Here is a 42,952-nt window from a genome sequence, read left to right on the forward strand (position 1 = left end):
CCACGTAGCCCCGCTACGAGGGCTTTCGGCCGCCTTGCGATCGCATGCACCGGACGCCGCTCCTTCCGGGCAAACCTTGCCGGTCACGGCACTAGTGCCGTGACCGGCAAGGTTCACCGGCTCGCGACGCCCGGCACGGCACGGCACCTCGCCGCGTTGTCGCATCACCCGAGTACGGTCCCGTACGAGGGCGATTCTCCGCCTTGCGACGCACCGCACCGGACGCGGCGAGCTTCTCGGCAAACCCTCCCGGCCACAGCACTAGCGGGACGGCATCCGGCGAGCGTGCTTCGACGCGGTCGCCCGGTACGTTGCCGAATGTGACCCTGCCGCATGTCGTAGGGCGTAACGGCTGCCCTGCTTTCAGCATGGGTCAAGAGAGGGAGACCGGACCTTGAACGAGTGCAGGTCGGCTGCAGCGAGGGATTGCTCCGCGTCATGTGCCTCGAAGGTCCCCATGGGCTGGAAGCCGAGACGGGTGGCGAGTTTGAGGGAGCGCTCGTTGGCCGTCTGGGTCACGACCAGGACCGGCTGGTCGGGCAGCTCGCCGGCGGCGGCACGCAGCATGGCCGTGGCGGCCTCGAATGCCAGCCCCGCACCCCAACTTCCGCGCCGGAGCAGGTAGGACAGTTCCAGCTCCCCGCCTTCCTCGGTGACGTGTCCGGGAAGGTCGGCGGAGCGGCGGTCGAGTACGACTGTCCCGATGAAACGGTCGCTTTCCTTGTCGGCGATGACGTAGGTGCCGGGCCTGCCTGCGATAGCGCTGATGCCGTTCGCGTCGAAGTACTGCTCGACGACGCTACGCGGCCGAGGGCCGCCGAGGTGGGCACGGACCTGTGGATCGGTCTGGAGCTCGATGAGGCCGTCGATGTCGGTGTCGTGCGCTTTTCGCAGCCGGAGACGGTCAGTGGTGATCTCAGTGGCAGACAGCGTGGGCGGTGCGTTCATGAGATCCATTGTCCCGGCCCATCGGATCGAGGCACCAGTGCCGATGCGGTAGCCGGCCCCCTCGGATGCGTGGTCGGGGTATTGCTGGTAGCGCACCAAGAACAGGCGAATTTCTGCTGAAACCCCACGTCAGAATGGTCCAGCCCGTACGTTCAGCCCGTACGTGCAGGGGATGACCGCTCGCCCTGGTCCGAGAATCACGGAGCGATTTCCGGGCGGATGGGCCTGCGTCACTCATACGTCCGGGTGGTTCCGAACACGCCTTCCTCGGACTTGTCAATTGACCTTCGACTCATGAGTGTGCTGGAGACGAATCTCTTGGACCGGCTGAACAAGCCCAAGGTGATGCCGGCCGGGCTGCGGGGCCGCGAGGCGGATGGAACTCCGGCACCGTGACGACGAGGACCTGGTGTCTCGAACCGGGTCCACGCAGGTCGTGGCGCGCGGACGACTGACCTCGTCGAGACAGGACAGCTGCTGGCGATACGGGACAGGGAAGGTGCACCACCTGGTCGAATGGCCGCACGGCGTGCGCGGTAGCGTGAGCGCCATGAACATCGAGCGTGCTGCCGGCCGGATTTCTGTCACGGCGTTGACCGCCCTTTCCGGTCTGCATGTCGCGTGGGGCCTGGGTTCGCCTTGGCCGCTGCCCGACCGGAAAACCTTCTCGGACGTGGTGGTCGGCCGCCCGGAGGCGCCCGGCCCCGTGGCGTGCTTCGCGGTGGCAGGCGCGTTGGGAACCGCGGCGTTGCTGGTCGGGGGACGACCTCGGCGGCACCCGGCGCTGTCCCGGCTCGGCGCTGCCGGCGTCGCGGCCGTACTCGGTGTGCGCGGTGCGGCCGGGCTCTCGGGTCGGACCGACCTGCTGTCCCCGGGATCGGTCTCACCGCGCTTCCGGCGCCTCGACCGGCTCGCCTATTCGCCACTCTGCCTCGCGATCGCGGCCACGACCGCAGTCGCCACCACCCGGCGCAGCCGGTAGGCGACATAGAACCGCCCGCCTCTGACTTCCGTCAGGAGCCGCGGGGGATGTCCAGGTCGGCCGGCCGGATCACAGGCTCCGGCGGGACGCGTCGGCGCGGGTCGCGTCCCGGACCACGATGCCGTCCGGCACCACCGGGGTGCTCACCGGAAACGCCTCCCGGCTGCACCCCGGACCGGCCGGCTACGGCGCCGTACATGTGCTCGCCCAGCACGTTCCCCGAGCACAGGCGCTCGGCCTCCCGACGCGCCGGATTCCCCGGCCACCGACTCGATTCGTTCGGCGTCGGTCATGCGCGGCAGTGCCGAGCCGAGTTGGTGGCGGAGCCTGCTCCAGCCGGTGGCCTTCTGCCCACGGGCGGCCTTCTACAGTGCGCAGCGATCCGCGGTGGCGGCTGAACGCAAGCCGTGCGCGGTCAGCACGTCGGACGCCCGGTGGAACAGACTGGTCTCCTCGGCGGTAGCTTCCTGTTGAGTGGCGGCCTCAAGCCGGTCAAGGCGATGTCGCGGCGGCATCGTGCCGCCATGGTCGCCGAGGGGCGTAGGCAGGTTCTCCACCAGCTCGGTCCGGTCCACGGGGGTGTCCGGTACGACCGTGACCGACCGGGCCGACGGTGGATTCCTCGGCGGGGCCACGTGCACGCGCGCCGATCGGCACGGTGTGGCTGCGCCGACGCCTCACCACGCTGCGCCGGCGCGGTCGACGAACCTCGCGGCAACCGGCTGCCATCCGCTCACTTTTTGGGTGGCGGACACCTGCCCTGGATCACGAAGATGGTTTGCATGGGGTGTGACATACACGGCTTCATCGAATGCCGCCGTACCTATCGCGACTACGAGAACGACTCCTGCTGGCATGCCGCCATCAACCTGGACCACCTGAACGATGTGCGGGACTACGACGCCTTCGGATGTCTCTTCGGGGTCCGCAACGACTTCGGAATCACCAACGACAAGGCCTTCGAACCGCTCGCAGCCGCCCGCGGCCTTCCACCCGATGTGTCGAAACGCGTCCGTGATCTGTATGAGGACCACGAGGGGCACAGCCCGACCTCGATCAGCTGGGCAGAGGTCGAGAAGGCCGACTGGGACGAGTTGTCCGTACAGCCGGACCCCTACGTACACGAGCACCGTCGCAATGCCGACGGCAGCTGGCAGTTGTACGAACGGCACTTTGGGGCCCCGCAAGCGTTCCTCGATCTCTGCGGCTGCCCCCAGGACATTGCCGACAGGGCCGGCCTCCATTTCCCCGAAGGCACCGAATGGCGCGACGGCGACCGGCTGTTTCGTACAGGCCGCCTCAGGCGTAGAGACGTCGTCCGCCCGGACGGACAGTGGAAGCCGGTCTGGACAGTCATGCGCACTCTCGCGGGAGTGCACGGGAACGAGGCGGTCAGGCTCGTCGTCTGGTTCGACGGCTGAACAGGGCCCGATCAACAGGCCCGCAGCCTCCAGGACCTCATCAGCATGGTCGCCGAACCACGCGACTGAAGCGTCGGTTCCACCTCGCTGCACGAGAACCTCGACACCACCCCGGCGGTCGGCTCGGACGGCGGCGAGTCGGTCGCGCACGTCCGTCTCGTCCGCCAGTGGGCCGTCGACGGCCTCGGCCATGAGGCGGGGCCGGCACCAGCAGGGAAACCAGCATCCCTCTGAGGGCATCACCCCGCACCACCGCCCCGGATGACGGTACGTCACCCCGGCAGAACCCGTTGATCGTCGTCACGGAACGTGTGCCGGAACCGAGTTGTGAGAGGCACGTGCTGCTCGGCGAGCGTGCGATAGGTTCCCCGCCATGACTGAACCAGGGTTGGGGTCCGTCGCCTGGCCACCCGCCCCGATCAAGACCGAGCGGCTCGTGCTCCGCGAGTCCGAGGCCCGGGACCGTGCGGCGTTCATCGAGCTGTTCGCCTCGCCGGAGGTGGGCGCCTACGTGGGCGGCCCTCGACCGCGTGATGAGTGCGAGCGCGCGTTGCCCGAGACGCCCGAGAGACGTCCCGGCCTATTCGTGATCGAGCTCGACGGAGCGATGATCGGCACCGTCGAGCTCAACCGGCGCGACGCGGAGCGTCGGAGTCAGGTCCGTCCGGATGCCGGGGAGGCCGAGCTCGGCTACCTGTTCCTGCCGGAGGCATGGGGGTACGGGTACGCCGCCGAGGCGTGCGCGGCGGTGCTCGGCTGGTTCGCCGACGCGCTTCCCGGCGAGCCGGTGGTGCTCTGCACCCGGACCGCCAACGACCGCTCGATGCGCCTCGCGGCAAAGCTGGGGTTCACCGAGGTGCAGCGGTACGAGGCATGGGGCGCCGAACAGTGGATGGGCGTGTGGTTCCCGGGCGCGCCGCCCGCTTGAGCGCGTTCCCGGAAGGGGTGGCACGCCGACTGTCGTTCCTCGTCGCTCTCGACGGCGTCCGGTTCCCGTCCGCTCATCAGCCAGGAACTCCATCGGCACGACCGGACCGTGGCCACCGGCGACGCCCGTCCAGCGACCCAGGCGTCGCACGGCAGGCGGCACTTCGACGACACGGCCCAGGTGTTCCTGGGCTTCCGGTCCCGGACGACGATCCGGCTGAGCCACCAAGCGCCCCGAGCGTTGGTCCGCGATGGCGGTTGGCGGACGGCCCTCAGCGGACGAAGCGCACCGCGGGACGCACCCGCGCCGCCAGGTCGGACAGCAGCCGGTCGGCCTGTGGCAGTACGCGTGGTCCGAGGGCTGCGGTACCGACGGCGACGGCCACGCCGGTCCACGCCACCGGCCCCAGCGGCGTGCACCCGAAGAAGTGGCTGACTCCCGGCGTCTGGACGAGGGCGACGAGCAGCACCGCGGTCCCGAGGACGGTGACCAGGACCAGCGGGCTGTGGCGGCGCCCGACGACGGTCTGGGTGAGCTGGGCGCCGACCACACCGCACAGGGCCATCGTGCTGGTACGCCGGACCGAGCCGGGGGTGAGCACGCCGAGCAGCCACGCGACGGCCGCGCCGACCCCGGTGATCACGCCGCGGTGGCGGATCTGACGGGTCAGCGGCGGCCCGAGGACGGCGAGACCCACGGGCTCGCCGACGGCGGCGGACTCGCGGGCGGTCTCCGGATCGAGCGGGGTGACCGCGACCGCCATGGCAGGGAACATGTCGGTGAGCAGGTTGACCAGCAACAACTGTCGCGTCGACAGCGGCGAGGTGCCCGACAGCAGGGTGCCCAGTACGGAGAAGCCGACCTCTCCGGCGTTCCCGCCGAGCAGGATGCTGATCGCGTCGGCCACGCTCCGCCACAGGGCGCGGCCCTCGCCGATGGCGTCGATGAGCACCGACAGCTCGTCGGTGGTGACCACGAGGTCCGCGGCGTTGCGCGCGGCGGCCGACCCACGCGCCGCGATGCCGATCCCGACATCGGCCGCGCGGATGGCAGCAGCGTCGTTGGCGCCGTCCCCGACCATGCCCACGACGCTCCCCGCCTCCTGGAGCGCCTCGACCACCAGCAGCTTCTGCTCGGGTGCGACGCGGGCCACCACTCCGCAGTCCCGGAGCAGGTGCGCCCGCCCCGCCCGGTCGAGCGCGGCGAGTTCGTCACCGGTGACGACCGTGACGTCCGACGACCAGCCGAGGGCCAGCGCCACGGAACGGGCGGTCTCCGGGTGGTCGCCGGTGAGCATGACGGGTCGTACACCGACCTCGCCGAGTCCGGCCACGAGCGGGGCCGAACTGGCGCGAGGGCGGTCGGCGAGCGCCACGAACCCGACGAGTTCCAGCAGTTCGAGCGGCTTGTCCAATGCCTCGGCCGCCTCCTGCGCCGCGAGGCGGCGCCGGGCGACGGCCAGCAGCCGCAGGCCTCTGGCGGCGAGGGCACGCGCCGTGTCGATGGTCGCCGGATCCGCGTCGGGGCACCACTGAAGCATGACCTCGGGGGCTCCCTTGACGACCAGGATGTCCGCGCCGTCCGCGTCTCTTCCGACGGCGGCCGCGTAGCCCCGGCTCGCCTCGAAGGGCTGGGCCCGCAGGACGGTCCACCCGGTCTCCCGCGGGGCGGCGGCCAGGACGGCCTCGTCGGTGGCGTGGGCGTGGACGCCCGGCTGCTCGGCGGCGCGGGGGCAGGCCCGGGCGGCGATGCGAAGGATCTGTTCCGCTTCGGGGGCCGAGGCCTGGCGCTCGGCGCCGGTGGCGGTGACCAGGCTGACGACTCGCAGCCGGTTCTCGGTGAGGGTCCCGGTCTTGTCGAAGCACATGGTGTCCACCCGGCCCAGGGCCTCCAGGCTGCGCGGCGTGCGGACCAGGATGCCCAGCCGGCTGAGCCGCCGCGCCGCGGCCATCTGCGCCACCGTCGCCACCAAGGGCATGCCCTCGGGAACGGCGGCCACCGCGACCGCCAGCCCGCTCTGGAGCGCGGTACCCACCGGGCGGCCGCGCAGCAGGGACAGAGCCGCCACCGCGGCGCCGCCCGCGAGGGTGAGGGGAAGCGTCCGACGGGTCAGCTGGTGCAGCCGCGCCTGGACCCCCGCCGACGGGGGGATCCGGGCGGCGAGGGACGCCGCGCGGCCGGCCTCGGTCTGGTCGCCGGTGCTCACCACCACGGCGCGGGCGTGCCCGGCCACCACCGTGGTGCCCTCGAACGCCATGGAACTGCGGTCCGCGACGGACGGCTCCGCCACGGGCGCCACCTGTTTGGGGGCGGGCAGCGACTCACCGGTCAGCGAGGACTCATCGACCTCGAAGCCGCTGACCTCCAGCAGACGTACGTCGGCCGGCACCACGTCATTGGTGCGCAGCTCGATCACCTCGCCGGGTGACAGTCGTCCGGCCTCGACGACGGTCGGTTCGTCCGCCGACACGTCGGGCAGGCGCCGGGCCGTGCGCCGCTGCCCCGTGGCGAGTTCGGCCAGTGCCCGCTCGGCGCGTAGCCGTTGCACCCCGCCGACCAGGGCGTTCCCGGTGACAGCGCCGACGACGAGGAACGCGTCCACCACGGACCCCAGCAGTGCGGACGCGGTGGCGCCGATCAGCAGGACGGGGGTGAACGGGTCGTCGAGTTCGGCCCAGGTGGCGCCCGCCAGCCGCGCGCCGATCCGGACCGGCGCGAGGACCGGGTGGGCGGCAGCGGCGTTCAGGGCGTGGCCGGCCCAGCCCCGCGCCACCTCCCACGTCGTGGGCGCGGCCCGCGGAGCCCTCGCCAGCCGGGCCATGACCTCCTCCGGATGCAGGGCGTGCCACGGCACCCGCGGTCCGGGGTGTGGGGGCTCGCCGGAAGCGGCGCCCAGCGCGCCGCACCAGCCGGACACCAGAGCCGCGGCGGTGGCGATGCTGACCGGGCTGATCCGCAGTTCGAGGGGGAAGGGGACCGGCTGGGTGCGGGCCCCACGGGTGAGCACCAGGAGTTCGGAGAGCGTGGCACCCGCCTCGGCGAGGAACTTGGCCCGGCGGCCGGCCGCCCGTGCCGCAGGCACGGCTGACAGCAGCCGCCACGCACCCTCCAGACCGTGCAGAGGCAGGACGTCCGCACCCCAGACGACGGCCCCGCGCTCGTCGGCGAGGGCCACGGCGATATCGCTGCCGAGCAGTCCTTCGAGCACGTCGCGGGCGGCGTCGGTCGGTGTCCCTTCCGACGCCGTGCCGGTCGGCCCCCCTTCCCTGGCCATGTCGGCCGACGCGCTTTCCCCCGCCGTCCGGTCGACCGGTACGCGCGCCACCGTCAGGACCGTCCGCCCGCCGTTCCGTAAACCGGCCACCACCTCGGCCAACGGAAGCCCCGGGGGCGTGAGTTGGTCGGCCAGGGTGCCGAACTCGCCGAGCGAGCGGTCATCCGGCACGACGACGTGCAGACCGGCCCGGCGCGCGGCGTCCAGCACGGCCTCGGCCATCGGTTCGAGTTCCCGGCCGACCAGGACGGTGCCGACATCCCTGCCGTGCACCGACGCGATCATCAGGCCGGTGCCGGGCGGTTCCGCGTACGGCGCCGCCTCGTCGGGCACCGGCCGCAGGCCGAGCCCCGGCTTCCCGGGCCGGGACACCGACGCCCCGTCCTCGGGCGTGTGCAAGGCCGCTGTGGCCTCCTGCCACAGGCGGCGGTGATCCCATCCGTTCGTGCTGGGATGGACCTCCAGCACGGTGCGCCGGGTGCTGCGCAGTGCTCCGGGATGCAGGACGACGGTGTCCACGATCTCCAGTCGACGCAGTCGCTCCGGGCTGCGGACCAGCACGTCCTCGCGTGCCAGGACACTGCCGAGCGCTGCGGTGAAGGCCGCCGGGCCGTAGCGCGCGGCTTTGGGTGAACCGGCGAGTGCGGTCTCCGCCGCCCCGTCGAGACTGCGGGTGAACAGGAGCGCGGTGACGGCACCGCCCAGCATTCCGTTGATCGCGGCGTCGGCGTACTCCTCGCCGGGGCACGAACGCAGCGGCGGGCGCGCGGTGTCGTCCCCGCCCACCGTCGGCCTTCCTGGGACACACAGCGTGTCGTGCACCGCGTCGAACGCCGCGAGCTGCGCGACGGACTCCGTCAACTGGGCGATCCGCAAGGCCGCGTCGAGCAGCAGCGGGCTCGGCGACTGCCCGATCCCGCAGGCGGCGGCATGGGCTGCGGCGAGTGCCAGGTCGGCCAGGTCCGGGCCCAGCGCCCGGTTCAGCGCCGCTCGTACGCGGGAGTCCTCACGCATCACGACGGCTGCGGCGACGACGATCTCCGGCACGGATCTGATCGGGATCGTCCTGGCCACGAGAGCGGTGGCGATGCCCACCGCGTCGCAGGCCACGGCGACCGCATTGACCCGCACACCTCCGGTCGTCCCCGGGTGCGTGTGTTCCAGCGCCTGGTCGTCGACGTGCACCAGCCCGTGCCGGGCGGCGATCTCGGACACCCGGTCCACCAACTGCTCATCGATCGCGGCCTCGGCGGTCTGCACGACCAGCCGTTCCAGGCCGCTGTCCCAGTAGGCGACCAGCACATCGGGGTGTTCGGCCAGTTCGACGGCCAGCTTCTCGCAGGCGGCCTCGAACTGCTCCAGGGCCGGTCTCCGCGTCTCCGGGGACTGCTGCAGCGCGAGGTGCATGCGGGACCCGGCACGCCAGTGACCGGTCTGCGGGGTCATGGTGTTGCGGGCGACCCTGCCGACCCGCACCGCGGTCTGTGACACCTCCGCCGCACCGCTCAAGACGCCACGCGCACCGGCGCTCACGAGTTCGGCGGCCATCCGCGCCGTGTTGGTGGCCGGCGGGGCGATCCGGCGTGCGGCCCCGACCGGGGCCGCCAAGGCGTTCTGCAGGACCACGGCGGGCAGCCCGGTCAGCAAGCGGAGCAGCATGTGTCACCTTCGCGGAGCCTGCCGCATTGGGCTGGGGCGGTACGGACGGGTGGGTCGTCGGAGCGGGGGAGCGAGGATCGTCGAACGGGGGCGTCGGGCGCCTGCACCGAGCGGGTTGCGGTCACGGCGGCCGGTCGTCGAGCGCGCGATGGTCGTGGTGATCGGCCGCTGCGGCGGACGGCGGAGGCGATGGCCGGCTCCCACGTTCGGCCGCCGAAGTGGGCGGGGGCGTCGTCAGGTCTTCTTCCGTCCACCCGCCCGGGTACGCGAGGTGCCCGCCGCGGTGCTCTTGGTGGTCCGCCCGGACGGGCGGGCCTTGGCCTTGGTACTCGCCGACTTGGGTGTGCGGCTCTTCGCCGTCCCCGCACTCGCCTTACTGGGACGGGTCGTCGCCTTGCCGGAACGGGACTTCGCCTTGCCCGTGGCGGTTGACGCCTTGGCCGACCTGGCAGTGCGCTTCGTCTGCGATCCCTCGGCACGGGCCTCGTCGGCCGCCCGGGCCGCCGCGGCGTCCCTGGGGCGCTGCTGGGTGAGCCACACGGCTGCGGCGCCCGCCGCGGCCAGCGGCCATTCGATCACACCAGCCACACCGAGCAGCCCGGCACCCGTGTACGCAGCGACGCGTCGCGCGCGGGGCGAGACGACCCCGACGGAGTCCAGCACACCGTCGACGAACTCCTTGGCCCGGTCCGCGCCAGGAACCTTCTCCACTGCCGCCGTCATCATCTCCACGGGGTGCGTGAGCGTCTCCTGGACGGGATGCCGCTCCTTCGTGTCCCCTGAGCCGTGCGCATGGGAACTGTCAGTCATGGTCCGCACTCCCTCCGTAGGACAGATGAGGCACGCATCGAGGTTGTGACATACCTCATATTCTCAACAACCTTGACCAGATCTGGCAATTTCGGCAACTCTGAAAATGTCTACCCCGCCGGAGGACGGACTCGACGACACGGCGCTTCGCCGCCCGATTCCCTCCACCGGACCAGCCGAGGAAACGTCCGCCGCTCGGGGGAGACGCCTCACAGGCACAGCGATGGCGACGTCGTCCGGGCCTCGGGCTTCGATCCCCACTTCCGCGGAGGCCGCCTCATGCGCATCGAACTCACCTGGCCGCGTCCCGACACGGACGACCGGACCCTGACCCTGGTACTTCCCGACCTCCCTGACCTGCCCGCCCGGCTGTGCGCCGCTCCCGCCACCCTGCTGCGCGCCGTCGTGTGCGCGGAGCCGCTGCTCTCAGCCGCGGCCGGCGTCGTCGGTGCCGGCCCGCTGACCCGGGCCGCGGTGCCGTACGCCCTGCGGTTCGCCCGGCAGGCGCTCGACACCGGTACGACCGACCGTCGCCCCCGGCACGACTGACCACCGCCGACGGGCCACCGTTCGACCGGCCCCCCACCGTGTCGGCGCCCTCCAAGAACTCGCGCAATTCCCGGCTGCGCCCGCACACCTCGCCCCCGGTCGTCCACTCCGGTCTGCTCCCGGGGGCCGGCGCCAGTTTCGCCTGCGCGAGGGCAGCGTCGGCGTGGTGCAAATGCGTGATTCCTGGGGAAACCCGCCGTCGCCATCCGCGCCGGATCGGCGAACCAGTCGGCCTGCACGCACAGATCCCGGTCGATGAGGGCGTGGGCCCGCTTGGTCGCGTACGTCGTATGCACCTCGACGATCATGTTCGCGAACCGGCCCATCGTGCCGGAATACTGGTCGGCCCAGGCCGACTGCCTCCGCGATCGACCGGCAGGTGCCCGCAGCGCCCGGCATCGACCCGCGCAGGCACGACACTCCGTCGGCCCGCACATCGCGGCGGCGGTCGTGGCACGGCCCGGCCCGCAGGAGTGTGCCTGGCCGACGCCGTCACCGAAGCGATGGTCGGGCAGTACACGAACACCGGTGAGCGCGAACACAAGGTGCTGCTGCTGATCACCACTCGACCGCGCTGCGCGACGCGTTCCTCGATACCACCGTCGGCATCGAGCCCCCTCTCATGGCAGTGATCGCCGAACGCCTGGCTGACGCCGGAGCGCACACGGCTCGCGTCCCCGCGGCAAGCGTGGCCGTGGCGGTTCGCATCGCGTCGGAGGGCCGGCTCCGGCCGGCCGGGAACGCAGAGGCGGCCCGGCCGTCACCTGGTGGCCCAGGGCGTGTTGCGAAAGTGGCGTCGTCCGCCCGAAGGACGGGCCCGCGGCGTCTGGCGTGGTGCATCGCGAGGCGGAGGCTCGTCCTCGTAAACAGCCCCCTCCTCCCGCGTCGCCAGACCCACTCACGTCCCGGAAAGGGCCGGGAAGAGGCGACTTCGGCGGCCCCGGCCCGGCTCACCGACACGGAGGACGACGGAGGCATGAGCGAGCACGACCAGGACCAGGACGACAGCACCGAACCGGCGCGGCCTCCGCTGGACGCGGCGCAGGCCCGGCACATGACGGCCGGGGCCGCGGGAGGCGATGGACGACGTCCGGCGCTCCGTGACGGTGCTTGCCGCCCGGGCCCGCGACGCGCACGCCGCCCGGGTCCGGACCTCTTGGTCACGAATGTTCCCTGTTGTACGGACGTGTTGAAGCGGACGGACAGGGGGTGGAAGCGTGCCGGGTTGGTGCTTCGCCCGGTGGGCTTGTCACCGGTTGCGGTCAAGGTCTGCCGAGTTACGGGTCTGTCCCAGCGGGCGTTGGCCGCGAGCAGGTGCCGAGTGGTGGCGGGAACCGCCGTCCCGGTCCGTCGGTGGCGTGCCTGTGAGCGGTGTGGCGCGCTGTGTTCGGGTCCTGTTTTCCGCGCCGGACGGCTGCAGGGGCTGGGTGCGGCGGGGCGGGCGCGGGCACGGTGCGTCCGGCGGGTCGTGCGCGTTGTGTCCGGCTGCGCGTGTAACAGGGGTGTATTAGCGGGTGGTTGGGCGGGAACGCCTCGTCGGGCCGGGCGGCTCTAGTGCCGTGACCGGCAACGTTTGCCCCGTCGCACCGTCCGGCACGCACGCTCGCGGCGTTGGCCGAGACCCCACGTAGCTCGCTACGAGGGCTTTCGGCCGCCTTGCGATCGCACGCACCGGACGACGCTCCTTCCGGGCAAACCTTGCCGGTCACGGCACTAGGTGGTCAGAATCGCTCGCTCGTACCGACCCGTACCGAGCGGCCGACACCCCCCACCGACACTGAGGAAGAAACGATGCGCGTACACAAGCTCACCTTCGCAGCCCTGGCCGTTGCCGCGGGTCTCTCGCTGACGGCCTGTCAGAGCGACGACGACATGGGACAGACCGCCCCGCCGTCCGCGTCCGGCGCGTCTTCCGCGAGCGGCGGTTCGGGCTCGGGCGGTTCGGACCAGGGCGGCGGGAAGGACTCCGCGGGGAAGCGGTCCGGCGGGCAGGGCACGGCCGCCGGGACCGGTTCCAACGAGAACGGCAAGGTCGGCAAGTGCCGCACCGACGAGCTGGAGGTCACGGCGACGGACAGCACCATCGACGGCGACCCCGACGGTACCGTCGCGGTGGAGCTCAAGAACGGCGGCGGCCGGGACTGCGTGCTCTCCGGGTACGCGGGCGTCGACCTGAAGACCAGCTCGGGGACGCTGTCCGCGAAGCGCACCGGCGAGAAGGCCACCCCGATGACCCTCGAGGACGGGAAGTCGGTGTACTTCGGCATCAACTACCCGATCAACAAGTCGGGCGGCTCCGGCGTCCGCATCACGGGCCTGGTGGTGACCCCGCCGGACGAGACGAAGTCGGTCACCCTCGACTGGCCGGGGGCCGACACGCTGCCCGTCACGGACGGCTCCGGCTCCCAGGTGAAGGTCGGCCCGATGGGGAGCGCCGGTCAGGGCGGCTGACCCGCACGTCCCAGGGTGCTCAGCCGCACCGCGCCGCTGTCTGACGCACCCGCACGTGCGGAACGCAAAGCCCTCTCCAGCCCCCAACACGCTTGACTCGACACGGAAGTCGTGGGCGGCGTACTGCTCGCGGGGACCGGTATCTCCCGGGCACAGGCGCACCGGCTGCCCGACGTCGCCCACGCTCTGACACCGCTCCTCGAACCCGCTGGAGCGGGACACGCAGACCACGGGGCCGTCGAAGCCCTCGTCGGCACAGGCTCGCACCCCCGCCAGGCCCGGCCGCGGCAGGTGATGGAGGTTTCGGAGGTCGGGCTGCGGTCGGAGCGGGGAGTGTGCCACGGTGAACGCATGACGTGGAACGGTGACGAGTATCAGGCCCGGTTCGATCGCATCGCCGCGGAGGGCGGGGATGTTCACGGTGAAGCCACGCTGGTCCGCTCCTTCGAGCCCACCACCGTCCTCGACGCGGGCTGCGGCACTGGCCGGGTGGCCATCGAGTTGGCCCGCTACGGGATCGCCGTGGTCGGCGTGGACGTCGACGAGTCGATGATCGCGACCGCCCGGCGCCTGGCGCCGGAGATCCGCTGGTACCAGCACGATCTGGTCGGCCTCGACCTGGGGTTGTTGTTCGATGTCGTGGTGATGGCGGGCAACGTTCCGCTGTTCACCCCGCCGGGAACGGAACCGGCCCTGGTGGCCGGGGTGGCGGGCCACGTCCGTCCGTACGGCCGTCTTGTCGCGGGCTTCTCCCTGGACCGCGGTTACACGCTGGACGACTACGACGCTCACTGCCGTGCGGCGGGACTCACCCTGGAAGCCAGATACGCGACCTGGTCCCGAGCTCCTTACACCGACGGGGAGTACGCCGTTTCCGTGCACCGCAGATGCTGACCGTCCGTGGCCGGGCCGGCGGTCAGGAAAGCGACTGCCGGAGGGCCTCGGCCAACTCCGCTGGACAGTCGCGCAGCAGGTGGGACTCGGATCCGTGATCGACATCGACGAGGTGGTCGTCCTGGCGCCGGTCTGCGCCCGCCGGACAGACCGCTCACGCGGCCTGGCCGCCGAGGGGCGAACGCCGTCTGCGTCGAGTCGCCACGGGGCGCCTGCCGCGCGAGCCCCTTCGGCCGAGGCCAGTCACCGGATCGGCGGCGGTTCCGCAGGACCGTCGCCGCCGGGAGGCTCCTCACGGGGCCGACAGCGGTCCTCGGCGAGGGCCCGCTCGAGTTCCTCTCGGGCCCGGCGTTGGATGCCGTCGCTGTCGTGCAGGAGCACGTCCATCTCCTCCGGTGTGGCCGGGACCGGGGCCGGTCCTTCGTCGGTCAGGCGGTCGTAGAGCCACTGGCATGCCCGGTCCTCGTCCGTGAAATGCCCGAGTACTTCTCGTCTGCCACGCTCATGGACTCCCACGAACCACAGGCCGACGCGCTCTTCGAGGAAGTAGCGATCGGCCGGGCAAGGGCCGCGGGGACAGTCGGGTATCTCGTAGTACGCCTCCGGGACCCCAGCCGCTCGAAGGGCCTGGCACAGTTCGAACCGGTCCATGGAACCAGTTTCCCACCAGGGGCGACGCGGGGTCGGCCTCGCGTCGCGAGGTCACCGCGATGTGGCCTTCACAACACCCACCGGTGCGGCCTTCTCCTCCGCCGACGTCGGCTTCACCCGCACCAGGGTGCCGTTGGCCACCAGGTCGGCCACATTGGTACGGGGGATGCTCGGGCAGAACGTACTCGACGTGACGTACTGGGTTGCCCTGCCCGGTTGCTCGAACGCCGGGGCGGCCGGCCCTGCGCACACGGTGACGTCCTTGGCCAACCGGTACAGGTGGTAGTCGTAGGGGTAGCGAGGGTCGATGGTGTTGAGGCTGGACGGCGGAATCGCCCGTTGTCCGTACTTCGTGCCCGCCGGGGAGAGGAACCGGCCCGCCTCGGCGCCGAAGCGGTCGAGCAACAGGTTCTGGCCCGCATGGAGCAGCAACGGCGCTGCGACCACGCCGCCCTGGGCGTTGTGCGCGAAACCGTCGTCGGGCGGATAGTTCCAGTCGCCCTGGCCCGAGTCGAGGGCGGGGTTCCACCACTTGTCCAGGGAACTGCACAGCGGTCAGGCCCCCGAGCCGGTCGTAGCCCTCGAGGATGTTCCCCAGCAGCCCGCGGGTCGGCAAGCGCTCGGGGCCGAGTCGCCAGTCGCCGCAGAAGTAGTACCGGCGATAGGCCTCGGGGATGGGGTATGGCACCAGACCCCTGCACACGCGCGGCTCACCCGGTCCGCCGTGGCCACCCCCCGGTCCTGCGAGCAACCCCACCGACCGGGATGCGGGCGTGGATGCCAGCGTGCTGGTCCGCGCCTGTCCGAGGACATGCGTCCGACCGCCGTCCTCGGCCGCGGTCGCAGTCGACGAGACGGAGGCACCCATGACGAGGGAACCGGCAAGGCCGACCGCAGCCGCAAAGCCGGCACACCGTTTTGACGATTTCACTGAACCTCCTACGTGGACGCACGTCCGGCCCAGGCCGCCCGGGCACCGGGAAGCGGCTGCGGGGCAGCCGGAATGACGAGATCACTAAGAAGTCGCACGGATTGGCGTGGGTGGGCGCTGCCTATGAGCCTGGCAAGCGTGCGTTCGTGCAGGCTGCTCATGTTTCGGCGCTGAACACTGCGTAGTCGGCTACGCAATCGCGTAGTTGGGGGCTTTGACGGGCTTGATGTGTGGGTGAGGCATGCTTGTATGTGGGTTATGTCTGATGATCTGCTTATTGGTGGTGTGGGCTCTGGGTCTGCTGATGCGGATAGGCGGTTGACGGATCCCCAGTTCCTCGTGAAGGCGAATCCGGACCAGGTGCTGGAGTCGGCGACCGCAGCTTCGGGACCTGCGGCGCGGTTGGCGGCGGCGGTGTACCGGGAGTCGGCGCCCCTGCACCGCGATGCCGGTGCGACGGTGCGAAGGCAGTTGCTGGCGCTGGACGCCGCCCGGTACGGGGACCGGGTACTGTCGGCGCGGATCACTGGCGTTCCGGTGGAGGGCGAGCCCGCCGCTCGGTGGGGGGTGGAGTGGGCCACTGGGCCCCAGACGGAGTCCCGTTTCCAGAACGTTCTGACTGGTCACGATGGCAAGGTGAACGTGGTGGCAACGGCTGTGGTCAAGGGCCGCCCGGTCGCTGTCACCGGCAGCGACGACGAGACGGTGCGCGTGTGGGACCTGGACACGGGTCAGTTGGTCGGCGAGCCCCTGACCGGCCGTGACGGTCCGGTGCATGAGTTGGCGACGGCAGTCGTTGATGGCTGGCCACTCGCAATCACAGACAATGGGCGGGTATGGGATCTGGGCACGGGCGAGCAGGTGCTCGGATCCCACACCCATCGCGTCGGCAAGGTGGCGGCGATCGTAATCGACAGTTGGCCCCTTGCAATCGTGGGCGGGTGCGAGACTGTGTCGGTGTGGGACATGGTCACGGGCGAGCGGGCCGGTGCGCCTCTGATACACCACATCGACGACGTGGTGGCGGTGGCGACGGCGACGGTGGATGGGTGTCCCCGCGCGGTCATCAGCGAGTGGATTGCTGGGAGTAGTGGGCATCCGGCCGACGAGGGAACGGTGCGGATATGTGTGTGGGACCTGCTCCTACGCAAGCAAGTGGGCGAACCTGTCACCGTGGATGCTCACATAGCGGTAGTAGTGGCGGCGGTGATGCACGACCGCCGTTTCCTGGTAATCACTGGTGGCTACGACGGCGCGGTGCGGTGCTGGGATATGGCCACCGGGCGGCGGGTCGGTGGCTCCCTGACCGGCCACACCGACTGGGTGTCGGCGGCGACGGCAGTGGTGATCGGCGGCCGCTTCCAGGCCGCGACAGGCAGCAACGATCGGACGGTGAAGGTGTGGAGCACCGGTCGGCAGGTCGGGTCGGAGTTGGTGTTCCCTGAACCGGTTCACGCGGTGGCGATGGCGCCGGACGGGAGGTTGGTGGTGGGGTTCGGCAAGGAGGTGGCGGTGTTGACCCACCGCTGACCGGATTCTGAACAAGTACGCCGGCCGTGGCGTCTGCCTGAGGGGCGTGCCGGTGCTGGTTGTTCAGGGGCGTTGGTGGGGTCGGGTGTGCCAGCGGTAGGTGGTCCATGCACGGCGGATGAGGCTGCGGACGGCGATGATGGTGTCGGCGAGGTCGCAGAAGGCATCGATGACCGTGGCGCGGCGCTCAGTGCAACGGGCGAGGCGCTGGAAGGCGTTCTGCCAGGCGTGGGTACGTTCGATGTGCCACCTCTGGCTGGCCTGGATCGGCGCTTTCTGGCCCTTGCGGGCGATCTGTCCGTGCAAATGTCGCTGGGCGAGCAGGGTGCGGGTGTCGGCATTGTCGTAGTCGGCGTCAAGGTGCACGGTGGTGCCTTCGGGCACGGGCCCGAGGTCGTTCAGCAGGTCCAGGGTTGGAGCGAGGAGCGGGGAGTCGTGGCGATTGGCCCGAGCCAGAATACGGCCGAGGGGAATGCCATAGCCGTCCACCAAGCTGGAGCGTTTTAAGGCCCTGCTTGCCCCGGTCGACCGGCGACCGCCCCGCAACCTCGCCACCGCCCGGCGCCTTGGTGATGCAGCCGTCAACGGCGATCCGGTCCGGGACCAGCCCCACGATCCTGTCGTACGTCTCCAGCGCGATCTGCTTCAGATGGGCGAAGACGCCGAGGCGGATCCATTCGTCGCGGCGGCTACGGATCGTGGTGGCCGAGCAGGTTGTATCCGCTATCGCCTGGTAAGAGCAGCCGAACCGCAGGAGCTGCAGCAGCTTGTCGAAGACGACCCGGTCGCTTATGCGCCGACGGTGGCAGCCCAGCGGATGATTCGGATCGTAGGCTGGCCGCTCGGGCAGCAGTGCAGCGAGCTGCTCCCACAGTGGTTCGGCCAGCCATGACGGCAGGACGGGCACACGTCTCCTCGGTGATCACACAGCGTCGCAACTCCATGATCACCGAGACCGGTACCCGTCCCTGTCACCGGGGATCCCCAACGCCCCTATCGGCGCGGGTTCTAAAGCGAAGGGGATCGAAGAGTTCGAGCAGACGTGCCGGGGCTGCGTCCGAATGAGTTCGGCCGGATTGGGGGGGCTGATGCATCGGAGCGAAGCTTGCTGGAGTCGGACGCGGAGCCCCTTCGCATCTACGCGCCCCTGCTTGTTCCTGGTCTGCTCGGCGATGTTCCGATCTCGGGCGCAGTCGCGCAGGATGGTTCCGGCAGCTCCGGCGATGTCTGCGGCCGGGACTTGGCCGGTCGAACCCGGGGTGTGGGAAGGCGACTTCGCGCCTTGGTACACCGAGCCCCCCATGGCCGCAGACTGGATGACAGCAGTCGGACCGCTCGCCGTCGAGAGCGAGGCCCGCTTCGACCAGGCTTGCTGCCGGCTCGCCCGAACCCTCCACACGACGGGCGTCATCGAAAAGTGTGTCGGCCGCCCCGTGCCTGTGATCGTCCACCAGCCCGAGGACTACGAAGCGATCGCCCGCCGGACCGAGGCCGCCAACCCCTCCGGCTCGCCGATGAGTTCACCTCTCGGGCCGTGTTCGCCGACGCTGAGAATGCCGACGGGTCCGGCACTGCGGGCGCCGATCACCGAGAATGGGATCGCCCGACTGGGGTGGTCACAGTGGGGCGTTTGTCGGCGGGGTGCCGCGGTCGTCGGGGAGGTGCCGAGGCGAAATCAGTCGAACTTCGCGCCGAAGCGCACGCATCCGGTACGCATGGCCCGTCGGCGGCCCGACTCTCGACGACCGCGTCGACCTGCTCGCCACGGCCGCTCGATGTGATGCGGATCAGCATGGATGCCAAACGGACCAGTCCGCTGCGCCGTGCGCACTGCCGACTGCAGCCACGCAGCCAACGGGGAGCAGGCGGCACGGGAGAAGAACAGGCGGATCAGCGGCCCGTCGAACCGTCGATGAGTTCGCGCAGGATGTCCGCATGCCCCGCGTGACGGCCGGCGCCTCCCTCGCACCGGGGCGGTACGGCGGATGACGAGCACATGGTCGGTGACTTCGGAGGTATGCCCGTCCGGCCCGGTCGCGATCCGCCGGGGTGCGTCGGCCCGCTCGACCGTCCATGTGTCCGGGGCCAGTTCGATACCGGCGGCCACCTCCTGCGGGCTCGGGCAGCGGGTGTCGGAGACCTGGTTCCACGACCACTGCGCGGTCGAGCCGTGGTCGACGACCAGCAGCCGCCCGCCCGGGCGCAGGGCGTGCGCGGCCAAGCGCAGGAAGGCGGCGCGGTCCAGGTCATGGGGGGTGTGCAGGTAGTGGGCGCTGATCAGGTCGAACGCGCCAGGCGGGAAGGACGCGCGCAGGTCGTGCTGTACCGGGGTGAGGCGCTCGCCCAGGCCGCGCGAGCGGGCGAGGGCGGCGAGCCGCTCGACCGCCACGGCCGAGACGTCCACGGCGGTGACCTGCCACCCCTGCCCGGCGAGCCACAGCGCGTCGCCGCCGTTGCCGCATCCGAGATCCAACGCGTCACCGGACGGCAGGCCCGCCACCGTCTCGGTGAGGCGGACGTTCGGCCGCGGGTCGTCGGCCGTCGGCCGGGAGGCATGGACGCCGTCCCAGAACGCGACCGCAGCATCGGTGGTGCTCATTCAAGACTCCTCGTGTCGATGGACGCTCAGTCTTGCCAGGCACACCACGACCAGGCACGAAATCTTGCGGTAACGGCAAAGCGGGCCTCGACGGCGAGACGGCTCCGTGCACCCCGCCCCTCCCAAGACGGACGACGAGGTACTCGACGCGGTGGGGCCACGGCTCCGCGTCCCGCGCGGCGGCCGCGGCATCACCCTCGCCGACGTCGCGGCGACGACGGGCGTCTTGGGGAGCACCCTGTTCCGGCTGGAGAACGGGCAACGCCGACCGCCCCTGGAACTGCTGCCGCTGCTGTCCCGTATCTACGACGTCCCGCTCGACGACCTCGTCGGTGCCCCGCGCACCGGCGACCCCCGGATCCCCTCGGCCGACGATGCGGGCGGACTGGAACCGCCGGTCCGAGGTTGCGAGGCGGTCGAACCGGGCCCGGGCGGCCGTGTGGTGACAGCCGCGGGGGAATTCCATGTGGTCCGGATCACCGAGTGCTCGCAGCAGTGTGCCTGCCATGAGCGCCGACGGATGCGTGCAGGGCCGACCGGTGGCCCTGGCGGAACGAGGTCGATGACTGCATCATTTCAGTGGTCCCGTCACCGGCGCGGCGCCTTCCGGCACCGCCCCGTCGGCCCGGCCTTCGGCCGCACAGCGTGGGGTGTGCCCGGCCGCCTCCCCATGACCATCAGCCGGCAACCGGCACACATGCCTTGGACGAGACTCTGCCGGTCCGGTGATGTCTGACTCGGCCTCTAGGCTACGAGGCATGGCCCGTTCCTGGACACGACTGCATGAGCACCTCGGTGCTGCTCCCGGCCCACCGGACTCCGACATGGTCCGACGGGCCGCTGCCGACCTGACGACACAGTTCGGCCTCGACCCGCAGCTTTGACCGTTCCACCGCCTTCGCGGCGTCCCCGTCCCGCAGACGGTGACCGGGAAGGCGCAGTCGCCACCATCAGAAAGCAGATACTGCCCATGTTTCACGAGACCCCGATCTACAACCGCCTCATCGCAGAGCAGGGAGATGTCCCCGCCCAGGTGCGTGGCGAAGCCCAGAGACTGGGAAGAGAGCTGGAACAGGTCATACCGCCCTCGCACCTGTCGGTCCCTGCTGCTCAGAGCGGTCCTTTTCCAAGGCCGCGCACCTGACCGCCGACGCCACGCGGACTGCACCGACCGGTCGGGACGGCATGCGGCTCTACGCCGCAGTCGAGGAAGCCCACGACCTGGTCGCGGCCGACGTGTGCCTCACCGGCGCGCCGGGCCCGGCACCGGCCGGGCCGAGTCGACGGGTGGTCGAGCGGGATACCGTCGTGGCCCTGTTGTCGTGGTTGCGGAGGCGTGACACACGTTCGCTCGGCGCTGTCGGATCGTCTCCTCGCCGCGGCCACATGTCGTTGATCCCGGTGGGACCACCCAATCCGTACTGCTGCGCAACACTGACGTCCTCTGTCCGATGTCACCGGACTCCGGCCGCGCGCCATCGAACGTTCGGCAGCCGCTGACCGCCGCCCACGCCCGTACGCGGACCGATGTGGTTCGTCGGGCCGTGCCCGGGCTCCTCCTACGGCTGGAGAGAGTCGGGGCACGAGTCGGCCGACTGCGTGATCGTCCAACCGCCCCCGGATACACGGACGCTCGGATGTGCCGGGGGGCGTTGGGCGGGGTCGGGAGGAGCCGCGGAGGCGCCGTCCCCGTCCGCGGGCACCACGGCGAGCGGCGTAGTCATGTGGGCCACCGTGCACGCCAACTGCAGCATGGCCGGGTGGCTGAGGGGAGGGACATCTTTGGGGAGACGGATGGAGAGGGCGTCGTCACTGCCGATCGCCACCTCCGGTGTGTCCGTCAGGCGGGGCAGCTCCGTGGTGGCCGTCCTGGCCTCGCTCGTGGTCGGTCCGGCGAACAGAAGGCGCACGGCGGCCCCGAAGTCCCCGGGGCCGCCGATCTTGCGCAGATAGGGCCTCAGTTCCCCGTCGTGCAGGAAGTAGAGGGCGATGGCGGTGGACACCGGAGGCTTCGGACTGGGAGGGAGCATGCCGCTCGCCGGTTCACCGGCCTCGATGACATCGGACGGGGGGACTCCGCACGCCGCCAGGGTGAGCGCGGTCGTGAGCCCGGCCAGCAGCGCCCCTACGCGCGAGCCCTTCACCGGGCGCTCACGGCGACGTCGTCGTCGGCTGCGGCGTCGCGGTGCAGGGGGAGCTCGACCGTGAACACCGCGCCGCCACCGGGCAGGTTCGCCGCACGGATGCGTCCTCCGTGCAGGTGCACGTTCTCGGCCGTGATGGCCAGGCCCAGCCCGCTGCTCTCGCTCCTGGTCCGTGATGTGCTCGCCTTGTAGAAGCGCTCGAAGATGTGCGGCATGGCTTCCTCGGCAATCCCGGGTCCGTTGTCGGTCACCTCGATGACGGCCCACGCCACGTCCGCTCGCTCCTCCCTCACGCTTATGGTCAGCCGTACCGGCGGCGCCCCGTGCCGCAGCGCGTTGCCGACCAGATTGGCCATCACCACGTCGAGCCGGACCGGATCCACGCGCGTCCTGAGCACGGCCGGTCGGGGCAAACGGGTCTCCACCCGGCCCTGCCACCCGCGAGAGGCGAGGGTGCGCTGTGCCGACTCGGCCAAGTCGATCTCGTCCAGGTTGAGTTCGACCGCGCCCGCGTCGAAACGGGAGATCTCCATCAGGTCGTTCACCAGCCCGCTGAGCCGGCTGGTTCCCTCGCTGAGGAACCTCAGCGCGTCGCCGGTCTCCTGGTCCAGGTGCCGTGTCTTCTCGTCCAGCATGTCGGTGACCGCCGACATCGCCGCCAGCGGCGTGCGCAGTTCATGGGAGACGTCCGCGACGAAGCGGCGCGCCCGGGCCTCCAGGCGGCGCAGCTCCGCGACCGACTGCTCCAGGGCGGCCGCCGTCTCGTTGAAGGATCGTGAGAGGTCGGCCAGTTCGTCGGAACCGTTGACGGCCAGCCGGACGTCGAGGTGCCCCTCGGCCATCCGGCGCGTCGCCCGACGCAGCGCCCGCACGGGACGGAGCACGCCGCTCGCCGCCAGCAGCGCCAGGACGACGGCGAGACACAGTGCCACCAGGGTGGCGCGCTCGATGCCGCTGATCATCGCTCGCACGTAGGCCTCTTCGGTGTTCTGCGGCACCACCAGATACATCACCATCCCGGAGAGCCTGGACTCCTCGCCCTCGCCGGCGGTGTACGTGACCGGCATTCCGACGACGAGGCAGGGATGCCCGTCGGCGTTGATCCGCTGGAACACCGCGGCGCGCTTGGTCTGCACGGACCGGCGCAGTTCGGGGCTCAGTTTGTCGAAGTCGGCGCTCGGCGCGTAGGCGCGAAGGCCGCCGTACGTGGCCATGACCCGCCAACCTTGTGACTGGTTGGCGCCGAGCACCTGGTTCACCGCCGACTGCAGCTCCGACTGGTCCGGCGTAGCGGAGGTGTAGACGGCCACGGCGTTGACGCTCGCCCGGAACTGCCTGATGACGGAGTCCTGGCTCTGCTGCAGCACCCCCGTGCGCGCCTCCCGGAAGGCGAGTGCTCCGGTGCCCAGGGCACTGGCCATGGTCACCAGGACGAAGGCCGCCACCAGCCGGGGGCGCAGCCCCCGCAGCGGAAGCGGGACTCGGGCCAGGACCGTCCCGAGGAACCGCCCCTTGCCGGCGTCCTGCCCGGCCGCCGCGGCCTCGTGTCCGCGTACGGCCTTTCCTGCCTGTACGGTTCTCCGGTCGTTCACGAGATGCCGAAGCGGTAACCGAAGCCGCGTGCGGTCTGCACGTACCGGGGATCCCTGCCCTCACCGAGTTTGCCGCGCAATCGCTTCACGCAGGCGTCCACGAGCCGTATGTCGCCGTGGTAGCTGTGCTCCCAGACCGCTTCCAGCAGCTGCTGGCGGCTGAACACCTGGCCGGGCGAGGCCGACAGGGTCAACAGCAGTCGCAGCTCGGAGGGGGCGAGGGTGACGGGTTCGCCACGGTGTGTCACCACGAGCCCCGCCCGGTCGATGACCAGCTCTCCGTGCGACTCCGGCCGGGGCCGGAGGCCGTCCGAGACCGACGCGTCCTGTCTGCGCAGCACGGCCCGTATGCGCGCGTCGAGCACCCGGGCCTGCACGGGCTTGACCACGTAGTCGTCCGCACCGGCCTCCAGCCCCACGACCACGTCGATGTCGTCCCCCCTGGCCGTCACCATGATGATCGGCACCTGGTCGCGAACCCTTATCCGCCGGCACACGTCGAGGCCGGACATGCCGGGCAGCATGAGGTCGAGCACGATGACGTCGGGCTGGAAGCGGCGGAGCTGTTCCAATCCCTCTTCACCGGTTCCGGCGGCGCATACGTCATGCCCCTGATGCCGTAGCGCCAATTGGACGGCCATACGGACATCTGGGTCGTCTTCGACAATCAGGACTCGTGACACTTCGCCAGTGTAGGCCGATCGGGTGAGGCGACCGTCCCGGAAAGAGCGCCTCGCGAGCGCTGTTACCGAATGATCACAACGGGCCGGGGTGTCGACGGTCCGGTCCCGGGCCGCGAGAGCCACCGGCAGGCCACCGTTGCCATTTCGTCATCATCCGAGCTCATGGTGATCATCTGCAACGACCAGTCTGAGCTGCCATGCATTCGGCACGAGAGCGGGAATCCGCACCACCCACCGGCAGCGCCCCGGCCTCCCACCGCGGTGGCCGTCAGCACCGGTCCTCCCACCGTCGGGTCGCTCCGCGCCGGTCCTCCCACCGCCGGAGCACTCCGACGGGCCGCCGGTCGCGGAGCTATCTGATGGGCACGTTGATGGTCGTCGGCCTGCTCGGCTCGACGCCGTACCTCCTGGACAGCGGACGAAGTGACGCGCCGAGCGGTGCACCGCGCCCGCGGAGCACGGTGCGCATCACCCCCGAGCCCGCCCCGACGCCCACTCCGACGCCCACTCGGACGGCCGCTCAGCTCCCTGCCGAGATCGATGTCCCTTCGAGGGGCACCGGCTCGTTCGTCACCGCGGACGCCGGTGGCGCGAAGGTCGGTCGGGGACCGCGCCTGCTCCGCTACGTGGTGGAGGTCGAGGCCGGGCTCGAGATCGCGCCGGCCCAAGCGGCGAACGAGATCGCCGACATACTTGCCGCTCCCCGGGGATGGACCCGCAACCAGGCCTACTCCTTCCAGTTGGTGGGCGCGGGAGCTCCCCACGACCTCACGGTGAAGATCGCGACACCGGGAACGGCGGACGCTCTGTGCTGGGCGGGCATCCGCCAGGACACCAAGGGCGAATACAACTGCGAGGTCCCCGACGGGGTGGTGGTCAACCTCAAACGCTGGGTCGAGGGCTCGCCCACGTTCGACGGTCCGATCCATGACTACCGGGCGCTGATCATCAACCACGAGATGGGACACTTCCTGGGCCACACGCACATGACCTGCGCGGGTCCCGGGCGACTGGCTCCCGTGATGATGCAGCAGATCAAGGGTCTGCACGGATGCGTCGCCAACGCCTGGCCCTATGACGAGAACGGTCGCCTCGTCTCCGGGCCGCACGTGACGTGACCTGCAACGCAGCATGCGTGTTCGTGTAGTTCGTCGCATCTTCGTGCAGCACGTTGCAGCGATCTGCCTGATCGATTTCCCATCGGTTTCCCAGTTCCCCACCTGATCGGGGAGGGGGGAAATCCGGGCGAAATCGTCACAGGGGCCGGAGACCAGCACTGGGACGCTGTTGGTTAATCCCGGCCTTCGCGTGACGTCAGCTCCCAAGACCTTGTTGTGGTCTTGGGAGCCGACGTTGTCGTATAGGGAGGGTGTCGATGTCGATGCAGCCGCGGGAGCCGGGGGAGATCCCGGTGGAGACGGCGCGGGTGGCTCGCGCGGCCTTCCCCGAGGGAGGCCTGGCGATCCGGGTCCGGGATGAGCTGGGTGCTCTGTTCACGGACGAGCAGTTCGCGGATCTGTTCCCGACACGAGGGAAACCCGCTTGGTCGCCGGGGCGTCTGGCAATGGTTTTGGTGTTGCAGTACGTCGAGGGGCTGACCGACCGGCAGGCCGCTGAGGCGGTGCGGGCCCGGATCGACTGGAAGTTCGCGCTGGGGCTGGAGCTGACCGATTCGGGCTTCGACTTCCCGGTGCTCTCGGAATTCAGGGACCGCCTGGTCGGCGGGGATGCCGGACCGCGTGTCCTGGACACGATCCTGGTCGCGGCCCAGGAACGGGGGCTGGTCGCGGCCGGCGGTAAAGCGCGGACGGACTCCACGCATGTGCTGTCCTTCGCGCGTGAACTGAACTGGCTGGAGCTGGTCGGCGAGACCTTACGACCTCGTCCACGATTGGCAGTGGAGGAAGGAGCGGCGTCTGGGGCCTTCGAATCCAAGGCGGAGGAGGGAGTCGGATGGGGTCTCCCCTGCTCGAAAGCAGCTGAGAGCTCGGGGAAGGAGCGTCGGTGACTGACGACAACGCCGGAGGCGGAGGTCCCAGACACCGCGATGCCGCTGCCAATCGTGGACGAGGTCGTTACAGAAGGCGCTGAACGCGGTGGCCCAGGCCGAGCCGGACTGGCTCCGCGCCCGTGCTCTGCCGACCTGGTTCACGCATTACGCGACCCGGATCGAGGAGTCCCGCTTCCCCAAGGCCCGCACCAAGCGTGTTGAGGTGGGCCGCCGGATTGGGACGGACGGCATGTGTCTGCTGCGCATGGCTGGGCGGACGACGCGCCCGCCGCGCTGCGGGCGCTGCCGCAGGTGGAGATCCTGCGGCAGGTGTGGGTACAGCACTTCCACATGGTGGAGGGCGAGGTGGAAAGGCGGGACCCAAAAGACCGCCGGCCGGAAGCGCCTGGTCACCCCGTATGACGTCGAGGCTCGCGGCAGCATCAAACGCGACACGATGCGGGACGGCTACAAGGTCCATCTCACGAGACCTGCGAGGCCGACACGGTGCATCTGGTCACGAACGTGACCACGAGCGTCGCTACCGCCCCCGACGACCGGAATGACCGCTGTCGTCCATACCGGCCTCGCCGCACGGGGCCTGCTGCCGGACGAACTACTGGGTCGATGCCGACTACACCAACTCCAGTGCCCTGGCCGCCACCCGCATCGACCATGACGTCGCTCTGCACGGGCCACTGGCGCCGGTGACCGTCGCCCAGGCCCCTGGTGAGGCCACCTACGGGCAGGACGCCTCCACCATCGACTGGGACAAACCAGCATGTGACCTGCCCGAACGGCATCACCAGTACCCAGTGGCACCACCGCCGCACACCGGACCGGCGGTCGACGGCAGTCACCCCCAGCCCTGGCAGCCAGCCGACCCTGTTTATGCTCACGCCCATGGCACTGGAATGGGAACAGATCATCGTCGACTCCTCCGACCCCATCTCCCTCGGGCGCTGGTGGGCCGAGGCTCTCGGCTGGGTTGTGGTCGACGAATCTGAGGAGATCATCGAGATCCGGCCTGAGCCGGACCGGATGCCGGGCCTGCTCTTCGTACCTGTCCCCGAGGGCAAGACGTCGAAGAACCGGCTCCACCCCGACTTCCGACCCGACGACCAGGAGGCCGAGGTCGCCCGGCTGCTCTCCCTCGGTGCCCGGCGCGCCGATACCGTGCAGGACGAGCAGCACTGGGTGACCCTTCTCGACCCGGAGGGCAACGAATTCTGTGTCCTGGGTGAGCGGAAGAGCTGAGCGGGGCCGGGCAGCGAAGGGCCGAGCGGTCGGTCGAGATCGGTGACGAGATCCTGCGTCCAGAGCAAATGGTTGACAGAAGAACGAACTTCGTGATCCGGGCGATCGGGCAGACAGCCTGCGGCCTGCCCCAGACGGAGACCGTCGAGGTCCGCATCCCGAAGCTCTTCCAGAGTCTCGGCGCTGAACAACCAGTCCCTGCGGTAGCCCGCCAGGAACCGGATGTTCTCCAATTCCACGGCCGGAGGCTCACTCCAGACCTCGTACTCCCATCCCCGCGACTCGACCGCCCGCCGGGTCCAGCCGAAGGTGAACTCCACCTCCGGCTTGGACAACCGGTGCAACGGCTTGACGTCGACAACCACCGGAACCTGCCCGGTGAGCAGGAGACAGTCCGGGATGTGCCGGCGGACCTTTCCTTCCAGCACCGTCTTCAGAAGGAAGGGCTGGGCCACGATGCCGCGTACAGACGGATCGAAGTCAGCGAAGAGCAACCGCGATATTTCCCGTCGCGACTCGTGGATCACGTGGTCGCGCATAGTCGCCGACCAGTAGGTGCCCGAGCAGTGCTTCTGGCCCTTGGAAGCCCCAGCCACCTCCGAGATCCCCGAGGGCCACTGGGGCGGCTGGGGCCGGATCAGGCCGCTCGCGACGATCCTCGCCCGGCTCAGCGGTGGTGACACCGAGCGGGCCCGTACGCTCGCGCGTGAGCGGATCGCCGCTAGCCGAGCCGAACACACCCGCCTGCCCCGATGAGCGGTGAACGAACTGGGAAGCGATGCGGCCGGTAGCACAGCCGGGCAAAGCAACCCCTCCATCGCGAGTCGGCTTCCGGCAGGGCGGCCAGGTGTGCGACTCCCCGCCGACCAGGCGCGGGCGGAACGGGAACGTGAAGCCGCAGCCGACGCTGACGCGGCCCGTCAGGCCGCACCGTGCGAGGACCCGCACCGTGCGAGGACTGCGGGCAGCAGCGGTCGGCCGGGCTCTGCGAGGCGTGCTGCCGCGGTGAGCGGCCGGCATGGTGGCAGCCGGCGCTGACTCCCGACGCGGCCGGGGACGGCGCGTCGATCCGCAGGAGGGCCCGGGCCGCCGCCGTCGCCTCCCACACCTCGGCCGAGACTCCCACCACGGCGTCCACCCGCGCCTTGATCGCGTCCACACCGGCTCGACGAGCGCGACGGATGTCCGACACGGAAGCGGCCCCCCTGCGCCTCACCGCGTACAGCCGCTCGGGGTCTTTGCCCTGGGCGGCTGTACGCGAGGGAGCGGGCCGACGTTCACCGGCGCCCGCGTCCGGCGTGTGACCAGCCATGCGGCTCCGAGCACGTCAGCGCGGCTCGCGTATCCCCGGTGCGCCTCGCGGTGGGCGCGGGCGCGCCAGAGCGCCCGGCTGACGGCGCACCGTCGGGCGGACCCCGGCCGGCTCATCCGGCAGGCATCCCCACTGTGGACCGGAGCCTTCGGCTTCACGGCGACGGCCGACGACAACACGGCATGAACCGGTCGCCGTTTTCGGAGGACTGGGAGAAGACCGGCCGCAGGCTGACCGCGCCTGCGGCCATCGCTGCCTCGAGTTCGGTCCGGTGCAGGCAGTCCACATCCGGGTGGTCACGGCCGAAGCAGCACATGAGGGGAGCCCGGCCGGGCCGAGGCGACGCGGCACGGTCCGCGATCGCGGTGCGGAAGGGGGCGGCTCCGGTTCCCGCGCTCACGGTGATGGCCGGGACGGACGGGTTCGAGGGGAGTCGGAACACGTGCTGACAGGGCGCGTTCCCGGCATGGACGATGTGTCCTGGCTGCACCGTGCTCAGACATGCGCAACCCGCACCCAGGAAGATGTCCTTGCCGCTGCGGTGGGGCCTCGGTGTCGTGGCGACCTTCAGGCCGACAGCGTTGGGGGAGACCATGGGCGAGGAGGAGATCGAGCGTTGGGGCCCGCCGATCCCGCCTTCGTTCCTCGCGCCGCGGAAGGCTTTGCCGGTCCCATGACGGGCGCCCGCAGTGAGGGTGAATCACCACCGTCGATGCCCCGACCGAGGATGCGGGCGAGGCCCTCGCCTCGCATCTCGGTCCGTTGGACGGTCACCGCAGCCGCTGGGTGAACGAAAAGCGCCGTGCGCCGCAGTACAAGGCGCTGGTCGGTCGCATCGCAGAACGAGAATCAGGTGGCGGGAACATCTCCTTCAAGAAGGCCGACGGCTTGCTCGGCTCCAGCGCTGGGTGATTCCCGCCGATGCTGCCGCGTCCGGTCAGCTGGTCTGGAGGTCTGTCAGCCACCTCAGGACGAGGTCGTTGAAGTCGTCGGCTCGCTCTTGGTGGAGCCAGTGTCCGGCCTCCGGCCAGTGGAGGGACCGGCTGCGGGGGTCGGCGAAGGTCGTTTCCTCCCAGGCGGCCTGTGCCGGATGCGTGTGGATGGTGAGGACGGGGCATCGCCTTCTCCGCAGGTACTCGTCGGCGCCTGAACGTGTTGCGACGGATCCCTCCGTCAGGAATGCCTCCAATATGGACCGCATCACCTCGGGGGCTGCGCCCAGGACTCGCCGCTGATGCCATTTCCTCAGGGCATTGGGTATTTGCTTGCCTTCTGCCGCGGCGAGCGCGCCGGCAACTTGCTCCAGCCCGTTGTCGGTTCCCAGTGCGTTGATGAGTGGCTGCCATCGTCCGGATGCCTCATGGTCAGGTAGGCCATAGGGCGAATCCACGACGACCGCGGCTGCGACGAGATCGGGATGCTCGACGGCGAGTGTGCTGACGATCGCCCCGCCTTGCGAATGGCCGACCGCGATGACTCGGCCGACTCGCAGGAGGCTGACCAATCCCGCGAGATCTGTGGCGAAGTCCGTCGAGTCGAATCCTTCGCGCGGAACGCTTGAGCGTCCGTGACCCCTGTTGTCGGGCGCGATCACGCGAAAGCCGGCGTCCACCAGGGGGCCGATCTGCCAGCTCCAGTCGTGGGAATCGCACCCCCAGCCGTGAACCAGTAGGACGGCGGTATCGCCCTCGCCCTCGTCCGTATAGAACAGCCGGACATCCGTCAGGTCGGCATAGGGCATCGTAGTGGGCTCCTTCCGCCCGTGGTTGACGTGAGCATCACGTCATTGAGGGGTCTCCATGGCGTGATGGAGACCGCGTCGTGGTGTGTGAACCCCGCTGTCACCGTCATCGCCTTCCTCGTGGCGCCGTGCGCTCCATACCCCGCCAGACCTCGCGCAGACCGTGACACATCAGCTGCGCAGCTCCGTCGGGCAGGCCGGTACAGAGGGACTGGTTGATCCGGTCGGCGATCGGCCAGAGCGTCTCGAAGAGTTCGTCGCCGGTCTCGGTCAGGTCGAGCCGTGTCACGCGCATGTCGGACGGATCGGAACCACGAACGATCCGTCCCGCCCGGACCATGCTCTCCACGATCCGGGTGAGCGTCGTCTGGTCGATCATGGCGTGCTCGGCCACCTCCTTCAGGGAGATCCCCGGCCGCATCGCGATGGACAGCAGCACCCGCCACTCCGCGACGCGTACTCCGTAGGGCCGGAACTCCTGGGTCAGGAGGCGATCCCGACGCCCCGCAACCTGGGTGATCCAGAAGAAGAGATGGCTGTGCGCCGCCTCCGCCGGAACACCGCGCCGCCCGGTGTCGGATCCGAGGTCCTCCAACGCCGGAAGCGCCGCGATCGCCGCATCCGCGCCAAGTGTGGACGCTCTCTGCTCGCTCGACATGACGTAAACCTAGCCTCAGAAACCTGCATTCACAATCATTATTTCCCTCGCGATGCGATCTCCACGGGCGAAATGCCAGATTAATACTTGTAAGCACATCTAGATGCTGCCAGTCTGACCTGACCCGGACTTCGCGGGGCCGGGCTCGTCGACGGCTGCCTGAACGGCGCAAGAAACGGAGGGTAGTTGGTGGGGTGGGATCGGATGGCGTGGCGGTCATGGCCGACGATCTTCGACGTGGTGACCTGGGCTGTGAAGTGGTGACCTGGGCCGTGAGGATGCGGTGGGGGCGGGCGGTTGGCCGACCCGGGGTGGCTGGTGAACGTCGATCCGGGGTCCTACGGTCTGTGTGATGTGGTGATCAGTCTTGCCGATGCGGATCCGTTGGGAGGGTGGGTCCGGTAGGAACGAGGGTTATGACGCGCAGGCAACTCACCGGTGAGCATTGGAAGTTGATCGAGCCGTATCTGCCGATCGGCGAGTACGGCCCGTACCCCGAACGACTGCGGGATCAGTTCGAGGGGGTGATCTGGCGGTTCCGGTCCGGTGCCCAGTGGCGTGAGATGCCGAACGAGTTCGGGCCCTGGGCCACCGTCTACGGACGCTTCCGGGTCTGGCGGAACGCCGGCGTCTTCACCGCCCTTCTGGAAGGTCTGATTACCGAGGCCGCCCGGCAGAGGAAGGCGGACTTGTCCCTGGTCAGCGTGGACTCCACGACCGTCCGTGGTCACCACGACGCCGCCGGGATGCGCGTCGGCAAGGAGGTCATGGACGCCCTGGTGGAAGCTGCCGCAGAGGAGGAACAGGCCCGGCAAAAGGGGGCGGCGAGACGGGACAGAACGGGCAAGGAGAGGGGAGCGGCCCCGAGCGGGAAGAGCGGCGACGCGTCCGGCGACGGTACAGGCTCCGCTTGAAGGAAGCCCTGCTCGGCAGGTCCCGCGGTGGACTGACCAGCAAGATTCACCTCGCAGCCGACCAGAAGCGTCGGCCGCTGTCGTTCGTCCTGACTGCCGGGCAGGCCGCAGACAGCCCGCAGTTCATCCCCGTGCTGAAGGAGATCCGCGTCCGCATGCCGGTCGGCCGGCCCCGTACCCGGCCGGGTGCCGTCGCGGCAGACAAGGCCTACTCGTCCCGCGGTAACCGCTCCTACCTGCGGAAACGCAGCATCAAGGCGGTGATCCCGGAGAAGAAGGACCAGGCCGCCAACCGCAAGAAGAAGGGCAGCCGAGGAGGCAGGCCTGTCAGCCACGACGCGGCCCTCTACAAGGAGCGCAACACCGTCGAGCGCTTGATCAACCGGCTGAAGGACTGGCGCGGCATCGCCACACGCTACGACAAGACGCCCGAAAGCTACCTCGCCGGCCTCGAACTCCGCGCCTCGACGATCTGGTTCGAAGACCTCTTACGAGCAGTCGATTGATCGCGACATCACACAGACCCCAGCAGCGCCGGGCCAGGTAGTCCCAGTCCGGTTCCCGCCCGGCTGCGGGAGCGGGAGCGGACAGAGGTGATCCGCCGCCCGCCTCCGGCTCAAAGGGGGTCGAACCTCCAGAACACCAGGACGAAGCCGCTGACGGCGGCGGCCTGCTCGCGGTTTGAGGCGTCCGACGTGGTCATCATGACCCGGCGCAACGACGGCGAACTGCAGCAGGTGCTCGACATGGCCGCCGAACTCGGCGTGCCGCGGGCCGGCGTCCTGCGGGCCCGCACCCGCTGGAAGGAACTGGCGCTGCCGTTGTACCCGGCACGCATCTCGTGGGGAACGTGGGGCGCTGCTTACGCGTGGTGCAGAGCCGCAAAACTCTCTGAAGGGAAAGTTGTCTTCTGGTCACCCAGCGTAAGAGCTCTGTAGGTCGCGGTTGCGGCCTCCTCAAGGTTCATGATGCGGCGGAACGCCATGCCGATGTCCTCGGCGTGCGCGGAGCAGCCGTGGTGGGACTGGATGACGCAGTTGTGCGTCTTCGCCTGCTCAGCTGTGGTGTCCGCGAGTTCGTCCGAACCGTTGGGGTTGTAGGGGACGGTGCCGATGGAGCGCACGTAGTACGCGTGGTCGAGGGACACGAGCCGGATCTTGTGACCGAGGGCATCGAGGAGGACGGTGTGTTGGGGATGGAGGTGTATCACGGCATTGACGTCCGGACGCTCCTGGTAGGTGCGCTGGTGCAGCTTCCATTCGCTGGAAGGGCGTTCGGCCCCGCCTGTGACGTCCCCGGCCAGGGTCATGCTCGTGAAGTCGTCCTTGCCGAGCCGGTCCAGCCAGGTGCCGGCGCCGGTGACGACGAAGGTGTCGCTGCCGGGCAGGCGCGCGGAGAGGTTGCCGCCGCTGGCCAGCACGAAGCCGCGTTCCACGGCCAGACGGCCTACCTCTGCGAGTTGGGTGAACAGGCCCTCGACTGTGGTGGGGTGTTTCATCGTGTTTCCTCTGAGTATTTCAGGCCGTCACGGGTCTGGCGACGGGGCGGGTGAGGAGGGCGCGAGCGCTGTCGATGTCAGTCACCACGATGTTGACGAGCCCCGTCTCCAACGCGGTGAACAAGGGAATGTGTTTCTCGATGCCGCCTGCGATCCCCACTCGGGTGGGGATCGCCCGCATGTGTTCCAAGGTCAGTCCGATGACACGCTTGTCGATCGGTCCGTCGACAGCTTCACCGTTCGCGTCGAAGAAGCGGGCGGAGGCGTCTCCGACAGCGCCGAGCTCCCGGAGAGTCGCGAACTCGGTCTCGGTGACCGAGCGGCGAAGAGCCTGGGCGACGCGGGCCGTGCTGCCGATGCCCACGACGAGAGCGTCGGCTGCGGCTGCGGCATCGAGAGTGCCCTGGACCTCGTCGAGCCCGCGGATGGCGGCGGCTGCCTCGGGGGCCGTCGCCAGTAGCGGGGCGGGCAGGTGGTATGCCGTGCCGCCGACGACGCGGGCGAGAGTGGTAGCCACCTCGTGTGGGTTGGCTTCACTGGAGCGCCCGCCGCGGCTTCCCGCCAAGGGCACGACCTCGACGGCGCTGTCGGACTGATAACGCAGATGGGCGACGCTGGCCGCGACGGCCGTACTCATGCCGACCGCGACTCGCTGGACGTGCGGGAGGACCGAGGCGAGGGCCTCCGCCCCGGTCACGCCGAGCGACGAAGGTGACCGCTCCTCACCGGGCCCGAGGCTGGGGCACACCCATGCGCTCTGCAGGCCGAACCGGCGTACGAGGGCTGCCTCGATGTCGGCGAAGGGACGCTCGTCACTGTGAACGGTGATCTCAACGATGCCGGCGCGTCGGGCCTCGGCAAGGACTCTGGTCACCTTCACCCGGGACAGGCTGAGAAGCTCACCGATCTCGGCTTGGGTGAGGCCGTGGTCGTAGTAGAGCCGGGCCGCCTTGCCGAGCAACGGATCGTGAGCATTTGTTCGCACCGCTGCACCTCCGTTCACCATGATGCCCGGCCGCACTGCGGAGCGCAAGGCTGTCCGATGGATCTTCGGTGGAGCACGGGCCATTGCTGCCGCAAGCCAGGAGGCTCTGCGCGAAGCCGGGAGAGTTGTCCGGCCCAGCCCCGACGACGCACGAGACCGGTACTGGAGAGCCGCGCTCCGTGGACGCCGACGCCGGTGGTGCGCCGATGAATACGGGCGATGACGGAGCGGGTCGGCGCAAGCCGGTCGACTCCGAGGTGCGCGCCGTCACGGCCCCCGAGCAGCGTTCCCGGTCCCGGTCCACGGCCCCTTCATCGGTACGGGTTGCCGCCTGTAAGCGTTCGCACCCGGCTGTGGCGAATGAGCACCACTCGCATCACGAAAGCGAAAGAAGCACCTTGACAGCGCAGGCGGCGGAGTCATGATGTTTGAGCACCGGTTCACCGAGTGTACAAATGTTCAGGCTCAAGGAGGAGTCTATGACGACGCAGGACGGCGTTGCGCAGCCGCAGAGCCGGTGGACGCATGCCCTTACGAACCAAGGAATCTCCCGGGTCCTGCTCTGGGGTTTCATCGCCCTCATGCTGTTCATGGTCGGCGACGGGATCGAACTCAGCTTCCTGTCGACCTACCTGGAGGAACGCGGGTTCAGTGGTGGTCAGGTCGCCGGGCTGTTCAGCGCTTACGGCATCGTCGTGGCGGTCGCCGCCTGGCTGGCCGGCGCACTGGCCGAGGCCTGGGGCCCGCGAAGGGTGATGCTCATCGGCGCGTGCCTGTGGATCGTGCTGGAACTCGCGTTCCTGACCCTCGGCGTCATGCAGGAGAACTACCCGGTGATGATCGCGACCTACGCGATTCGTGCCATCGGTTACCCGTTCTTCGCCTACGGATTTCTTGTCTGGGTCACCATGGAGACGCCCGATGCGGTCATGGGCAAAGCCGTCGGCTGGTACTGGTTCTTCAACGCCATGGGCCTGGGGGTCATCAGCGGGTACTTCGTGGCCGTCGCTGTCGAACCGCTGGGGGAACTGGCCACCCTGTGGTCGTCGCTGGTATTCGTCGCGGTCGCTGCCCTCATGATCGCAGTGCTGGTGAAGTCCCGGGCCGGCGCGCGCAGAGTCACCCGTGCGGAGACCATCGAGGGGCTCAAGCGCGGCATCGCCATCATGAAGGAACGCCCGAAGGTCGGTGTCGGCGGCGCTGTCCGCCTCATCAACACGATCTCGTACTACTCGTTCGCCGTGTTCCTCAACGTGTACATGGTCAAGACGGTCGGCTTCAGCCAGTCGCAGTGGTCCTCGATCTGGGGCACCATGCTTGCGGCGAACGTGGCCGCGAACCTCATCTCCGGTTACGCCTCCGACCGGTTCGGCCGCATCAATGTCATCGCCTGGGGCGGCGGAGCTGCCACAGCGATCACCGTTCTCGGGTTCTACTACCTGCCGCAGGCGGTCGGTGCGAACTACGTCGTCATCATGGCCCTGGGCATCGTCTACGGTCTCGCGCTGGGCATGTACGTCCCGCTGTCAGCCGTCGTCCCGCTCCTGGCTCCGCAGCACAAGGCGGCCGCAGTCGCGGTCCTGAATCTCGGTGCCGGCCTCAGCAACTTCGGGGGCCCCGCCGTGGCGGCGCTGGTCGGGCCGCTGGGTGTCGGGCCGGTTGTCTGGATTCTCGCGGCGCTCTACATCGTCGGGATCTTCCTCACCTTCCTCTTGCGTGAGGCGGGCGTCGAAGCCCCGGGGCACGGTCCACAGGTCGATACAGCTCCCCCGGTTGCCACTCGGGTCATCTCTGAATAACCCGCCGCAGGCTGATCCGCTGGAGAACTCGAACGGAGAGAGTAGGTATCGATGAGAAGCCGAGTCCAGGCCGTGCTGGGCATCGACGCCGGCACGACGTCGGTGAAGTCCGTCGTCATCAGCACGACGGGTGACGTGCTCGGGGCCGCCAGATCGACGGTCCGTATCCGGCGGCCGCAACCGCACTACGCCGAACAGGACATGGACGAGGTCTGGTCCGCTGTCGGGCAGACAATCAGCGCGGCACTGGCCGAAGCCGGTGATGTCGAGCTGCTCGGGCTCAGCGTGACGGGCCAGGGCGACGGTGCGTGGCTCGTGGACGCCGGCGGACGTCCCGCCGGTCCAGCCGTACTGTGGCTGGACGGCAGAGCTGCCGAGCGGGTGGCTCGATGGGAGGCCGACGGGCGCGGGGAACTGGTCCGCTGCACGACGGGTTCGGCCCTGTTCCCGGGGGCCCTGCCCGTTCTCCTGGAAGAACTGCAGGACAGTGATCCCGGACTCCTCACCCGCGCGGCGACGCAGCTCAACTGCAAGGACTGGATCCGTTTCCAACTTACGGGAGTTGTGGGAACGGATGCTTCCGAGGCCTCGCGCACCTACCTGGACGTTGCCACGGGGCGCTACTCTGAGGAGCTCATCGAAGGCCTGGGCCACGGCGGTTTCCGTCGGTTGTTGCCGCCCCTGTTCCCACCCGATGCGGTATGCGGCCGAGTGACGGAGAAAGCAGCGCGAGAGACCGGCCTGCCCGTCGGTCTGCCCGTTGCGACCGGCATGGTCGACACACCGGCCGGCGGCGTCGGCCTGGGAGTCGTCGGGCCGGGCGAGGCGTACGCGATCCTCGGCACCACCGCGTTCGTCGGTGCCGTACAGGAGCGCGTCAGCGCGCCCGTCGACGTACCGGTCATCACCCTCAACCTGGGCCAGGGAACTCAGGTCATCGAGTGCCTCGCCCCGATGAACGGCACCCCCAACCTCGACTGGGCGCGAGAGGCCACAGGCCTGGCCGGGCTGGAATGGTCACAGATCGAAGAACTCGTCAACGCCGTTCCGGCCGGGGCCAGGGGGGTGCTCTACCTACCCTACGGGGGCGTAAGCGGTGAGCGAGCGCCTTTCGTGGACACCGCGGCCTCGGCGGCATGGCTGAACATCACCGTACGCACCAGCCCGGGAGAACTGCTGCGCGCCGTCTACGAAGGCATTGCTCTGTCCCTGGGCGAATGCATGGACGTACTGGGCATCAAGGCTGACGCGACGGTCCGGCTCTGCGGCGGCGGGGCGCAATCGCCGGTCGTCTGTCAGATCGTCGCCGACGTGACCGGTCGCCGCATCGTCCGCTCCACTTTCGCCGAACTCGGCGCCCGCGGTGCGGGCGCGCTCGCCCTCGTTGCTGTCGGCGCGGCACCCGACCTTCCCGCCGCGCTGGCCCAGTTCGGCGACGACGCTCAGACCTTCGAGGCAGATCCCCGGCTGCGAGCCCTGCACGACGCCCAGGCCCAGGTGTTCCGCGACGTCCGCGACGCCGTGCGACGCCACTGGCCGGACCTGCGGGCGGTGCAGGCGGCCGCACACGCCGCCGACGCGAGCCCCGCGTCCGAACCCACGGCCGCCCTCTCCGCGGACGCACCCCCCGAAACCACCACCTGATCCCTGACTACGAAATCAAGGAAAATTCATGTCGAACCAGACCACCCGCAGCGCCCGCCCACTCCTGCTGGTCACCGCGCCCTTCGACCATGCTCGAGCCCAACTGCTCGAGGACGTCTTCGACGTCGAACTCATCGAGCCCTCTCTGGCCGGCACATCGCTGGCGACCAGGGGACTCGACGAGCAGCTCGCCCGCGCGACCGCACTCGTGTGCGAGGTCGACGTCGTCGACGAAGCCACCTTGGACAAGGCACCTGAGCTGCGGGTCGTCGTGTCCTGCCGTGCAAACCCGGTCAACGTCGACGTGGAAGCGTGTACTGCACGCGAGATCGCCGTCCTGACTACCCCGGCCCGCAATGCCGACGTCACCGCGGATCTCGCCTTCACACTGCTCCTCATGACCGTTCGGCACACCGGCCGGGCGGAACGCTGGCTGCGCAGCGGTGCATGGAAGTCCGAGGACGTGTTCGAGCCCTACTCGACCTTTCGCGGGCTCGGGTTGTCCGGACGCACCCTCGGCATCCTCGGTGGTGGCGCCATCGGGCGCCGGATGATGCAGCGGGCCCGGGCCTTCGGCATGGATGTCGTCGTCTACGACCCGTTCCTCCCGTCCGACGCGTTCGGCGACCAGGCGCGCATCGTCGAACTCGACGAGGTGCTGTCCACGGCCGACATCGTCACCGTCCACGTCCCGCTGGCCGAGTCCACCATCGGGCTGATCGGTGACCGGGAGCTGCGGCTCATGCGTCCGGATGCCTACTTGGTGAATGCAGGGCGCGCCGCGGTGGTGGAGGAGGACGCGCTCGTCAACGCTCTCGCCGAGGGGCGGATCGCCGGAGCCGGGCTCGACGTGTTCTGGACCGAGCCGGTCCCCGCCGACCATCCGCTGCTCAGCCTCGACAATGTCACCGTCACCCCTCACATCGGCGGCGCCTCCGACGACGTCGTGACCGAGCACTCCAAGATCGCCGAACGCGGCCTGCGCGCGTGGGTGGCGGGTGAGCGGCCCCCCGCGATCGCCAACCCCACCGTGCTCGAGCCGACCACCGCGCGCTAACGACCTCGTCCACGATTGGCAGTGGGGGAAGGAGCGGCGTCTGGGGCCTTCGAATCCAAGGCGGAGGAGGGAGTCGACGCGGAGCGTCGGGGACTGACGACAACGCCGGAGGCGGAGGTCCCAGACACCGCGACGCCGCTGACAATCGTGGACGAGGCCGTAAGGCGCCCGCACCCGCTCACTTACCGCAACGCAATGCCTCAGGAGGGCCAGACATGAGCGTCATCGAAGACGCCGGCACGACACCCGACATCAGCCCAGCCGTTTCGGCTCTGCTCCAGGCCCCACCGCGGCTCCTCATCAACGGCGAGATGGTACCGGCTGACAAGGGCGGCACCATCCCCGTACTGAACCCCGCCACGGGCCGGCAGATCGCGACCGCAGCCGCGGCAGGAGTCACCGACGTAGACCGCGCCGTGCGGGCCGCGGCTGCGGCGATGGAACCCGGTTCACCATGGCGACGGATGTCCGCCCTCGACCGCGGCCGGATCATCGAGCGCTTCGCCGCTCTGCTCGAGGCCCACGCCGAAGAACTCGCCGACCTCGAGGCACTCGACGGCGGTAAGGTGCGCAGCTCCGCCCGCCAGAACGACGTGGAACTATCCATCAAGCACTTCGCGTACTTCGCGGGCTGGCCCAGCAAGATCGAGGGAAACACCATTCCGGTGTCCGTGCCCGACACCATGGTGCGGACCGAGCGGGAACCCGTTGGTGTCGTCGCGCAGATCATTCCATGGAACTTCCCTCTTCTCATGGCGGCTTGGAAGATCGCGCCCGCCTTGGCCGCCGGGTGCGCGATCGTCCTCAAGCCCGCCGAGAACACCCCGCTCGTCGCGATCCGCCTGGGTCAACTGGGCCTCGAGGCCGGACTGCCCAACGGTGTTCTCAACATCCTCCCCGGCTACGGACCGGAAGCAGGCGAGGCACTCGTCGAACACCCACTCGTGGACAAGATCGCCTTCACGGGTTCCACCCGTGTCGGGATCCACCTGGCGCAGAAGGCGGCCGCACAGGTCAAGCGCGTGACGCTGGAACTCGGCGGGAAGAGTCCGAACATCATCTTCGCCGATTCTCCTGTCGAGGAGGCAGTGGCCGGCGCGGCATCGGCGATCTTCTCGAACTCCGGCCAGTCGTGCAGTGCCGGTTCACGCCTCTACGTCGAACGCTCCCGCTTCGACGACGTCGTGGGCGCCCTGTCCGAACGGGCTGACAGCATGCGCGTCGGACCGGGGCTCGATCCGAGCACCGACCTCGGTCCGCTCATCAGTCGAACCCAGCTCGACCGAGTCCGCGGCTACATCGACGGCGCGCTCACCGGTGGCGCGACTGCCGCCGCCGGTGCAGTAGCCCCGGCTGGCGTCGACGCGGACGGATACTTCCTGCGTCCCACCGTTCTGACCGATGTCGACGACACAATGGCAGCGGTACGCGAGGAGATCTTCGGTCCCGTCGTCGTGGCCCAGCCCTTCGACTCCCTCGAGGAGATCGCGGCGCGCGGCAACGACTCACCCTACGGTCTCGCGGCCGGCATCTGGACACGTGACATCGCCCGCGCGAACCGCTTGGCGAAACTCCTCAGGGCGGGCACCGTCTACATCAACATGTACGGTGCCACTGATGCCGCAGCACCGTTCGGTGGATTCAAGACCTCAGGCTACGGCCGTGAGATGGGCCACGCGAACCTCGAGTCATACCTCGAGACGAAGACGGTATGGACAAGCCTGTCGATGTGAGCGGCAACGTGCGGTCGACCCGGGTGCCGGCCATGGCCCTCATGGACGACCGGCTGCGCCCTGGAGCCGTCGCACGGAACGTCACTCTCGGGGCGCTCGTCCAGGTGCTGGCACTGAGCACCTGGTACGCGACGTCAGCGGTGGCGCCGCAGCTGGCGCGGCACTGGAACCTCGACTCAGGCGAAGTCTCGTGGCTGACGAGCTGCGTCCTGCTCGGGTTCGCGGCCGGAGCGCTGGGACTGGGGCTGCTGCGCGTCGCCGACCGGGTACGCCCGGGCGTACTCCTGCCGCTGGGCTCGCTGATCGCTGCCGCGTGCACAGCGCTGCCTGCGGTTCTACCCATCGGATTCGCGCCGACCCTTGCTCTGCGCGTCCTCACGGGAATCGCTCTTGCGGCGGTGTATCCGCCGGGGATGAAGGCCGTCGCCTCATGGACCCTGGCCCGCCGCGGGTCGGCAGTCGCGCTGGTCGTGGCTTCCTTGACGTTGGGCAGCGCTCTTCCGCACGCGCTCCGCACGCTGCCGTTGCCGGGCTGGCGAAGTGTCCTCCTCATCTCGGCGGTTGCCGCGACACTGGCAGCCGGGCTGGCGACGACGACTCGGACCGGCCCGCACACAAGCGAGACCGACACACTACGGATCGGTGCCGCCTGGCAGCTCTTCCGCAACAGGCGACAGCGGCTCGTCACCTTGGCCTATCTGGGCCATATGTGGGAGGTCTACGGCCTGTGGACATGGTCGGTCGCGTTGCTCGCCGCGTTGCCCGGTTCGGGGGGCCCTGTCCTCGGTGTCCCGGGATGGGGCCCGTTCCTGCTGATCGGCGTAGCCGGGGCCATCGGCTGCTTCGGCGCAGGTTCCGCAGCCGATCGGTGGGGCAGAGTCCGTGTCACGACCGTAGTCGTCACCATCTCGGCCTGTTGCTGCCTCCTCGCACCAGCGTTGCCACTTCTTCCCGACATAGTGACCGCGGTGATGTTGATCGTTTGGGGGGCATCGGTGATCGGGGATTCACCGATGTACTCAGCGTTGCTTGCTGACTCCTCCGACCCGACCGCCGTCGGGACGGCCCTGACCGTGCAGATGGCGCTCGGATACTCTCTCGCGGCGGTACCGGTCCTCCTGCTGCCGCACCTGGCCGTGCACGTCGGATGGCCCTGGGCCTTGCTCTCACTGGCGCCCGGACCACTGGCCAGTGCCTTGAGTCTGCGGAGACTGCAGAGGCTTGACCGGACCAGTTGAGGCCCGGTGTGGTGTCTTGCCGTCCCCGCCGTCGGCCAGGACCGCACCGTTCCACGGCGGAGGCGCTGATGCCCAGGTGGGCGGCGACCTCCGGATGTCCCCAGAGCTGCTGGTCGTCGGCCGTCGTGCCCTCCTCGTTCGTCGGTGATGAGCGTACGCAAGATCCGGATGGGCGGGCGTACGGCAAGACCGCCCCTGCCGGTCCGCGCGGGGCAGCCTTCTGCGGTTGCGGTCAGACCTCGGCGAGGCGGTTGGAGAGGTCCAGGGCGACGGTGGCGACCGCGAGGGCGGCGCACAGGCCGGTCACCTCGTGGAGGGTGGGGTGGACCAGGCGCGGCCAGTCGGCGGGGGCGGCGGGCCAGGAGGCGAGGAGGACCTCGGGGGTGGCCAGGCCGAGGTGGGCGGTGACATCCCAGCCCGCTCGGGAGGCGGGCTTCCAGCGCAGGCGGATACGGCCGAGCGGGAGTCTGGGGTCCTGTTGAGTCGGCACGGAGCGCGGTGCCGGTGTTGCTACCGGTCCGTTTCTCCGTGCCGCTCGCCGAACCCGGCGTACCCGTCTCCGAGTACCGGGCTCTCCACGGACTCTGCCGTTCAGGCGTGGTTGAGGCGGGTCCAGGGGTTAGGGATCGTGTTGCCTCTGTAGCGGTAGCGGGTGACCGCCACTGCCTGGAGGTCGAACAGTTCGATCCCGTCCGCTGAGGGCCTTTACCACCGACCGTTGTGGTCGGTGAGCCGTCGGCGGACGTCCTTCCACTTCCAGCGATGCAGCGCCATCCACCAGCTGATCACCCGGTGCCACGTGAAGCTGGCCAGGGAACTCAGGGTGGCTTTGCAGACCGCGTGCTTGAAGTAGTTGGCCCAGCCGCGTGATCTGGTTGAGCCTGATCAGCACGTCCCTGGGGTTCTGCTGCGACGTTCTGTTCGTCAGGGCACGGATCTTGTCCTTCAGCTGCCGGATGGGCCGGTCAGCGATGAAGGTGTAGACGTGCTTCCCAATGCTGTTGTCAAGCCGGTTCGGTGACAGGGGGTGTGATCCGGTAGCACCGTCGGTCACGGATCAGGGCCCACAGAACGTTGACG

Annotated in this window: 31 protein-coding genes and 9 pseudogenes; 19 read left to right on the top strand and 21 right to left on the bottom strand. The window is 69.6% G+C overall.

The annotated features are described in order from the left end of the window. Nucleotides 1-363: 363 nt before the first annotated feature. On the bottom strand, nt 364-948 hold the full coding sequence (locus tag ACFYY6_RS35495) for a GNAT family N-acetyltransferase (protein WP_389197357.1): 585 nt from the start codon (nt 946-948) through the stop codon (nt 364-366). A 499-nt stretch (nt 949-1,447) separates the two neighbouring features. On the opposite strand from ACFYY6_RS35495, the gene ACFYY6_RS35500 reads away from it, so the two are divergent. Further along, the gene (locus ACFYY6_RS35500) at nt 1,448-1,930 is read left to right on the top strand and encodes a DUF3995 domain-containing protein (protein ID WP_389197359.1); all 483 of its coding nucleotides are present in this window, start codon (nt 1,448-1,450) and stop codon (nt 1,928-1,930) included. 365 nt (nt 1,931-2,295) lie between these two features. Here the strand turns inward: ACFYY6_RS35500 and ACFYY6_RS35505 are convergent, their stop codons facing one another. Then, nucleotides 2,296-2,505, bottom strand: a complete 210-nt coding sequence (locus ACFYY6_RS35505) for a hypothetical protein (protein ID WP_351624262.1) — start codon at nt 2,503-2,505, stop codon at nt 2,296-2,298. A gap of 207 nt (nt 2,506-2,712) precedes the next feature. On the opposite strand from ACFYY6_RS35505, the gene ACFYY6_RS35510 reads away from it, so the two are divergent. Beyond that, nucleotides 2,713-3,351 (top strand): hypothetical protein, encoded by a 639-nt coding sequence (locus ACFYY6_RS35510; protein WP_351520476.1) that lies wholly within the window; start codon nt 2,713-2,715, stop codon nt 3,349-3,351. A 373-nt stretch (nt 3,352-3,724) separates the two neighbouring features. Continuing rightward, nucleotides 3,725-4,279, top strand: a complete 555-nt coding sequence (locus ACFYY6_RS35515; protein ID WP_388651748.1) for a GNAT family N-acetyltransferase — start codon at nt 3,725-3,727, stop codon at nt 4,277-4,279. Nucleotides 4,280-4,550: 271 nt separating this feature from the next. Here ACFYY6_RS35515 and ACFYY6_RS35520 read toward each other — a convergent pair whose 3' ends face one another. Further along, nucleotides 4,551-9,212: an HAD-IC family P-type ATPase gene (locus tag ACFYY6_RS35520; RefSeq protein ID WP_389197361.1), complete on the bottom strand. Its 4,662-nt coding sequence runs from the start codon at nt 9,210-9,212 to the stop codon at nt 4,551-4,553. A 234-nt stretch (nt 9,213-9,446) separates the two neighbouring features. Continuing rightward, complete coding sequence (locus tag ACFYY6_RS35525) at nt 9,447-10,022, bottom strand: hypothetical protein (protein ID WP_351520481.1); 576 nt, start codon at nt 10,020-10,022, stop codon at nt 9,447-9,449. 279 nt (nt 10,023-10,301) lie between these two features. Here ACFYY6_RS35525 and ACFYY6_RS35530 point away from each other — a divergent pair, with 279 nt between their 5' ends. Continuing rightward, nucleotides 10,302-10,571: a hypothetical protein gene (locus tag ACFYY6_RS35530; protein WP_351520482.1), complete on the top strand. Its 270-nt coding sequence runs from the start codon at nt 10,302-10,304 to the stop codon at nt 10,569-10,571. Between the two features lie 170 nt (nt 10,572-10,741). Here the strand turns inward: ACFYY6_RS35530 and ACFYY6_RS35535 are convergent. Beyond that, a pseudogene (locus ACFYY6_RS35535) lies at nt 10,742-11,008 on the bottom strand (transposase); the annotation flags it as partial. Between the two features lie 21 nt (nt 11,009-11,029). Here ACFYY6_RS35535 and ACFYY6_RS35540 point away from each other — a divergent pair. The 3 genes and pseudogenes from ACFYY6_RS35540 to ACFYY6_RS35550 form a co-directional block, all read left to right on the top strand. Next, nucleotides 11,030-11,325 (top strand): annotated as a pseudogene (locus ACFYY6_RS35540) (TetR family transcriptional regulator); the annotation flags it as partial. 1,037 nt (nt 11,326-12,362) lie between these two features. Next, a complete protein-coding gene (locus tag ACFYY6_RS35545; RefSeq protein WP_351624270.1) occupies nt 12,363-13,022 on the top strand; it encodes a DUF4232 domain-containing protein in 660 nt (219 codons plus the stop codon). Between the two features lie 351 nt (nt 13,023-13,373). After that, on the top strand, nt 13,374-13,916 hold the full coding sequence (locus tag ACFYY6_RS35550) for a class I SAM-dependent methyltransferase (RefSeq protein ID WP_351520486.1): 543 nt from the start codon (nt 13,374-13,376) through the stop codon (nt 13,914-13,916). A 243-nt stretch (nt 13,917-14,159) separates the two neighbouring features. On the opposite strand, the gene ACFYY6_RS35555 is transcribed toward ACFYY6_RS35550, so the two are convergent. After that, a complete protein-coding gene (locus ACFYY6_RS35555; RefSeq protein WP_351624272.1) occupies nt 14,160-14,567 on the bottom strand; it encodes a hypothetical protein in 408 nt (135 codons plus the stop codon). Nucleotides 14,568-14,618: 51 nt separating this feature from the next. Next, nucleotides 14,619-15,014 carry a TNT domain-containing protein gene (locus ACFYY6_RS35560; RefSeq protein WP_351624274.1) on the bottom strand — a complete coding sequence of 132 codons (396 nt, stop codon included), beginning with the start codon at nt 15,012-15,014 and terminating at the stop codon, nt 14,619-14,621. A 742-nt stretch (nt 15,015-15,756) separates the two neighbouring features. Here ACFYY6_RS35560 and ACFYY6_RS35565 point away from each other — a divergent pair. Beyond that, nucleotides 15,757-17,028: a hypothetical protein gene (locus ACFYY6_RS35565; RefSeq protein ID WP_351624276.1), complete on the top strand. Its 1,272-nt coding sequence runs from the start codon at nt 15,757-15,759 to the stop codon at nt 17,026-17,028. 63 nt (nt 17,029-17,091) lie between these two features. On the opposite strand, the pseudogene ACFYY6_RS35570 reads toward ACFYY6_RS35565, so the two are convergent. From ACFYY6_RS35570 to ACFYY6_RS35580, 3 pseudogenes are all read right to left on the bottom strand, one after another. After that, nucleotides 17,092-17,935: pseudogene (locus ACFYY6_RS35570) on the bottom strand (IS5 family transposase). Between the two features lie 983 nt (nt 17,936-18,918). Continuing rightward, nucleotides 18,919-18,981 (bottom strand): annotated as a pseudogene (locus ACFYY6_RS35575) (mini-circle protein); the annotation flags it as partial. 22 nt (nt 18,982-19,003) lie between these two features. Next, a pseudogene (locus tag ACFYY6_RS35580) lies at nt 19,004-19,627 on the bottom strand (SAM-dependent methyltransferase); the annotation flags it as partial. 106 nt (nt 19,628-19,733) lie between these two features. Between ACFYY6_RS35580 and ACFYY6_RS35585 the strand changes: the two are divergent. Next, entirely contained in the window at nt 19,734-20,363 is a 630-nt protein-coding gene (locus ACFYY6_RS35585) for a helix-turn-helix transcriptional regulator (protein ID WP_351520493.1), read from the top strand. A gap of 823 nt (nt 20,364-21,186) precedes the next feature. Here ACFYY6_RS35585 and ACFYY6_RS35590 read toward each other — a convergent pair. The 3 genes from ACFYY6_RS35590 to ACFYY6_RS35600 all read right to left on the bottom strand — a co-directional run bounded on the left by ACFYY6_RS35590 (nt 21,187) and on the right by ACFYY6_RS35600 (nt 24,046). Beyond that, complete coding sequence (locus tag ACFYY6_RS35590; protein WP_351520494.1) at nt 21,187-21,771, bottom strand: hypothetical protein; 585 nt, start codon at nt 21,769-21,771, stop codon at nt 21,187-21,189. Beyond that, a complete protein-coding gene (locus ACFYY6_RS35595; protein WP_388651778.1) occupies nt 21,768-23,192 on the bottom strand; it encodes an ATP-binding protein in 1,425 nt (474 codons plus the stop codon). The genes ACFYY6_RS35590 and ACFYY6_RS35595 overlap by 4 nt, the downstream gene beginning before the upstream one ends. Nucleotides 23,193-23,359: 167 nt before the next feature. Then, nucleotides 23,360-24,046: a response regulator transcription factor gene (locus tag ACFYY6_RS35600; RefSeq protein WP_351520496.1), complete on the bottom strand. Its 687-nt coding sequence runs from the start codon at nt 24,044-24,046 to the stop codon at nt 23,360-23,362. A 359-nt stretch (nt 24,047-24,405) separates the two neighbouring features. Between ACFYY6_RS35600 and ACFYY6_RS35605 the strand changes: the two genes are divergently transcribed. From ACFYY6_RS35605 to ACFYY6_RS35620, 4 genes and pseudogenes are all read left to right on the top strand, one after another. Then, nucleotides 24,406-25,164, top strand: coding sequence for a DUF3152 domain-containing protein (locus ACFYY6_RS35605; RefSeq protein WP_351624281.1), 759 nt, complete (start codon nt 24,406-24,408; stop codon nt 25,162-25,164). 257 nt (nt 25,165-25,421) lie between these two features. After that, nucleotides 25,422-25,925 (top strand): annotated as a pseudogene (locus ACFYY6_RS35610) (transposase); the annotation flags it as partial. A gap of 202 nt (nt 25,926-26,127) precedes the next feature. Next, a pseudogene (locus ACFYY6_RS35615) lies at nt 26,128-26,864 on the top strand (IS5/IS1182 family transposase); the annotation flags it as partial. A gap of 75 nt (nt 26,865-26,939) precedes the next feature. Next, a complete protein-coding gene (locus ACFYY6_RS35620) occupies nt 26,940-27,293 on the top strand; it encodes a VOC family protein (protein WP_351520501.1) in 354 nt (117 codons plus the stop codon). Between the two features lie 29 nt (nt 27,294-27,322). Here ACFYY6_RS35620 and ACFYY6_RS35625 read toward each other — a convergent pair. From ACFYY6_RS35625 to ACFYY6_RS35635, 3 genes and pseudogenes are all read right to left on the bottom strand, one after another. Beyond that, nucleotides 27,323-28,111: pseudogene (locus ACFYY6_RS35625) on the bottom strand (TnsA-like heteromeric transposase endonuclease subunit); the annotation flags it as partial. A 1,431-nt stretch (nt 28,112-29,542) separates the two neighbouring features. Continuing rightward, nucleotides 29,543-30,346, bottom strand: coding sequence for an alpha/beta hydrolase (locus ACFYY6_RS35630; RefSeq protein WP_351525315.1), 804 nt, complete (start codon nt 30,344-30,346; stop codon nt 29,543-29,545). Nucleotides 30,347-30,452: 106 nt separating this feature from the next. Beyond that, nucleotides 30,453-31,004 (bottom strand): MarR family winged helix-turn-helix transcriptional regulator, encoded by a 552-nt coding sequence (locus tag ACFYY6_RS35635; RefSeq protein WP_388651743.1) that lies wholly within the window; start codon nt 31,002-31,004, stop codon nt 30,453-30,455. A gap of 416 nt (nt 31,005-31,420) precedes the next feature. On the opposite strand from ACFYY6_RS35635, the pseudogene ACFYY6_RS35640 reads away from it, so the two are divergent. After that, nucleotides 31,421-32,424, top strand: a pseudogene (locus tag ACFYY6_RS35640) (IS5 family transposase). Nucleotides 32,425-32,534: 110 nt separating this feature from the next. On the opposite strand, the gene ACFYY6_RS35645 reads toward ACFYY6_RS35640, so the two are convergent. Genes ACFYY6_RS35645 through ACFYY6_RS35655 form a run of 3 tightly spaced genes read right to left on the bottom strand, consistent with a single transcriptional unit; the run spans nt 32,535 to nt 34,401 of the window. After that, nucleotides 32,535-32,756, bottom strand: a complete 222-nt coding sequence (locus ACFYY6_RS35645; protein ID WP_351525313.1) for a hypothetical protein — start codon at nt 32,754-32,756, stop codon at nt 32,535-32,537. Nucleotides 32,757-32,780: 24 nt separating this feature from the next. Continuing rightward, nucleotides 32,781-33,416, bottom strand: coding sequence for a class II aldolase/adducin family protein (locus ACFYY6_RS35650; protein WP_351525312.1), 636 nt, complete (start codon nt 33,414-33,416; stop codon nt 32,781-32,783). A 19-nt stretch (nt 33,417-33,435) separates the two neighbouring features. Beyond that, nucleotides 33,436-34,401 carry a sugar-binding domain-containing protein gene (locus ACFYY6_RS35655; protein ID WP_351525311.1) on the bottom strand — a complete coding sequence of 322 codons (966 nt, stop codon included), beginning with the start codon at nt 34,399-34,401 and terminating at the stop codon, nt 33,436-33,438. Between the two features lie 479 nt (nt 34,402-34,880). On the opposite strand from ACFYY6_RS35655, the gene ACFYY6_RS35660 reads away from it, so the two are divergent. From ACFYY6_RS35660 to ACFYY6_RS35680, 5 genes are all read left to right on the top strand, one after another. Then, on the top strand, nt 34,881-36,200 hold the full coding sequence (locus ACFYY6_RS35660; RefSeq protein ID WP_351624292.1) for an MFS transporter: 1,320 nt from the start codon (nt 34,881-34,883) through the stop codon (nt 36,198-36,200). 51 nt (nt 36,201-36,251) lie between these two features. Continuing rightward, nucleotides 36,252-37,844, top strand: a complete 1,593-nt coding sequence (locus ACFYY6_RS35665) for an FGGY family carbohydrate kinase (RefSeq protein WP_388651740.1) — start codon at nt 36,252-36,254, stop codon at nt 37,842-37,844. A gap of 28 nt (nt 37,845-37,872) precedes the next feature. Then, nucleotides 37,873-38,901, top strand: a complete 1,029-nt coding sequence (locus ACFYY6_RS35670) for an NAD(P)-dependent oxidoreductase (protein ID WP_389197364.1) — start codon at nt 37,873-37,875, stop codon at nt 38,899-38,901. Nucleotides 38,902-39,212: 311 nt separating this feature from the next. Next, on the top strand, nt 39,213-40,634 hold the full coding sequence (locus ACFYY6_RS35675; RefSeq protein WP_351526004.1) for an aldehyde dehydrogenase family protein: 1,422 nt from the start codon (nt 39,213-39,215) through the stop codon (nt 40,632-40,634). Further along, nucleotides 40,613-41,872 carry an MFS transporter gene (locus tag ACFYY6_RS35680; RefSeq protein ID WP_389197366.1) on the top strand — a complete coding sequence of 420 codons (1,260 nt, stop codon included), beginning with the start codon at nt 40,613-40,615 and terminating at the stop codon, nt 41,870-41,872. The genes ACFYY6_RS35675 and ACFYY6_RS35680 overlap by 22 nt, the downstream gene beginning before the upstream one ends. A gap of 232 nt (nt 41,873-42,104) precedes the next feature. Here the strand turns inward: ACFYY6_RS35680 and ACFYY6_RS35685 are convergent, their stop codons facing one another. Continuing rightward, nucleotides 42,105-42,362 carry an esterase gene (locus tag ACFYY6_RS35685; RefSeq protein WP_389197368.1) on the bottom strand — a complete coding sequence of 86 codons (258 nt, stop codon included), beginning with the start codon at nt 42,360-42,362 and terminating at the stop codon, nt 42,105-42,107. 215 nt (nt 42,363-42,577) lie between these two features. After that, the gene (locus ACFYY6_RS35690) at nt 42,578-42,694 is read right to left on the bottom strand and encodes a hypothetical protein (protein ID WP_389197371.1); all 117 of its coding nucleotides are present in this window, start codon (nt 42,692-42,694) and stop codon (nt 42,578-42,580) included. Nucleotides 42,695-42,952: the final 258 nt, after the last annotated feature.

The organism is Streptomyces sp. NPDC001750 (assembly GCF_042892615.1).
Taxonomy (GTDB): domain Bacteria; phylum Actinomycetota; class Actinomycetes; order Streptomycetales; family Streptomycetaceae; genus Streptomyces.

What these genes read in the sequence shown, in the direction of transcription:
- ACFYY6_RS35495 (WP_389197357.1), bottom strand. Translation starts at nt 948, where the DNA reads ATGAACGCACCGCCCACGCTGTCTGCCACTGAGATCACCACTGACCGT.
- ACFYY6_RS35510 (WP_351520476.1), top strand. Translation starts at nt 2,713, where the DNA reads ATGGGGTGTGACATACACGGCTTCATCGAATGCCGCCGTACCTATCGC.
- ACFYY6_RS35515 (WP_388651748.1), top strand. Translation starts at nt 3,725, where the DNA reads ATGACTGAACCAGGGTTGGGGTCCGTCGCCTGGCCACCCGCCCCGATC.
- ACFYY6_RS35520 (WP_389197361.1), bottom strand. Translation starts at nt 9,212, where the DNA reads ATGCTGCTCCGCTTGCTGACCGGGCTGCCCGCCGTGGTCCTGCAGAAC.
- ACFYY6_RS35525 (WP_351520481.1), bottom strand. Translation starts at nt 10,022, where the DNA reads ATGACTGACAGTTCCCATGCGCACGGCTCAGGGGACACGAAGGAGCGG.
- ACFYY6_RS35530 (WP_351520482.1), top strand. Translation starts at nt 10,302, where the DNA reads ATGCGCATCGAACTCACCTGGCCGCGTCCCGACACGGACGACCGGACC.
- ACFYY6_RS35545 (WP_351624270.1), top strand. Translation starts at nt 12,363, where the DNA reads ATGCGCGTACACAAGCTCACCTTCGCAGCCCTGGCCGTTGCCGCGGGT.
- ACFYY6_RS35550 (WP_351520486.1), top strand. Translation starts at nt 13,374, where the DNA reads ATGACGTGGAACGGTGACGAGTATCAGGCCCGGTTCGATCGCATCGCC.
- ACFYY6_RS35555 (WP_351624272.1), bottom strand. Translation starts at nt 14,567, where the DNA reads ATGGACCGGTTCGAACTGTGCCAGGCCCTTCGAGCGGCTGGGGTCCCG.
- ACFYY6_RS35565 (WP_351624276.1), top strand. Translation starts at nt 15,757, where the DNA reads ATGTCTGATGATCTGCTTATTGGTGGTGTGGGCTCTGGGTCTGCTGAT.
- ACFYY6_RS35595 (WP_388651778.1), bottom strand. Translation starts at nt 23,192, where the DNA reads ATGGCCAGTGCCCTGGGCACCGGAGCACTCGCCTTCCGGGAGGCGCGC.
- ACFYY6_RS35605 (WP_351624281.1), top strand. Translation starts at nt 24,406, where the DNA reads ATGGGCACGTTGATGGTCGTCGGCCTGCTCGGCTCGACGCCGTACCTC.
- ACFYY6_RS35620 (WP_351520501.1), top strand. Translation starts at nt 26,940, where the DNA reads ATGGCACTGGAATGGGAACAGATCATCGTCGACTCCTCCGACCCCATC.
- ACFYY6_RS35630 (WP_351525315.1), bottom strand. Translation starts at nt 30,346, where the DNA reads ATGCCCTATGCCGACCTGACGGATGTCCGGCTGTTCTATACGGACGAG.
- ACFYY6_RS35635 (WP_388651743.1), bottom strand. Translation starts at nt 31,004, where the DNA reads ATGTCGAGCGAGCAGAGAGCGTCCACACTTGGCGCGGATGCGGCGATC.
- ACFYY6_RS35645 (WP_351525313.1), bottom strand. Translation starts at nt 32,756, where the DNA reads ATGCGTGCCGGGTACAACGGCAGCGCCAGTTCCTTCCAGCGGGTGCGG.
- ACFYY6_RS35650 (WP_351525312.1), bottom strand. Translation starts at nt 33,416, where the DNA reads ATGAAACACCCCACCACAGTCGAGGGCCTGTTCACCCAACTCGCAGAG.
- ACFYY6_RS35660 (WP_351624292.1), top strand. Translation starts at nt 34,881, where the DNA reads ATGACGACGCAGGACGGCGTTGCGCAGCCGCAGAGCCGGTGGACGCAT.
- ACFYY6_RS35665 (WP_388651740.1), top strand. Translation starts at nt 36,252, where the DNA reads ATGAGAAGCCGAGTCCAGGCCGTGCTGGGCATCGACGCCGGCACGACG.
- ACFYY6_RS35670 (WP_389197364.1), top strand. Translation starts at nt 37,873, where the DNA reads ATGTCGAACCAGACCACCCGCAGCGCCCGCCCACTCCTGCTGGTCACC.
- ACFYY6_RS35675 (WP_351526004.1), top strand. Translation starts at nt 39,213, where the DNA reads ATGGTACCGGCTGACAAGGGCGGCACCATCCCCGTACTGAACCCCGCC.
- ACFYY6_RS35680 (WP_389197366.1), top strand. Translation starts at nt 40,613, where the DNA reads ATGGACAAGCCTGTCGATGTGAGCGGCAACGTGCGGTCGACCCGGGTG.